The 57,671-nt window shown below is 53.1% G+C and carries 48 protein-coding genes and 2 tRNA genes (1 of these 50 running past the window's edge); 21 read left to right on the top strand and 29 right to left on the bottom strand.

Annotated elements, in window-relative coordinates:
• Positions 1-3,000, top strand: partial view of an immunoglobulin domain-containing protein gene (locus QEH59_RS13320; protein WP_308985871.1) — the final stretch only. Its footprint begins 3,651 nt before the window's first position; the window shows 3,000 of its 6,651 coding nt (coding positions 3,652-6,651); the start codon falls outside the window, past its left edge; the stop codon is at positions 2,998-3,000.
• Between the two features lie 86 nt (positions 3,001-3,086).
• Here QEH59_RS13320 and QEH59_RS13315 read toward each other — a convergent pair whose 3' ends face one another.
• Complete coding sequence (locus tag QEH59_RS13315) at positions 3,087-3,701, bottom strand: transposase (protein WP_308985870.1); 615 nt, start codon at positions 3,699-3,701, stop codon at positions 3,087-3,089.
• A 522-nt stretch (positions 3,702-4,223) separates the two neighbouring features.
• Between QEH59_RS13315 and QEH59_RS13310 the strand changes: the two genes are divergently transcribed.
• From QEH59_RS13310 to QEH59_RS19015, 3 genes are all read left to right on the top strand, one after another.
• Complete coding sequence (locus QEH59_RS13310) at positions 4,224-6,458, top strand: tetratricopeptide repeat protein (RefSeq protein ID WP_308985869.1); 2,235 nt, start codon at positions 4,224-4,226, stop codon at positions 6,456-6,458.
• Positions 6,459-6,613: 155 nt separating this feature from the next.
• Entirely contained in the window at positions 6,614-7,579 is a 966-nt protein-coding gene (locus QEH59_RS13305; RefSeq protein ID WP_308985868.1) for a hypothetical protein, read from the top strand.
• Between the two features lie 42 nt (positions 7,580-7,621).
• On the top strand, positions 7,622-7,702 hold the full coding sequence (locus QEH59_RS19015; RefSeq protein ID WP_425609248.1) for a PEP-CTERM sorting domain-containing protein: 81 nt from the start codon (positions 7,622-7,624) through the stop codon (positions 7,700-7,702).
• Positions 7,703-7,750: 48 nt separating this feature from the next.
• Here QEH59_RS19015 and QEH59_RS13300 read toward each other — a convergent pair whose 3' ends face one another.
• Entirely contained in the window at positions 7,751-8,695 is a 945-nt protein-coding gene (locus QEH59_RS13300; RefSeq protein ID WP_308985867.1) for a DMT family transporter, read from the bottom strand.
• 21 nt (positions 8,696-8,716) lie between these two features.
• Entirely contained in the window at positions 8,717-9,388 is a 672-nt protein-coding gene (locus QEH59_RS13295) for a haloacid dehalogenase type II (RefSeq protein WP_308985866.1), read from the bottom strand.
• A 137-nt stretch (positions 9,389-9,525) separates the two neighbouring features.
• On the opposite strand from QEH59_RS13295, the gene QEH59_RS13290 reads away from it, so the two are divergent.
• Genes QEH59_RS13290 through QEH59_RS13280 form a run of 3 tightly spaced genes read left to right on the top strand, consistent with a single transcriptional unit; the run spans position 9,526 to position 11,144 of the window.
• The gene (locus tag QEH59_RS13290; RefSeq protein WP_308952346.1) at positions 9,526-9,864 is read left to right on the top strand and encodes a YbjQ family protein; all 339 of its coding nucleotides are present in this window, start codon (positions 9,526-9,528) and stop codon (positions 9,862-9,864) included.
• A 6-nt stretch (positions 9,865-9,870) separates the two neighbouring features.
• A complete protein-coding gene (locus QEH59_RS13285) occupies positions 9,871-10,365 on the top strand; it encodes a YbjQ family protein (protein ID WP_308985865.1) in 495 nt (164 codons plus the stop codon).
• On the top strand, positions 10,362-11,144 hold the full coding sequence (locus tag QEH59_RS13280; protein ID WP_308985864.1) for a M48 family metallopeptidase: 783 nt from the start codon (positions 10,362-10,364) through the stop codon (positions 11,142-11,144). The genes QEH59_RS13285 and QEH59_RS13280 overlap by 4 nt, the downstream gene beginning before the upstream one ends.
• 28 nt (positions 11,145-11,172) lie before the next feature.
• On the opposite strand, the gene ruvB is transcribed toward QEH59_RS13280, so the two are convergent.
• The 6 genes from ruvB to QEH59_RS13250 all read right to left on the bottom strand — a co-directional run bounded on the left by ruvB (position 11,173) and on the right by QEH59_RS13250 (position 21,490).
• Positions 11,173-12,219, bottom strand: a complete 1,047-nt coding sequence (ruvB, locus tag QEH59_RS13275) for a Holliday junction branch migration DNA helicase RuvB (protein ID WP_308985863.1) — start codon at positions 12,217-12,219, stop codon at positions 11,173-11,175.
• 108 nt (positions 12,220-12,327) lie between these two features.
• Positions 12,328-12,834, bottom strand: a complete 507-nt coding sequence (locus QEH59_RS13270) for a cyclic nucleotide-binding domain-containing protein (protein ID WP_308985862.1) — start codon at positions 12,832-12,834, stop codon at positions 12,328-12,330.
• A 405-nt stretch (positions 12,835-13,239) separates the two neighbouring features.
• Positions 13,240-16,410 (bottom strand): efflux RND transporter permease subunit, encoded by a 3,171-nt coding sequence (locus QEH59_RS13265; RefSeq protein ID WP_308985861.1) that lies wholly within the window; start codon positions 16,408-16,410, stop codon positions 13,240-13,242.
• Positions 16,411-17,586, bottom strand: coding sequence for an efflux RND transporter periplasmic adaptor subunit (locus tag QEH59_RS13260; protein ID WP_308985860.1), 1,176 nt, complete (start codon positions 17,584-17,586; stop codon positions 16,411-16,413). It abuts the gene before it with no gap.
• A 55-nt stretch (positions 17,587-17,641) separates the two neighbouring features.
• Positions 17,642-19,006, bottom strand: coding sequence for an efflux transporter outer membrane subunit (locus QEH59_RS13255; protein ID WP_308985859.1), 1,365 nt, complete (start codon positions 19,004-19,006; stop codon positions 17,642-17,644).
• A gap of 624 nt (positions 19,007-19,630) precedes the next feature.
• Positions 19,631-21,490, bottom strand: a complete 1,860-nt coding sequence (locus QEH59_RS13250; RefSeq protein ID WP_308985858.1) for a leucine-rich repeat domain-containing protein — start codon at positions 21,488-21,490, stop codon at positions 19,631-19,633.
• Positions 21,491-21,859: 369 nt separating this feature from the next.
• Here QEH59_RS13250 and QEH59_RS13245 point away from each other — a divergent pair, with 369 nt between their 5' ends.
• The gene (locus QEH59_RS13245; protein ID WP_308985857.1) at positions 21,860-22,384 is read left to right on the top strand and encodes a hypothetical protein; all 525 of its coding nucleotides are present in this window, start codon (positions 21,860-21,862) and stop codon (positions 22,382-22,384) included.
• Positions 22,385-22,746: 362 nt separating this feature from the next.
• Here QEH59_RS13245 and mqo read toward each other — a convergent pair whose 3' ends face one another.
• The 3 genes from mqo to QEH59_RS13230 form a co-directional block, all read right to left on the bottom strand.
• Complete coding sequence (gene mqo, locus QEH59_RS13240) at positions 22,747-24,258, bottom strand: malate dehydrogenase (quinone) (protein WP_308985856.1); 1,512 nt, start codon at positions 24,256-24,258, stop codon at positions 22,747-22,749.
• Between the two features lie 157 nt (positions 24,259-24,415).
• Positions 24,416-26,554, bottom strand: a complete 2,139-nt coding sequence (locus QEH59_RS13235) for a DUF455 family protein (protein ID WP_308985855.1) — start codon at positions 26,552-26,554, stop codon at positions 24,416-24,418.
• A gap of 8 nt (positions 26,555-26,562) precedes the next feature.
• The gene (locus QEH59_RS13230) at positions 26,563-27,075 is read right to left on the bottom strand and encodes a DUF1643 domain-containing protein (protein WP_308985854.1); all 513 of its coding nucleotides are present in this window, start codon (positions 27,073-27,075) and stop codon (positions 26,563-26,565) included.
• 126 nt (positions 27,076-27,201) lie between these two features.
• Between QEH59_RS13230 and QEH59_RS13225 the strand changes: the two genes are divergently transcribed.
• A complete protein-coding gene (locus QEH59_RS13225; protein WP_308985853.1) occupies positions 27,202-28,653 on the top strand; it encodes a hypothetical protein in 1,452 nt (483 codons plus the stop codon).
• 10 nt (positions 28,654-28,663) lie between these two features.
• Positions 28,664-28,843 carry a hypothetical protein gene (locus QEH59_RS13220; RefSeq protein ID WP_308985852.1) on the top strand — a complete coding sequence of 60 codons (180 nt, stop codon included), beginning with the start codon at positions 28,664-28,666 and terminating at the stop codon, positions 28,841-28,843.
• Between the two features lie 28 nt (positions 28,844-28,871).
• Here the strand turns inward: QEH59_RS13220 and QEH59_RS13215 are convergent, their stop codons facing one another.
• Together QEH59_RS13215 and QEH59_RS13210 are read right to left on the bottom strand one after the other, a co-directional pair.
• The gene (locus QEH59_RS13215) at positions 28,872-29,093 is read right to left on the bottom strand and encodes a YgiT-type zinc finger protein (RefSeq protein ID WP_308985851.1); all 222 of its coding nucleotides are present in this window, start codon (positions 29,091-29,093) and stop codon (positions 28,872-28,874) included.
• Positions 29,094-29,195: 102 nt separating this feature from the next.
• Entirely contained in the window at positions 29,196-31,349 is a 2,154-nt protein-coding gene (locus QEH59_RS13210; protein WP_425609247.1) for a M3 family metallopeptidase, read from the bottom strand.
• A 131-nt stretch (positions 31,350-31,480) separates the two neighbouring features.
• Here QEH59_RS13210 and QEH59_RS13205 point away from each other — a divergent pair, with 131 nt between their 5' ends.
• Positions 31,481-32,242 (top strand): RsmE family RNA methyltransferase, encoded by a 762-nt coding sequence (locus tag QEH59_RS13205; RefSeq protein ID WP_308985849.1) that lies wholly within the window; start codon positions 31,481-31,483, stop codon positions 32,240-32,242.
• Between the two features lie 15 nt (positions 32,243-32,257).
• Here the strand turns inward: QEH59_RS13205 and QEH59_RS13200 are convergent, their stop codons facing one another.
• Both QEH59_RS13200 and QEH59_RS13195 read right to left on the bottom strand, forming a co-directional pair.
• Positions 32,258-33,472 carry a PP2C family protein-serine/threonine phosphatase gene (locus QEH59_RS13200; protein ID WP_308985848.1) on the bottom strand — a complete coding sequence of 405 codons (1,215 nt, stop codon included), beginning with the start codon at positions 33,470-33,472 and terminating at the stop codon, positions 32,258-32,260.
• Between the two features lie 127 nt (positions 33,473-33,599).
• Entirely contained in the window at positions 33,600-34,358 is a 759-nt protein-coding gene (locus tag QEH59_RS13195; protein WP_308985847.1) for a Nif3-like dinuclear metal center hexameric protein, read from the bottom strand.
• 93 nt (positions 34,359-34,451) lie between these two features.
• Between QEH59_RS13195 and QEH59_RS13190 the strand changes: the two genes are divergently transcribed.
• Both QEH59_RS13190 and QEH59_RS13185 read left to right on the top strand, forming a co-directional pair.
• Positions 34,452-35,228, top strand: coding sequence for a tRNA threonylcarbamoyladenosine dehydratase (locus tag QEH59_RS13190; protein ID WP_308985846.1), 777 nt, complete (start codon positions 34,452-34,454; stop codon positions 35,226-35,228).
• Positions 35,229-35,345: 117 nt separating this feature from the next.
• The gene (locus tag QEH59_RS13185; RefSeq protein ID WP_308985845.1) at positions 35,346-35,630 is read left to right on the top strand and encodes a hypothetical protein; all 285 of its coding nucleotides are present in this window, start codon (positions 35,346-35,348) and stop codon (positions 35,628-35,630) included.
• A 64-nt stretch (positions 35,631-35,694) separates the two neighbouring features.
• Here the strand turns inward: QEH59_RS13185 and QEH59_RS13180 are convergent, their stop codons facing one another.
• Together QEH59_RS13180 and QEH59_RS13175 are read right to left on the bottom strand one after the other, a co-directional pair.
• Positions 35,695-36,072, bottom strand: coding sequence for a hypothetical protein (locus tag QEH59_RS13180; protein WP_308985844.1), 378 nt, complete (start codon positions 36,070-36,072; stop codon positions 35,695-35,697).
• Positions 36,073-36,257: 185 nt separating this feature from the next.
• Positions 36,258-36,334, bottom strand: a tRNA-Val gene (locus QEH59_RS13175).
• A gap of 95 nt (positions 36,335-36,429) precedes the next feature.
• On the opposite strand from QEH59_RS13175, the gene QEH59_RS13170 reads away from it, so the two are divergent.
• The 4 genes from QEH59_RS13170 to QEH59_RS13155 all read left to right on the top strand — a co-directional run bounded on the left by QEH59_RS13170 (position 36,430) and on the right by QEH59_RS13155 (position 39,899).
• Complete coding sequence (locus tag QEH59_RS13170; RefSeq protein WP_308985843.1) at positions 36,430-37,233, top strand: fumarylacetoacetate hydrolase family protein; 804 nt, start codon at positions 36,430-36,432, stop codon at positions 37,231-37,233.
• A 126-nt stretch (positions 37,234-37,359) separates the two neighbouring features.
• Complete coding sequence (locus QEH59_RS13165) at positions 37,360-38,145, top strand: ParA family protein (RefSeq protein WP_308985842.1); 786 nt, start codon at positions 37,360-37,362, stop codon at positions 38,143-38,145.
• Between the two features lie 107 nt (positions 38,146-38,252).
• Positions 38,253-39,164, top strand: a complete 912-nt coding sequence (locus QEH59_RS13160) for a tyrosine recombinase XerC (protein ID WP_308985841.1) — start codon at positions 38,253-38,255, stop codon at positions 39,162-39,164.
• Positions 39,165-39,350: 186 nt separating this feature from the next.
• Complete coding sequence (locus QEH59_RS13155) at positions 39,351-39,899, top strand: MOSC domain-containing protein (RefSeq protein WP_308985840.1); 549 nt, start codon at positions 39,351-39,353, stop codon at positions 39,897-39,899.
• On the opposite strand, the gene QEH59_RS13150 is transcribed toward QEH59_RS13155, so the two are convergent.
• The 4 genes from QEH59_RS13150 to ychF all read right to left on the bottom strand — a co-directional run bounded on the left by QEH59_RS13150 (position 39,896) and on the right by ychF (position 44,812).
• Complete coding sequence (locus QEH59_RS13150; RefSeq protein ID WP_308985839.1) at positions 39,896-41,800, bottom strand: cytochrome c biogenesis protein; 1,905 nt, start codon at positions 41,798-41,800, stop codon at positions 39,896-39,898. The two genes, QEH59_RS13155 and QEH59_RS13150, sit on opposite strands and share 4 nt — an antisense overlap.
• A 17-nt stretch (positions 41,801-41,817) precedes the next feature.
• Entirely contained in the window at positions 41,818-42,999 is a 1,182-nt protein-coding gene (locus QEH59_RS13145) for a cytochrome c biogenesis ResB family protein (RefSeq protein WP_308985838.1), read from the bottom strand.
• 3 nt (positions 43,000-43,002) lie between these two features.
• Positions 43,003-43,635, bottom strand: coding sequence for a hypothetical protein (locus tag QEH59_RS13140; protein ID WP_308985837.1), 633 nt, complete (start codon positions 43,633-43,635; stop codon positions 43,003-43,005).
• Between the two features lie 73 nt (positions 43,636-43,708).
• Positions 43,709-44,812, bottom strand: coding sequence for a redox-regulated ATPase YchF (gene ychF / locus QEH59_RS13135; protein ID WP_308985836.1), 1,104 nt, complete (start codon positions 44,810-44,812; stop codon positions 43,709-43,711).
• A gap of 147 nt (positions 44,813-44,959) precedes the next feature.
• Between ychF and QEH59_RS13130 the strand changes: the two genes are divergently transcribed.
• Genes QEH59_RS13130 through cutA form a run of 3 tightly spaced genes read left to right on the top strand, consistent with a single transcriptional unit; the run spans position 44,960 to position 47,952 of the window.
• A complete protein-coding gene (locus QEH59_RS13130) occupies positions 44,960-46,108 on the top strand; it encodes a hybrid sensor histidine kinase/response regulator (protein WP_308985835.1) in 1,149 nt (382 codons plus the stop codon).
• A 56-nt stretch (positions 46,109-46,164) separates the two neighbouring features.
• On the top strand, positions 46,165-47,637 hold the full coding sequence (locus QEH59_RS13125; protein WP_308985834.1) for an FAD-binding oxidoreductase: 1,473 nt from the start codon (positions 46,165-46,167) through the stop codon (positions 47,635-47,637).
• A 3-nt stretch (positions 47,638-47,640) separates the two neighbouring features.
• Positions 47,641-47,952, top strand: coding sequence for a divalent-cation tolerance protein CutA (cutA, locus tag QEH59_RS13120; protein WP_308985833.1), 312 nt, complete (start codon positions 47,641-47,643; stop codon positions 47,950-47,952).
• Positions 47,953-47,964: 12 nt separating this feature from the next.
• On the opposite strand, the gene QEH59_RS13115 is transcribed toward cutA, so the two are convergent.
• From QEH59_RS13115 to QEH59_RS13105, 3 genes are all read right to left on the bottom strand, one after another.
• Positions 47,965-48,636, bottom strand: coding sequence for a MotA/TolQ/ExbB proton channel family protein (locus QEH59_RS13115; protein WP_308985832.1), 672 nt, complete (start codon positions 48,634-48,636; stop codon positions 47,965-47,967).
• Positions 48,637-48,733: 97 nt separating this feature from the next.
• Positions 48,734-49,639, bottom strand: coding sequence for a hypothetical protein (locus QEH59_RS13110; protein WP_308985831.1), 906 nt, complete (start codon positions 49,637-49,639; stop codon positions 48,734-48,736).
• Positions 49,640-49,728: 89 nt separating this feature from the next.
• Positions 49,729-52,521 carry a tetratricopeptide repeat protein gene (locus QEH59_RS13105; RefSeq protein WP_308985830.1) on the bottom strand — a complete coding sequence of 931 codons (2,793 nt, stop codon included), beginning with the start codon at positions 52,519-52,521 and terminating at the stop codon, positions 49,729-49,731.
• Between the two features lie 163 nt (positions 52,522-52,684).
• On the opposite strand from QEH59_RS13105, the gene QEH59_RS13100 reads away from it, so the two are divergent.
• A tRNA-Pro gene (locus tag QEH59_RS13100) sits at positions 52,685-52,762 on the top strand.
• A 273-nt stretch (positions 52,763-53,035) separates the two neighbouring features.
• On the opposite strand, the gene QEH59_RS13095 is transcribed toward QEH59_RS13100, so the two are convergent.
• The 4 genes from QEH59_RS13095 to QEH59_RS13080 all read right to left on the bottom strand — a co-directional run.
• Positions 53,036-54,937: an acetylxylan esterase gene (locus tag QEH59_RS13095; RefSeq protein ID WP_308985829.1), complete on the bottom strand. Its 1,902-nt coding sequence runs from the start codon at positions 54,935-54,937 to the stop codon at positions 53,036-53,038.
• 110 nt (positions 54,938-55,047) lie between these two features.
• Positions 55,048-55,785, bottom strand: coding sequence for a prepilin-type N-terminal cleavage/methylation domain-containing protein (locus tag QEH59_RS13090; RefSeq protein WP_308985828.1), 738 nt, complete (start codon positions 55,783-55,785; stop codon positions 55,048-55,050).
• Positions 55,786-55,895: 110 nt separating this feature from the next.
• Positions 55,896-57,419, bottom strand: coding sequence for an arylsulfatase (locus QEH59_RS13085; protein WP_308985827.1), 1,524 nt, complete (start codon positions 57,417-57,419; stop codon positions 55,896-55,898).
• Positions 57,420-57,425: 6 nt separating this feature from the next.
• Positions 57,426-57,671: hypothetical protein (locus QEH59_RS13080; protein ID WP_308985826.1), on the bottom strand; the 246-nt coding region annotated here is incomplete at its 5' end.

Below are 57,671 nucleotides of genomic sequence, written 5' to 3'. Positions count from 1 at the left end.
GTTGCGCTCGATGCCGCGCCCGATGGCAGTGTGATCATCGTCGGCGGGTTCACCGATGTGGGCGGCCATACAGCGATCGACTATGTGGCCAAAGTCGATGCCAGTGGCAATCTCGATACCAATTTCGTGCCAGCCGCGATCGCGAGCGGTTCCGTCCATGACGTCGCTTTGCAAGATGACGGAAAGGTCGTGATCGTCGGCTCTTTTTACACCGTCGGCGGCCAAAGCCTGCGCGGCATGGCCCGTCTCAATGCCGACGGCTCACTCGACACCGACTTTGCCAGCAACATTGCTGCCGGCACCACCGGCGCCGCCAATGCAGTCGATATTCTTAGCGACGGACGCATCGTATTCGGAGGCAGCTTTACCTCATGGAATAATCAATACATCGGTGCCTACAGCGCTGCGGTGGCCAACGCCGACGGCAGCTACGCGGGGGCCATGTCGAAAAATGACTCGCAAACGATCGGCGCGATCAAAGCACTCCCCGACGGGGGCGCTCTGGTCACGGCCAGCACCACTTCATCCTCGCGGCAAAAGGTTTATCGATTCGACTCTAACTTAGTGGGCCAGAGCTTCACCTATTCATCCGGGCGCACCCGGGTGGATGCGATCGACCTCGCGCCCGACGGGGACTATCTCTTCGCCGGAAACAGTCAGGTGCTCAAAATCAATCCCGATGGCAGCACCGATCAATCTGCTTCGCTCTACAATGCCACCGAGATTGCCGCTCAAATCAACGGCAAATACATTGCCGCCGGGACGTACGGTAGTGGGCGGACCGTGCGCTATCTCTCGAACGGCACGGTCGATCCTTCCTTTTCGGACGGCACCGGTTTCAACAGTTCCGTCAAAGATCTCGCGATCCGCACCGATGGTAAGATTTGGGTCGGCGGCAACTTTACCAGCTACAACGGCAGCGCCGTCAGCTATCTTGCGCTGCTCAATGGCGATCCCATCCCACTGGCTCTGACGGTCCAGCCCGCCGCGCTCACGATCGTTGATCCCGGCGAAGACGTCACCCTGACCGTTGCAGCGGTCGGCACCTCGGCCCTGAGCTACCAATGGTTCCACGATGGTGATCCGCTGGTCGATGGCGCGGGCATTGCCGGTAGTCAAAGCGCCAGCCTGGTGCTCAGCGCGGTCGATGATTTGGACAACGGCGACTACACGGTGGTCGTGAGTAACGAAGCCGGCACCCGCACCAGCGAGGTCGCGCAGGTCATCGTCTTGGGCGCTCCGCAGATTTTGAGTCTCTCCGAGGATGTCAGCCTGCTGGAGGGCAGTTCGCTCACGCTGGAAGTCGAGGCCCTCGGCGCCGGCACGCTCAGCTATCAATGGTATCGCGACGGCACTCTGTTGCCGACGCAGACCGCGGCCACGCTAAGCATTGCCTCTCTTTCCGAAGCCGATGCAGGCAGCTATACCGTGGTGGTGAGCAACAGTATTGATGACACCCCCAGCGCCGGCATCGAAGTCGAGGTATTGGCCAACGCCGCGGCGATCGCACCGGGCTTTACGCCGCCCACAGTCACCGGTGGGGCCGTCAACCAAGTGCTGCCCCTGCCGAACGGACGCGTGCTGGTCGGCGGTAATTTCACCTCGATCAGCGATGGTGTGAACACCTCCGGTGCCCGCCTCGCCGTGGTCGACGAAACCGGAGCCGTCATTCCTGTGACAGGACTCTCCGCCGATGGCTCAATCGAATCGCTGCGCCTGCAAGCAGACGGCAAGATTCTGCTCGCGGGCGGATTTAACACGATCGGCAGCAGCGCCCGCGGGAAGCTCGCCCGTCTCAATGCCGACCTCAGCCTCGACACGGTGTTCAACCCGACTGGTCTGACTGGCTCGTATTTCGGAGCATTCGATATTGCAGAGGAAGTTGGCGGCACGATCATCGTTGTGGGCTCCTTTACTGACTTCGGTGGTGAGCCCACTGCCGACTACGCCGTCCGTCTCAACGATGACGGCTCCTATAACAGCAGCTTCACTTCCGGCGCGAGTAATTGGATCTATCGCGTCTTCCCGCAGGCTGATGGCAAGCTGATCTTCGCCGGGTGGTTTGGTGCTTGGGGTGGCTCTGGAGATGAATACATTGCACGCACCGATGCGTCCGGAGCGCAGGATACCTCAATCGATTACAACACCGGTTTCTTCTATACCAGCGATTCCTTTCAGCTCGCCAATGGCGATCTGCTCGCCGCCAGCTCCTATGGCGGCGGCGCGATTCGCCTGGCCGCCGACACAGGTGCCACCATCAGTCCCTTCCCGGTCGGTGGTAATATTGTGGGTGCTGTTCGTGCTTTTGCCGAAAGCCCCGAGGGCGATATTTATATCGGGGGCTATATGAGCAGCGCCGCCGGGCAAACCGCGGGCCGTCTCATCCGCCTGGACGCGGCGGGCAATCGTGACTTCAACTTCGATACCGGGACCGGCTTTGACAACTACGTCAATGATCTCGCGTTGACCGACAGCGGTCGCATCTGGGCGGGCGGAGAGTTTACCACTTATAACGGAATCACTGCGTCCAAACTCGTGCTGCTCAAAGGTAGCGCCGTGAGCGCGCCCAGTGATCCATTCGAGACCTTCGTCGCCACATTGCCCGCCAATCAGCAAGGCGAAGACGACGATGCCGATGGCGACGGCTGGGCCAACCTGGTAGAGTTTCTCTTCGGCACCGCGCCCGACGATGCCTCCGCTGCGCCCGCTCCATTGCCCACCGGTTCGGTGCAAAGTGGCAGCAGCTTGAACAGCAGCTACGGCTTGTCCCTCAACACGGCCAAAAGCTACCGCGTGGTCAAAGTCGAAATTCCCGTCGATCTACAAGGCTTGAGCGTGACCCTCGAAGCCAGCCAGGATCTCAGCTTCAGCGGCGACGCCAGCGCAACCGAAGTCGGCACGCCGAACAACAACGGAAGCACCGAAATTCGCCGCTACGTGATCACCCCCGCAATCGACGATGCCGCCAAGATGTTCTGGCGACTCAAGGTGACCCGATAATTCCAGCTGAGTTTATCAGAGTAATACGGAGCGTGGGCGTCCCGCCCAACGTTCTTTTCCCTAGGGGCTCGTTATTGCTGCCTGCGTTAGGCCGGAGGCCTACGCTCCTTATGCCATAGACTGTAGTCGCCGAGCTTAAGTTTCTCCGGATTCTTTGCGATGTAGCTCCGTGTCCAGTTCAGTTGCTTTTCCGAGCGAATCAGTCGATCCCAGTAGCCTCGTTGCCAAAGCTTTCCGCCTTGGCCGAGGAGCTTGTTAATCTCTTTCGCGGTGTAGCTCTTGAGTGAGTGCACCACATCTTTCAGAGGGAACTGATCGTTCAAAAGCAAGAGTATATGCACGTGATTTGGCATGACCACGTAGGCATCGAGCTCATAGCGATCTTGATAGAAATAATGTAAGGCGTCGCAAACGATTCGACGGACTTCTTGCTGTCGTAGGACGCAATAGCCGTGCGAGTCGTCCAACTTATCTTCGAGGGGTAAGATGAACCGTCGGTTGTATTCAGCGGCCTGACTATCAGACCAAGGCTTTGGGTTTTGCTCACGCCAAGCCTCACGAAGTTCTAAGATTCTGGCAACTGCGGCTTTCGGCAATGAATCGGTCAGTCGCCAAGTGAGAAAAACAAGCGTGCCGCCCTGATGCCAATGGGGCAGTCGATCCCGATGCTTCTGAATGTCTCGATTCTCATCAAGGAACATGGATAAGGAGCGTGGGCGCCTCGTCTAACGTTGCAAGGGTAAAATGCTACGGAGCGTGGGCGTCCCGCCCAACGTTTAGCAAGAAAGGGTAAATAAATACGGAGGGTATTTATCATTTATCACTCGCAGGATATTAACCCTCCCTGCGTTAGGCCGGAGGCCTACGCTCCTTATTGCGCCAGAGGTAAATAAATACGCAGGGTATTTAAAAACCCTCCCGCCCAACGTTTAGCAAGAAAGGGTAAATAAATACGGAGGGTATTTATCATTTATCACCCGCAGGATATTAACCCTCCCTGCGTTAGGCCGGAGGCCTACGCTCCTTATTGCGCCAGAGGGAAATAAAAACCCTCCGAAGAACTCCTGAGTGCTCCCTCCGCGTCCTTCCAACTCAGCGGTTAAATCACGCCGGAGCCTGCCTCAGATTCGGGTCTGGATTTTTTTAACTAGCATCGTCGCTGCAGCTTCGATAAGAAGCTGACTCGAAAACTGTATTAGCATATACACGTTTAAAGTCCGACTATGCGTTCCCCTCACCTCATAAGACTTTGGTTTGCCCTGTTATTTTGCTCTTCGCTAGTTGCCGGTAATTTGCCGCAGCAGGATATTTATCAGCGGGCGGATGCCTTGTATCGTCATGGGCGCGGGGATTCCCATGATGCGGCAGAGGCGCTGCAATTGTTTTTAGTGGCTGCAGAAGCCGGGCATCCATCGGCTCAATTTTACGCCGGACGGATGTATCAACTCGGACACGGCACCGAGCGCTCACTCTCGCGGGCCGTTGATTGGTATCGACTCGCGGGGCAGAACGGACAAGCACGGGCCTGGAATAATTTGGCCAACGTGTATATCGATGCGCCCGAACTGGCGCCGGAGCCGTTGGCTTTTTTGCACTGTTATGAGCAGGCCTCCCAGTTGGGGATGGCGATGGGCAGTAATAATCTGGCGAAGATCTATCATAACGGGAAGCACGGTATCGAGGCGGACTACAGTCGGGCGCTGCACTATTACATGACTAGTTTGAAGCAATACCCGAACTATCCGGGTGTTTGGAACAACGTGGGGCGACTCTACGAAAAGGGTGGCCCCGGCCTGAAGAGAAACCTGAAACTGGCGGAGCGGGCCTACCAAAAAGGTGTGGATCTGGAAGATGCGGACGCACTCTACAATTTGGCGGATCTCTACTACGACGAGGAATTGGATGCTGAAGCGGATGAAATCGTAAACCTATTGGAACGCGCCGCCAAGCTGGGTCATGTGCAGGCACAATTCCGTTTAGGATGGATCCATGAGAGTGGGCGTTACGGTGTGCGTGCTTACTATAAAGCGATCGCGTATTATGAAAAAGCAGCGGAGCAAGGGCATGGCACGGCCTTGAATAATTTAGCCATGTTGCTGATCAAAAGCCGTCGCGAAACAGAAAATTCACCGCGGGTGATTGAGCTGCTGGAAGCGGCCGCTGCGCTAAACAATCAATATGCTCTCAATAATTTGGGCTACCGCCACGTGTATCAAAAATTCCCAGAGGCTGATCCGCGCACCGGGATTGATCTGCTGATTCGTTCGGCAGGGCTTGGCTATCGTGAAGCCATTTTGAATCTGGGCAAAATGGCTCAAAACTCCGAGCTCCGTCCGTATTTTACACCGACTGAGTTGGCGCATTGGGCACAGGCGGAAGTCGACTTAAAGAAAGTGGCCCGGCAATCGGCGAACGATGCCCTCGAAGCGGCCGATGCCTGGATCCGTAGTCAGGATTACGCGGCGGCGCTGGCCGTGATTGACGAGCATTTCGCGGCCTACACTCAGTTGAAGTCGAAAGATAGCTATAGCTTTCTCTCCCGCATCTGGTGGGATGCGCAAACGCAGCGCGGGCGCAGTGATCCCGAGTGGAGTTGGCGCTTGTTCGACTGGTGCCGTCGTCAATACGACAAAGAGCTCTATCATCTCGCGGACAATCGTATGACCGTGCGGCGGAACCAAATTGCCGGATTAACAGAGGTCGGACGTCTCGGGCTGGTGCGGGAAAGCTGTGAAGGACTGCGCACCCTGCTCAATGAAATTTACGGGCTAACTTTTGACTTCGATTCCGTGCTCGCCGGGATCGATACGACCGGCGCTATTCCCGCCGAGACTCAGTTCGATCTGAAAGTCAGTCCCGCCATGGCCAAGCAAGCCAGCTGGAATACGCTGCCAGGTTCTATTTTGACGAATTCAGCAGCGCACAGCCTGGTGGCGCTGGGGGATGAGCGCCTCTATGCCGGCGACTGGCAAGCCGCACTTTATTTTTCGCGCTGGGTCGAGCTTTGGGCCGAAGAGGTATTGGCCAGTGGTGAGGTGCCGAAGAACAATCCACGTGGATGGGTCGAAGAAACCTTGCAGGACAGTTTGCTGCTACGAGCACGCACCTATGAGCTGTTGGGTGACTTGCCGGCTGCCATCGCCGTCTATGAAATCATCATCCACGATGGACGCCGTCCCTACAAAGGACGACTGACCGACACTGCCACACTCGAAGCCACCGTGCTGCGTTCGCGCCTCGGCGAGTCCCCCGCGATCAGTATCGCAGAACTCGAAGCGCTCGAAGTCAAACAACGTGCAAACCACTTCGACTTCGGCCAAGCCGGCGAGGAAAATCAGCTGGCACGCGCCTGGCAGTATCATGCCCGCGGTGAGCCCGCCGCGGCTCATCAATTGCTGGAGGGTGTGCTTGCGTTTACCGAGCAGAACGAGCCCCATTTCTTCGAATCAAGGCCCTGATTGCCTCTGTTGAGTTTGGCATTGAAAACAGTGATCTCGTCGGGCGGGAACAGGAAATCACCGAAGCCCTGCAACTCGCCAGAAGCCGGGGGCTAAAAAATATCGAGCCCCGGCTCTATGAGCTTTATGCGCGTTTACTGGTCGCTCAGCAACGCATGGAGGAAGCGCTCACGCTGCAGACCCAAGCGATTGAAATGTTGAAAGCGGTGGGTTTGAGCCCGCGGGTGAATCGGGCTCAAGGCAAGCTGGCGACGTATTTCGAATTGGCGGACTATCATCGCGCGAGCGGCTCAGCTGCGGTCGACTCCACGAAAGAGGAAGCTGAAGATCTCGCGACTGGCGTGCTGGACCTGCAACCCCATCGCATAAGCTTCGCCCCGATTGAAGGCCAAGCGCACGAAGCGATTTTTACCCTTTCGAATCTAAGCGGGCACTCGATTCAGCCTCAATTGCAGATCGCATCGACGGATTTAGCAATCACTGCGGTGCCCGGTGAGGATCTACATTTCTCTTTGTCCGATACGAGTTATCGCTCGCAGACCGAGCCGGCTCAAAAGATTGAGCTAGCGCCGCTGGAACAAATTTTGATCCGTTTCAAAATGCCCGCAGACTTGAAGCCTGCAGCGGACCTGCGCCTCGCGCTCTCGGCCCAATTTGAACAAGCGCAGCACAGCGCCGACCTGCTGATTATGCCCGCCACTTCCGCGGAGCGTGTGCACGTGATCAACGCAGCAGAGATTCGGGATAACCCATTTTACCTTATCCCCGTCTTTCACCAAATCAGCCGTCCTGGGAATGCCAGCGATACCATTCAAATACGCACGCGCGCTTCAGCCCCCACCCGTATCGAAGTTTACGATACAAGTGGTCAGTTGTGCTCCGTCGACGCAGAAGGCAATGGACGATTCGACGATCCTGGCGACCTCCTGTTGACAGAGCAAGTGGACGCCCGTTACCCCGTCTTCAGATCAGAAGGCGGCCTTCAGCAATTGGAGTTCCGCTATCAGCCATGGGATCGAACCGCCAACGAGCGCATCGAAATTGACATTCAAACCCGTAACTCAGCAGAGGCAGACTGGGAGAGCGATGTGCAGGATTGGATTTTGCTGAACGAGGGTTGAGCTGGGGCGGTTTGTTTCGGAGGCGATTAGACGTTCAGCACTGTGGTGCCGGAGCCAGGGATCTACGGGGTAGTTGCAGGATTTTGTGTGATTGGCTTAGCTGTCAGTCGACGGAAAAGATAGAGCGTCCCCCTCCTCGGATGGTGCAAATGCGTTTGTACCGTTTGGGGTTCATGGACGAATGCAGCGACCTTCCACGGGGGCTTCTTTGACTTGGGAAATGATGATGAGTGAGGTGACGACGATCAGGGCTCCGATGATGAGGCCGGGGCGTAGGTTTTCGCCGGGGATGAAGAGGGTGGATTCGATCACGCCCATCAGAGGAATCAGGAAGCGAAAGGTGGAGAGAACATTGACACTGTAGAGCTCAATTAGACGATTCCAGAGTGTGAACGCGGTGGCGGACAGGGCCGCGAGATAGAGCGTGACCAAGAGGGTGGTGAGATTGAAGTGGGCGATGTAGCTGGACCAGGCGCTGGCAGAAATGAGCAAGAGCATGAGTCCGCCCAGACTGAGTGAAAATGCGGTGGTGCAACGACTGCCGGCGACGGGGGCGACCTTTTTCAGGAAGGTTGCGGCCACGGCGCCGGAACCGGATGCGGCGAGAAAGGCGAGCGTGCCGAGACCGGCGTTTTTTAAGTCGGCGCCGGGCTGGTAAATCGCACAGGCGATACCGATCGAACACACGCCCAGCAGTATCCAGTGAATGCGCTGAGGCGGAGCAGTCTTGAGTATCATCGGCGCGAGCAACATCCACCAGAAACTGCCCGATCCCACCAGCAGGGCCCCGAGGGTGCCGGTTGAAATGCTGAGCCCGTAGTAAAAGAAGATGTATTGAAAGAAGGTCTGCCCGAGCACCACCGCCATCAGTGGTCCACGTGGAGCTTGCTTGAGTTTCTCTATGATGGGGCCACGACAAAAGGGGAGCACCATCAGTCCTGCCAGTACGAAGCGACTGCCCGCGAAGACCAGTTGCTCGCCGTAGCCGGTGATTTGTAAGGCGGCATAGCTGTTCTTGATGACGGGGAATGCGCTGCCCCATAGGGTGGCACAAATCAAGACCTGTAGGTAGAAACCGACTGGCAATTGAGTCAGTGGTGGCGCTTTAGCTGGCATATGCGATGGATTGGACGCGGTTTAAGCGAGGCGCTGGGCCAATTCTGTGAGATCGCGCAGCACGTAGTCGGGGCGCGCGGTGTTGGGATAGAGCGCGGTGCCGGGGCGTTGGATGAAGGCGGTCTGCAAGCCGACGTTTTTTGCGCCGGCGAGGTCCCATGCGTGCGCGGCCACCATCAATACTTGCTCGGGTTCGAGCGCGAGGTCGTCGAGCACCATGCGGTAGACGCCGCTGTGTGGCTTGTATTTGCGCACGCTCTCGACGCTGTAGCTGTTGTCCAATAGCGGCTCGATGCCGGCGTTGCTTAGTTGGGCTTGGGCTCCGCTGGCAGAGGAGTTGGTCAATGTGGCCAGGCGGTAGCCTTGTTGGCGTAGCTGCTGGAGCGCTGCCAGCACTTCGGGGTGCGGGGGCAGGCTGTTGAGGGGGCCGACGACGGCCTCTTGCGCGGCCTCCGCGCTGAGCTCGATTTGCTGCGTCTCCGCAAGCATGCGCAGGGCGGCGGTGCCGATTTCGCCAAAGCCGTGGAAGTCTTGGGTCAGGGTTTCGACTAGTGAATAATGCAGCATGGTGGAGAACCAGAGCGGCAACAGATCTTCGCGCCCCCCCAGTGCGTGGCCGATCGACTTGCGTAGTGGACGGAGGTCGAGCAAGGTCTCGTTGACGTCGAATAGGAGGACTGTAGGCTGGATCATGCGGCTATCTATGCCTGTTTGCGGCAATCTTCAAGCTGAAGACTGTAGTTTATGTGCTTCATTCGCTCGAGTGTGGGCGTGACAAAAACTAAGAGAAAGCACTCGACTTGCTATGAATTTGAGCGTTATTTATTCGTATGAACTTATCGAGCATTCAAGGGGTGGTGTTGACCAATGTAGAACAGGTGCCGGGCAAGACGATTGTGGAGCACTACGGTTTGGTGACGGGCAATACCGTGCGCGCGAAGCATGTGGGGCGCGACATTGCGGCAAGTTTTAAAAATTTAGTGGGTGGCGAGTTGAAGGGCTACACCGAATTATTGGGTGATGCGCGCGAGCAAGCGACGACGCGGATGGTGGAGCAGGCGCAGGCCTTAGGCGCCAATGCGGTGGTGAATGTGCGTTTCTCGACTTCGGCTGTGGCGCAAGGTGCGGCTGAATTATATGTCTATGGCACCGCGGTGCGGGCAGAGTAAGCGGCCATGGATGATTCCGCAGATACCATCAATTTGCTGCTGCTGATCTTGATCTATGGCATGCCAGTGTTTCTGGCAGTCTTTGGCTTGGTTGTGGGCAGTATTTTAGAACGTCGGCATTTCGCTTCTATCCGTCAGCGGGAGCTGCAGTATGCGAGATTGCCGATTTTTCCTACGCGTTCCGCTGATGCCGATCGTTCTGTCGTGGACGGTCATTTGGTGGTGGCCTCTGTCGTGGTCTCACTGGATTATTTTAAGAAAATCTTAGCTTCGCTGCGAAATATTTTCGGAGGTAATGTCCGCAGTTACGAGAGTTTGCTAGACCGCGCGAAGCGCGAGGCGATTTTGCGGCTGAAGGAGCAGGTGCCTGATTGCGATGCCATCATTAATCTGCGGCTGGAAACGTCCAACCTTGCCAATGTGCACTCGCGCAAGAAGGGGATCGGTGGAGTGGAAGTGATCGCCTATGGCACGGCGATTCGTTACCGGTCGGAAAATTGAAATACGTTGCACGCGATCTAGGGGCGAGTGCCGAAAACAGTAGCGGCGGCGGAGGCCGGGGGCTCGCGCGTGAGTTGCTGACTCTGGCGCTTTTGACGGTATGCGTGCTCAGCTTACTTTATTTTTTGGCTGGCTTGGTGACGGACTTTGCAGTGTCGCGCATTTCGCCGGCAAGGGAGGCCGCCTTATTTGAGGGGCATTTCGTTGATGAGTTTGCCGAGGAGGTGCCCGAGGCCTATGCGCAGCAATGGCGCAAAGCCGAAGCTATTTTAGCCAAAGTGCAACAAGCCACAGGCGTGCCGCCGCTGCACTATCAGCTTGGCTATCAGTCGTCTACGCAGCCGAATGCCTTTGCCCTGCCCGGAGGCCACATCATCCTGACGCAAGGTCTGCTCGACGCGCTGGATGCGGAGATCGCCTTGGCTTTTGTCTTAGCACACGAATTAGGACACTTCGCGGGGCGTGATCACTTGCAACGCTTAGGCCGTCAACTTGGTTTTGGCGCTGGGTTGATGCTTCTGACGGGCTTTCAAAGTAATGCTCTCTTCGATTCAGTCTCGAACTTTCTAGCTCTGAATTACAGTCGTGAAGAAGAGCGCGCGGCGGATCGTTTTGCATTGCAGGTGCTCGATCAAGTTTACGGTAGTCGCGATGGCGCCGAGCGCTTGTTTGAGATCCTGGAGCAAGAAGAGCAGTTGCCCGGATGGGCCTATATGTTTCAGACTCACCCCGACACCGCTGAGCGTATCCGTGAGATACACGAGGTCAGGGAAGAGTGAACCAAGCCTCAATTGGCTTATAGCAGGCTTATAGCAGTTCTGTTTGGGCGCCGCCTTTGGGCTCCAGCCCGATCACGTGCCAGCCTTTTTCTGTCAGCACGCGACCTTGTGCGGTGCGTTGCAGGTAGCCTTCCTGAATCAAAAAGGGCTCATGCACTTCTTCCAAGGTGTGGGCTTCTTCGCCGACCGCGACCGCCACCGTGCCGAGGCCGACGGGGCCGCCGCGGTAGTTTTCCGCCATGACGCGCATGACCTGTTTGTCCATTTCGTCCAAGCCGCGTTGGTCGATCTCCAAGAGTTCCAGTGCGGCGGCAGCGGAGGTTTGGGTGATGGTGCCGTTGCCACGTTGTTGGGCGTAGTCGCGGCAGAAGTTGACCAAGTTATTCGCGATGCGCGGGGTGCCGCGGGCGCGACGCGCGATCTCGGCTGCGCCTGCGGGCTCGAAGGGAACTTCCAGAATGCCACAAGTGCGCTCGATGATGCCCTGCAGCACGCTGTGGTTGTAGTAGTTGAGACGGGTCTGGAGGGTGAAACGACTGCGCAGGGGAGCGGTCAGCAAGCCCATGCGGGTGGTGGCACCGAGTAGCGTGAAGCGGGGGAGGTTGAGCCGCACGCTACGGGCGTTGGGCCCTTGATCGATCATGATGTCGATCCGGAAGTCTTCCATCGCGGAGTAGAGATACTCTTCCACCGTCTTAGGAATGCGGTGGATCTCGTCGATAAAGAGAATGTCGCCCTCGTTCAGGTTGGTCAAAAGGCCGGCGAGGTCGGCGGGCTTGTCGATGACGGGCCCGGAGGTGATGTTCACCTTGGTGCCCATTTCGTTGCCGAGGATGAGCGAGAGGGTGGTCTTACCCAGGCCGGGAGGGCCGCTGAGGAGAATGTGGTTGAGCGGTTCGCCGCGGTCGCGCGCGGCGCCGACCATCACCTTCAGCCGCTCGAGGGTCTTATCTTGTCCCGCGAAGTCGCTAAACGAGAGCGGGCGCAAGGCCGACTCTTCCGCGTTTTCAGGCGCGGACAGAGTTTGCTCGATAAAGTCGGTGCCGGTCGGCGGATCTTCGGAGGAAAAGGACATGTGTGAAGTTTGAAGTGTGAAGTTGGAAGTGTGAGCTTGAAGTGAGAAGCTAGCCGGGGGAAGTTTGAAATGACTGGAGGTGTGGCGTCCCGGCTGGCGGCACTTCGTCTACACCTCCACTGGCGTGCCGGGCTGCTTTTTCAATAACATCATATCGGTGTATTGCAGCTTGCGGGCAAGGTCGCGGGCGAGGTTGACCATCAGTTGGCAAAAGATGTCGGGTGCCTCGCCGCGCAATTTGTTTAAGTTGCGGCGTGAGAGCATGATGAGTGTGCAGTCTTCGGCAGCGACAAAAGAGGCGGTGTTATTGATCAGCGAGAGCATGGCCGCCTCGCCAAAGCAGTCGCCCACATGGAAGCTGCGCTTGCTGACTGTGACCGAGCGATCAGTGATCTGTAGCTCTACTTGCCCCTCTTGAATGATGTAAAGGTGGGAGGGCTCTTCCCCTTCTTTGGCGATGTAGGCGCCTTTTGCGAAGTGAGCGACTTGAAAATACTGGAAAATGAGTGCTCGCTTTTCATCTGTGATCCCGCCGAGAAATGAGATCTTTTCGAGAATCGGTAAAACGGATTCGGGATCTGTCAGTGCTTCGAATTGTGGTTTCGGGGGGATCATGATTCAGCGCGCGACTTGAGGACAAGAGATGTGTCGGCTCTGAATCTTTTGTAAGCAGGCCGCTTCGTCAAGTCTTGGTCTTTGTGCTGGATCTTTCTCGCAGGGGCTTCACTTGTGAAGACCGCGGACGCTCCCCGGTTCTGAGAACCGAGGCTACCTAAGAAGGGGGGAGGAACGTCGAACATTCAACGTCCAAGGTCGAATTTTGAATGAGAGTGTATTCATAATTCAACATTGGACGTTCCCATTTTTGTGGCCTGTCCCACGCGGCCGCTTAAAAGCGGAACTCCGAACCTTAATGAATTGTCACTTCAGTAACAGCAACGACAGTTGCTCTTGTCTGTCTTTTCGTTGTGTTTGGTATGACAGGCGGGGCGCCTGTCTTACTCTTTGAATCTACCCGATTTACTTGCGCCCGAAAATCATGCCGCGCCAGTGGCTGCATGAGTGGCTCAAGCCACTGCGTAGGTCGTTGGCGATTAGGATCATTATAGGCAGCAACACCAGTGTGATGCCAGTGGCGAAGACGACGCCGAAGCCGACGGATACGGCCATGGGCTTTAAGAATTGTGCCTGGGTCGATGTTTCTGCGAGTAGTGGGATTAAGCCTACAAAGGTGGTGAGCGTGGTGAGCAAGATGGCACGAAAGCGCTCGCCGCCTGCACGGATGATGCGCTCGGCGAGTGGGGTGTCGGGGGCTTCGATGCCTAAGTCGTCGAGGCGCGACATCAACACGAGTGAGTCGTTGACCACGATGCCGCTGAGTGCGAGGATGCCGAAGACGGATAGGATGCTGATCGGGATGCCGATGAGAAAGTGTCCGAGCAAGGCGCCGATGATACCGAAGGGAATCACGGACATGATGAATAGGGGCTTGGTGTAGGACTTGAGGGGCACCGCGATCAAAATGTAGATCATTAGGATCGAAAACCCGAAGCCGCGCAGTAGGGATTGCACGGACTTGGCGCGTTGCTCGGCCTCGCCGTAGAGGTTGATACTGACGTTGGGGTGCTCTGCCAGAAAGGTGGGGAAGTAATCTTCGCTCAGTAGTGCCAGGACTTCTTCACTGGAGGTGACGGCCTTATCAATGTCTGCTTTGACGGAGACGATGCGGTTGTTGTCGAAGCGTTCGATGGAGGCGAGGGAGTCGCCGTATTGTGTGTCGGCGACGACGGAGAAGGGCACGGCGCTGCCGTCGTCGGTGCGGATGCGCATGTCGCGCAGTGTTTCTAACTGGCTGCGTTCTTCGATCGGGTAGCGGACCATGACCTTAACTTCGTCGCGACCGCGTTGCACGCGTTGGGCTTCGGTGCCGTAGAAGGCGCTGCGCACGTTGTTGGCCAGTAGTTGTTTGTTGTAGCCTGCGGCCTGGCCGGCGGGCGTGAGCTGCACTTGTATCTCGGGACGTCCGGAGTCGAAGGTGTCTTGGATGTCATGGATTCCTGGATACGTGGCGACTTTGGCTTTCATTGCCTCTGCGGCGGCTTGTAGGTCATCCAACGACTGACTGGCGAGTTGTATTTCGAGGCCTTGCCCGGGGCCGCGGGTGCCGGAGATGGTGAGTGCTTTGGCGCCGGAGATGGGCGGAATTTTGGAACGCCATGCTTTAACAATGTCGCCGGTGGTGATGGTGCGGGTCTCGGATGTGGTGAGCTCGGCCGCGATGGAGGCTGCGGTATTGGAGGAGGCGTTGACGGAGATGTGGCGGAGTAGGGTTTCGCCGGACTTACTTTCCAGCTCACGAATGGTTTGCTGCAGGGCGTCGGCGATCATGTTGGCATTCTCGTGCAGGTAATCCACTGGCAGACCTTGCTCGAGTTCGAGGTTGGCCGAAATGGAATCGCGATAGATGTCGGGGAAGAAGACGAAGCGCAGCTTGCCTGACGGCAGTAGGCCGATGACTAGAATCAGCACGGCGATAAAGGCGGCCAAGGTGACGTAGCGATAGGGAATCATGGCGCGCAGGGCCGGTTGATAGAGGCGCTGGACAAAATACTTGAGGCCGCGAGCGATCGCCTCTTGGAAGCGAGCCCAGCGACGACTGATGAAATTCTTCGGCTCGTGTTTGATCCGAATGTGGTTCAGGTGGGAGGGCAGTATGAGCTTGGATTCAACCAGTGAGAAGATCAGGCAGAGAATCACGCCTGTGGCGATCTGGCCGAAAACATTGCCCATGCGGCCGGACACTTGAGTGAGCGGATAGAAGGCGGCGATGGTGGTGAGCACACCGAAGGTGGCGGGCGTGACGACCTTGGAGACTCCGCGCACGGTGGAGTGTAGGTCGTTTTTGTGATGTTCGCCTTTGGCTTCGTCCTCTTCTTTGGTGCTATAGATGGATTCGCCGATCACGATCGCGTCGTCGACGATGATCCCGAGCACGATAATAAAGGCGAAGGCGGTGAGCTGATTGAGCGAGATGTCGATCAGCGGAAAAGGGAAGGCGGCCAATGCGCCGGCGATCGAGATGGGAATGCCAAGCGCGACCCAGAAGGCGAGCCGTAGATTGAGAAAGAGGGCGAGAGAGATTAAGACCAAGAGCACGCCTAGGATGCCATTGTCGATGAGTAGCTTGAGGCGGGAGCGGATGGACTCGGAGCCGTCTTGCCAGCTGCTGATTTGCACGCCTTCGGGCAGACCATACACTTCGGCATAGCTGGCCACGAACTGAGTGGCTTCGTCGGCGGCTTTAATGATGTCGTTGTCACCCTCGGAGGTGATCGAGAGTCCGACGGAGGGCTGCCCGTTAAAGCGGCTCAGGTATTCTTGATCGACAAATCCGTCGCGAATTTCGGCGATGTCGCCGAGTAAGATGCGGGTGCCATCGGCTTCGGTGCGTAGTGGGATCTTGGCGAAGTCGGCCGCGACATAGGCCTGGTCGCGGGTGCGCACGGAGATGTCGCCACTGTCGCTGCGCACGACACCACCGGAGAGGTCGATGGAGTTGTTGGAGATCGCGTCGGCGACTTCGTTGAATGTGAGGTTGTAAGCGCGTAGTTGATTCTCGGATACTTCGACCGAGACTTCGTAATCGCGGGCACCGCTGGTTTCGACCAGGGTGATGTTTTCCAGTTTGAGTAGATCGTCGCGCAGGGTGCGGGCAGCTTCTTTGAGCACGCTTTCGGCGACATCGCCATAGAGGTTGACTCGCAACACATCGTGCGAGCGTTGGTTTTCGGTGATGATGGGTTTCTCGGCTTGTTCGGGGAAACTGGAGATGGCGTCGACTTGAATTTTGACATCGTCCAGCAGTTTGGTGATCGAATAATCTTCGATCGCGTTTATGGTGACCTTGGCATTCGATTCGGTGGAGGTGCTACTGATGTGGTCGATGCCTTTGATGCCTTGCAAGGATTCTTCAATTTTGATCGCAACCCCGCGTTCGACATCTTCCGGAGTGCCTCCACGAAAGGGAACGCTGACAGTGACGCTTTCCGCGTCGAAGGAAGGGAAGGCTTCCTTGCGCACGCTGATGGCTGTGGAGATCCCCATGCCGAGGATAATCAGCATCAGGATGTTGGCGACGACGGTGTTGTCGCAAAACCACGCGATGATTGGATGTTTTTTGATGGGACTCATTTAGCGTGCTTTCGCGTGTGGTTGAACTTTTTGGCCGATGCGAAATGAATTCAACGGGCGAGTGGCGATCTTAAGTATGGAATCTTTGGATACGGCATCGATATGTAGAATGAGTTCGTCGCCGTCGGCCACCAGTCGGGTGACAGGCAATTGCTGCAGTGTATCATCGGCATCGACGATCCAGACAAAGCGGTCTTCGACCAGTGCGGTATTGGGCACGCGGAAGGCATCTTCAATGGTGCGGGCAGGGATGCGTGCGTCGACGAAGGAGCCGATCGGCAGGAAGGCCTGTGGATTGGCAAAGGGCTCGGCGATTTCGCCGATGACGTAAATGACTTGATTGTTGAGATCGACGCTGGGTTCTGTGCGAGTGATGGTAGCGGTCCACTGTGCGTTGGGCTGAGTGGCTGTGGTGAGTGTGGCCCGTAGGGGGGCTTTGTTGGCCGAGTCCGCAGAGGGGGTCTGCAAGTGGAGGCGTTGCACTTGGGTGGCGGTGAGTGGTAGTCGCACTTCGGCTTTTTCGGTGGCGATTAGGCTGCCGAGGGTGCTGCCGTTATTGACGATGTTACCCGGGCTGGCGCTGCGGTTTTGGATGATTGCATCAAAGGGAGCGCGAATTTTTGTGCGGTCAAGATCCAGCTGTGCTTTTTGCAGGCTGGCTTGAGCGGAGGCGACGCTGGCTTGGGCGGCGGCGAGTTGTGGTTGGCGCAGGGTGAGCTCGCTGGCGTCTTCCAGGGCGCGGCCGGACTCGGTCCAGTCTTGAGCGGCCAGGTCGGCGCGAATGCTCTCCTCGCTGAGTGCTTGTTGCATACTGGCGAGGTTGGCCTCTTCTTGAGCGATTACGGCTTGATAGTCGGATGGATCAATTTCCACCAGTAGCTCGCCAGCTTGCACGAATTGACCTGCGTTGAAACTGGGGCTGATGTGTCGGATTTCGCCGCTGACTTGAGCGGAGAGTTGCGCTTCGAAGAAACTTTGTACGTTGCCGTAGGTGGTGATGTCCGGCGTGGTCGCTTGTGCTTGGACTTCCACATAGCTCACGCTGGGGATGATCGCGGGGGGCGTGACATTGGGCCGCTCGGGCTTGTTCTTAATCATGACCCAGATGATTAGCGTGGCCAGGATGAGGATCGCCGGTAGGAGGACGATATTGGAGATGCGTTGTAATGCGGTCATACGGAATGTTGCAGGCTGCTTGAGCGGTCGTTTGCTTGGGTGTGAGAGAGGATTCTTAGAAGCCTTTGCCCAAGGCGAGGGCGAGGCTGACGCGGTTGCTGAGTCGTAGATTGTGTAAGCTGATGGTTTGGGCTTCGGTGCTGAAGACACGGCGCTGCGCCTCGAGGAGATCCAGAATGTCGATCAGGCCGGATTCGTAGTCGCGCAGGCTTTTGGCTTCGGCGCGGCGGGCGGCTGCCAGTGCTTCCAGACGCGCCGTTTCTTCGCGGGCTAGGTAGGCTTCCGAGTTGAGCGCGTTTTCCACTTCGGTGAATGCATTAATGACAACGGCGCGGTAGTTCTGGTACGCTTGCTCGGCGCGGGCATCGGCGGCTCCGACTTCCGCGCGGCGTTGACCCGCTTCGAAAATGGGGGCGCTGATTTGTCCGGCGAGTGACCACACATCGAAGGCGCTGCGTCCAAGGTCGGACAATGTATCGGAGCTGCGGCCGCCACTGGCGGTGAGTGTAAAAGCAGGAAACAGGTCCGCATAGGCGGCACGTGCCAGGGCATCCGCGGCGCGGATGTTTTGATAGGCAGCAATAATGTCGGGGCGTGCCAGCAGCAGCTCCGAAGGCAGGCCGCTGGGAATGCTGCGATCCAGGGCGGGCCAGTTCGTTGAAGCTGACAGGCTGGCGTCAGGGTATTGGCCGAGCAGAGCTTTCAGGGCGCGGGCGCTTTGGTCGCGAGCGTCTTTGCTGGATTCGTAGTCGGCGCGGGCGCTGGCGGCATCGGTATGCGCGAGCTCCACTTCAGTGATTGTGACGATGCCTTGTTCGTATCGGCGCTGCACCAGTTGATGGGTGTCGGCAAAGCTGTCTCGCTCGCGCTCGGCCAGATTCAGTTGTTTCTCCGCCGCGATCAAATTGAACCAGGCCTGCATGGTTTGGGCGGCCAGTGATTGGCGGGTGGCTTGGTAGTTCGCCTCGCTGGTAAATTGGTCCGCTTGGGCGGCGCGCGTTTGATTGCGAAGCTCGCCCCACAGATCGACCTCCCATTCCACATCCAAGCTGGCAGAAAAAGTATTGCTGGCAGCGCTTGAGTTGGAGCCGGCGCGACTGGCAGCGCCATTGCCGCTCAAAGAAGGAAACAGAGCTCCGCGGGATTTTTCAAAATTAAAGCCCGCTTCATCCATCTCTGAAGCCGCGATCAGCAAGTTCGGATTGTGAGCCCATGCTTGCTCCACCAGTTGCTTGAGCTGAGGGGCATCGAAAAGCTCCAGTAAAGAATCGACCAGTTCCAAGTCCGGATACTCGCTGGTGGCGTAGGTCGGAGCAATGGCCAGCGCCTCATCGACTTGCTGCGCACGTTTTTCGGGAATGCTGACACAGCTGGTAAACAGCAGCGTAAAAGGAAGGCAAAAGTAGAATGTAGATTTCACTGTGTAGTCGTCGATAAAAGTGCGCCGTCAGCGTTGGATCCGCTGCGGCGCCTAGGCTCGCAAAGTAAAGGAGCATTTTTGAGAATTCTTCAAACAATTGTTTGAATGAGATGGTAGTTTTTTCGGATTGCTTGTCTATTGAATCAGGCAAGAGAAAAGGCCCGAATGAAGGCATCGTCAGGTGCGGCGCATAGTTTCAGAATCTTTTAAATTTTTATGTCGAAGTGTTTTTTTGCCCGCGGGCCCCCTGCCTCGATCCAGAGGATCGAGGATACGTAGCTTCGGAACTTCGTTCCGGGGAGCGTGTTGCTGGTCTTTCTACTTCGCACTCTCTACTTGCTACTGGCCCGCAGGGCCCGCCAGCCCCGATCCAGAGGACCGAGGATACGTAGCCTCGGAACTTCGTTCCGGGGAGCGTGTTGCTGGTCTTCCCACTTCGCACTCTCTACTGGCCCGCAGGGCCCGCCAGCCCCGATCCAGAGGATCGAGGATACGTAGCTTCGGAACTTTGTTCCGGGGGCTAGGCTTGTTGGCTGGAGGCGCTCAGGCCCTTCGTCAAAAACACAACCGTGGAATGGCTTATTCGTCATTTCGCGGTTGTTGATTTGCTCGACTCTACAACCTTTACTCCGGGTTAACTAGGATCCTTAGGAAAAGTTGTTCTCCTGAGTGACTGCCAGTTGCAGTTCTTTGGCCTGCGCTATCGGGGGCAGAAATTGTGATGCCGTGTGTGGACCAGTTGTCTTCGCTGAGGTTATTGGTCTGTTCGACCATATAAGTGATGCCAGTGCGTGCGCCGTCGAATTTCCAAATCCACGCGTTTGAGCTTATTTGAGGCATCGGAAGTTCAAATTTCTGAGGGTTTAAATTGAGTGCATAGGGCAATAGGATCGGATATTTAATTCCATCGAGTGATGCGTTGATATTCGTATCATGCGGGACTTCATTTTTTAATTTCCAGATGGTAAATTCTTCTTCTGGCCCGATAGTAAGAATTGGCAAATTATAAGGGTAAGCGTACTGCCAAAGAGGCGCACTGAAGCCTTCTGCTGTTTCAGATATGTAGCCGGTTGCATAGACATCTCCGCTAGTGGATCTATAGAATGCACGTGATTGAGCCGTTGGGGCATTTCCCGAAAAATAGATCGCATTTAAACTTGGGGTGTTAAACGCATCAGTTTCGATCGTGTGCACCGATGCTGGAATGATGACTTCTTGGATGCTAGAATAGCTAAACGTATCTCGTTTAATTGTGGTCACGCCTTCGGGAATCACGATGTAGTCGATGCCTGGGCGAGAGAAAAACGTGCGACTTGAAAGCGAGGTTACTCCCTCCGGTATTTTATAGCAAGCAATGACCTTGCCGTAGGGGAAATACAGCAGGGTACTGAGTGACTTGTCGAATAGAACACCATCTTGACTACGATAAGTTGTGTTATCGGGGCTGACGTGAACGCTGTGCAAATTCGAATTTGCATAGAATACATCCGCGTCAATTTCTGTGGTCGCTGGTGGAATGTGAATTTGCTCAAGTGCTGCGTGATTTGCAAACGCGTGCAGTCCGATGCTTTGCACCGTGTCAGGGACCTGAAAATCTGTGACTGGTTTTGATGCTGGGAATGTCAGTAGCTTGGTAATTTCTTTGTCGTAAAGTACGCCGTTTATAGCTGCAAAATTGCTGTTAGCGGAGGAGACATTGATCGCAATTAGATCGTCCGAAAAGGAGAATGGACGAGTTCCCAGCGCACTTAGGCTGGAGGGTAAGTCCACGGAATTCAGGCCAGAGCCCACAAAAGCGTCATTGCCGATGGTGGTGAGGCCATCTGGGAAATTAATTGACTGTAGGTTGGGGCACCATGCGAAGGCTTCGGTAGCGATTGATTTTAAATCATCATTCAGTGTCACTGATTGGAGCTGATTGCAGGAACTGAACATTCCTGCTGGTATTGTCTGGAGGCCAGTTGGCAGTGAAACTGTGAGGAGCTCGTCGCAATTGCTAAACACGTTGATGCCGATACTCAATTCGCTGCTATCCATTGGGAATTGAATGCTTGTTAATGATTGAGAGTGCATGAAGGCGGAGTCGGCCAATGTTCTCAAGGTCTGGGGGAAGTTCACCGCAGTGATATTTGTTCCTTCAAAGGCTGACTCGCCGATGGTCAGCAGTTGAGCGCTGAGCTGGATTGTGGTCAGTTGGTTGCAACCTTCAAATGCGTATGCTTGAATCTTGAGAATTGAATCAGGTAGGGTGATTTCTGTTATTTGGCTATTTCGAAAGGCATCTCTGCCGATCGATTGCACGGGAATACTATCGATTTCTGATGGCACTGTTACAATGGTGCTGGTTCCTACATATTCAGTGATTTCGACCGTCTCTTCATTCATGTGGAACACGAAATCATCTAGGTCGTGGCAAAACACAGCAGTGTGAAGCAATGAAAGTAGGAGTGTGACGAGGGGGATTTTGATTATGAATCGATGCATTGTGTGAGGTCCGCTTGAAGCTGATGATGGCACCGCAGTATTATACTAAGCTATGATCGGATAGGCAAGGGAAACCGCTGCTGCCGCGGTAGGTTCAGGGATAGAGATCGAATGAATCTTCAGCAGCATCAGTGTGGTATCGGTGTGATCCAAGCGAGCCGAAAGGGCTGTCAGTTGAGGATTCCTGAATCTCCTATTATTTCTTAACTGCGGCAACGACTGAGATTTCGAGCTGAGGAGCTCAGGACGCAGGGCCCCCGGCCCCGATCCAGAGGATTGAGGATACGTGGCCTCGGAACTTTGTTCCGGGGGAGCGTATCGTTTATATTTGTCTTGTCTTAATGGCGTTAATTTTCGTAGTTTGGGCTTATGTGGAATGAGCGCCGACTCCCCCGACTGCCAGCTGAGTTTTATCAGGGATCGGCGCATGTGATGTGGACCTATGTAGTTAAAGACCGGCGTCAGGGCTGGTTGGGGGATGCGTTTCATTCTCTGTTTCGAGAAACGCTTTTGCACACTTGTGCGAGGTATCATTTGGGCTGCGCGCGTTACGTTCTGATGCCGGATCACCTGCATTTGATTTGGGTGGGGGCTGCGGCTCGCAGTGATCAGCTGAAGGCGACTAAGTTTCTTCGGCGCTATTTACCTTTGGAGTGGGTGAAGCAGCCGCATGATCATGTGCTACGCGAGGAGGCGCGAGAACGGCATGCATTTGCCGATACGTGCAATTATTTGCGTCAAAATCCCGTGCGAGCGAAGCTTGTGAAGTCGGCCCAAGATTGGGCCTATGCGGGCAGTATGGTGCCCGGCTTTCCGGATCTGAATGCTTGGGAGAGCGACGCCTTTTGGAAGTGCTTTGGCGCGTATCGAAAGTCGTTGCTGGATGAAATGTAAGGAGCTGGCCCGCAGGCCCGCCGGCCCCGATCCAGAGGATCGAGGATACGTAGCTTCGGAACTTCGTTCCGGGGGGCGTGTTGCTGGGTCTTCCCACTTCGCACTCTCAACTTCCTACTGGTCCGCAGGGCCGCCCGCCCCGATCCAGAGGATCGAGGATACGTAGCCTCGGAATTTCGTTCCGGGGAGCGTGTGGCTGGACTCCCCACTTCCCACTCTCTACTCCCCACTGGTCCGCAGGGCCGCCGGCCCCGATCCAGAGGATCGAGGATACGTGGCCTCGGAACTTCGTTCCGGGGGGAGCGTGCGCGGTTCTTCCCACTTCCTACTCTCGACTCCTCACTGGCCCGCAGGGCCCCGGCCTACGTGATCGCTAGAGCGGCGTCGGCACGTTTGCGCAGCGTGCGATAGGTGCTTTCGTCCTTGGCTAGAGACTTGCCGTGTGCAGGTAGCATCTCTGTGAGTTTGCTTTGCCACGCTTCAGTTTGCATCTCCTTTGGGAAGCATTTCTCGAGCACTTCGACGATGATGGAAACAGAGGTGGAGGCGCCGGGTGAAGCGCCGAGCAGGGCGGCGATGCTGCCGTCTTGTGCGGCCACGACTTCGGTGCCAAATTCGAGTTTACCGGTGCTGTCGGGGCTCTTCTTGATGATCTGCACGCGCTGGCCCGCGGTGACCAGCATCCAGTCTTCTTCTTTGGCGGCGGGAAAGAATTCACGCAGGCCTTCGACGCGGTCGCTGTGCGATTTGCGGCATTCGTTGATCAAATATTGGGTGAGCGACATGTTGTCGCGACCGACCGCGAGCAGTGGCAAAATGTTGTCGAGCTTCACGGACTTGATCAGGTCGAGCATGGAGCCTTCTTTCAGGAATTTAGGTGAGAAGCCGGCATAGGGGCCAAAGAGTAGGGCTTTCTTACCATCGATCACGCGGGTGTCGAGGTGTGGGACCGACATGGGCGGCGCGCCGACAGCGGCTTTGCCATAAATCTTTGCGGCGTGCTGCTCGATGATGTCGTGGTTTTTGCAAACGAGAAATTGCCCGCTGACAGGGAAGCCGCCAAAGCCTTTGCCCTCGGGGATGCCGGACTTTTGCAATAAATGTAGTGAGCCACCGCCGGCTCCAATGAAGGCGAACTTGGCGCGTAGCTTGCGTTTGCCTTCGCTTTTGCTGTCGATTTTTAGGCGCCAGCGGCCGTCTTTTCTTTGCTCGATGTCGGTGACGCGGGCCTGCATGGCGAGTTCGACGCCGTCGAGTGAAATGAGGTAGTCGATCAGTTGCTGCGTGAGTGCGCCAAAGTTGATGTCGGTGCCGGACTCGACTCGGGTGACGGCGATCGGCTCTGCATTGCTACGGCCTTGTCCCAGGAGTGGTGCCCACTCTGCGATGGTGGCTGGATCTTCGGTGAAGTCCATTTCGTTGAAGAGGTGTTGCTCGCTGAGGGCTTGGTAGCGCTGACGCAGGAATTCGATATCCTTTTCGCCATGCACGAAGCTCATGTGGGGCACGCGCTTGATAAATGCGCCGGGGTCCTTGATCACGCCTTGCTCGACCAAGTAGGCCCAGAAGTGTTTGGAGTGCTCAAATTGTTCGTTGATTTTGATCGCCTTGGAGACATCGACGCTGCCGTCGGCGTTCTGTGGCGTGTAGTTGAGCTCGCACAGCGCGGCGTGTCCGGTGCCGGCGTTGTTCCACGCATGTGAGCTTTCCAAGGCGACACGTGGGAGCGACTCGACGATTTGAATCGTGAAGTCGGGATTCATTTTCTTAAGCATGATGCCGAGTGTGGCGCTCATAATACCGCCGCCGATGAGGACGATATCTGGATTGTTAAGAATAGGGCCTGTGGAAGGTCGAACTGTGCGTGTGGTCATTGGTATAGTGTGGCGAGCTTAGTTCACAGGAGGTGCGATTTGTGGTAGGTGCACGTATTCTCCCGCGTTCTAATGCGCGCCGACTAAAGTGGCGATGGCGCACAGATCAAACCCATACTGTATTTTTTACTTAAAACCACTTAAAATGGGGAGTGATTTACTGGCCGATCTGCTGGAGTAGGTCGTGGATAGATTCTCTTACGTGATAGACGGCTAGGAATTGCTGCGCGGTTGTGGGATCGTTGAGCGGGAAGCTGCCGGAGCGGATCTGCGGTTGTGCGCGTGCGCTGACTTGCACTGGATGTGTGCTGGTGAGTTGAGCGGCCCACTGCTTGAAATCACGACTGCCGGTTTTGCGCAATTGGGAGCGAGTCATGATCTGAAAGTAGCCGACGGAGCGCGGCGCGTTGTGCGACTCCAGTTCTAGGGCGACCCGGCCCATGGTGAAGCGTGGGTTGATTTCGACTACACTTTTGATTTGTAGTTGTCCGCTGTGATCACGGAAAAGCAGTGCGTCGACTCCGATGGGCCCACGAAATTGTGCGGCGTGCAGCGCGGCTTCCAATCTGTGAGCGAGGCTTGTTTCGAAGTGGTGGAAGACGCGGGGGCGGCCTTGCTCGGGTTCTCGTTGCATGAGGAAACGAACGAGTTCGGGGGCGAGCCCTTTGCACAAGGCATTGGTCAAGATGCCTTGAAATTGTCCGCGCGGGTTGTTGACCATGCGAGCGTAGCCGATGTGCTTGAGGCCCTCGGCGCTCATTTCGTATTGCACGGAGAAGTCGAAAACACGCTCTAGCCAGGGCTCGACCACGACACTGCTTTGCTGTTGCCAGGCTGTCTCCAGCCATTTGCACAGCTCGGGGGAGAGCGCTTCGTCGGCCAGTAGGCAGCGGTTGCCATGGGCGGCGGTGGCGAAGGGGACTTTACAAACGATGTGTGGGTAGCCCCCTTCGGCGAAGTGTTTACGGGCGTCTGTGAACTCTTCGAAGTTGTGAACTGCGTGGCCATAGATGGAGTCCGGTGCGATCCAATCGAGCGCGTGGTGATCGGCTGCGAAGGCTTGGCCCCACTGTGCGCTCCAGGCCTTGGAGTAGAGCGCGCGTAGCGACTTGTTCCACAGTGCATCGTGGGCACGCGGGTGGGCGACGTGCGGCAGGCAGTGCTCAAAAAAAGCATGGCTGTCGGGGCTCCATGCCCAGGGGCGCAGCTCGCCGAGCTTACGTTTGAGGTTGGGCGCGCGTTCGCCACCGCCGTCGGTGGAGCGTGCGGATACATGGATTTCCGGCAGGTGGAAGCCGTAGTCTTGAATGCGACGGAGGAATTCAGCGCTGGGGGGCTGTGTCATGATCAGTACATCATCCTGACGTGAGAGGTAAGCCGGCAGAAAGGCCAGATCACTTTGTAACTGTTGGCTGACTTTTGGGTGGGCAACCACACGATTGCTTGCCGCGCATTGCTCGGCCTGTGGGTTGAACCACAACACGTTAGGCGTGCGGCCGCGCGATTGTTGGAAAATTTTCAAGTCCTGGATGAAGCCCTGATCCAAGCCAGCTTCGAGGCGCCCGGCGGCATTGAAGTCGTTGCCCTTGGCACGTGCGGGAGAGAGCGGGAAGATCAAGCGTTCGCGATACGCCTCCCAATCGGTCTTGCCGGAGGCCTTCCAGCGGCGGAACCATTTTAGTCCGAAGCCTACGTGCTCGATTTCATCCTGGTAGATTTTGTTTAGAATTTTGGCGGTGCCCGAGTCGCCGACGGTATTGAACACTTTGCCATATTCGCGGGAGTAATCGAGGTTGGCCTGTTCAAAGGTGAGTGAGAGGCGGGTGACATAATCCAGCGGATCTTCCATCGAGGAGACACTCTTCCAGAAGTAATCGTTGAGGGGCAGCTCGCCAAACTCGACACCGCATTGTTCCATGCGGTGCATGTAGAGGCGGGTGTGGATCTGTTCGTCCTTGAGGGTTTCCAGTAGGCCGCGTCGGAAGCTCGCGGGCGCATCGGGGAACTTCAAAATCGCCAGTGCCATCAGTTCGGTGGCCAGCAGCTCATGATTGCCGAAAAAGTGCAGTAATTTGCCCCGCTCTTTTTCGTCCACCAGTTTTGCCTGACTCGGATGCTTGGCGCGCACGCCGTCGTCGCGCAGCAATAGATGTTGGGGACGCGTGAGCTGACGCGGGGTGACGATTGGATCGCCAGGGAGGGTGTCGATGATCTCTTCGCGCGGAAAGCTGAGCTTTGCCTCGATGCTGGTACCGAAGAGGACCTGTTCCGCAAATTCCTGAAGTTGTATCGCCATCGCTCGATTTATAGCGGCTCAAATTCTTTGTCAGCTGCGATGTAGAGCGGATGCTTGGGCGCTTGGTTGGCGTTTTTGCCGAGACAGGAAATTTTTAAGTTAGGCCATTGACGATAGGGCCGGAGCAAGTTGAAGCAGGCGGCCTGGCGGTTGCGATGGATGCCGTGATTGCCCCAGCCGCCGATGATGTCGAGCTGACCGCCATTGAGTTCGTAGGCTTCTCGAATGGCGGCATGAATGTAGGCATCATTTTTCGGACCAACCGGGTCGGCCACGGCCAGCATCGCTGTCGGATCCGTGGCGCGGTAGGCGAAAATGTTAAGCATCAAAAACTCGTTCGCACCCAAGCGCTGGCAGAAGGATTTGATACGCGTGAGTGTGGGGTCTAGATGGCTCTCATCCGCGGTGGACGGGTTTAGGCAAATGAACAGCGCACGTCGACGCTCGAAGAGCGGATCCCACTTATGCAGCAGCGTATATCGGTATTTTCGACAGTCAGAAAAGTTGCAGATGTTGTGCATATAAGCGCCTATTTTGCGAAAATTTGTATTTCGCCCACCGAGTCAGTGTTTCGCAAGACTATTTCTGAGTGGGCTCGGTTCGATTAAAGTTGAAGAAATTAGGCAAAGCGTTGAACTGTCGGTCATATGATTATCGATGAATCAGGCGTGCTCCCCATTGTGGTCTTTGAGAATGGTGGTGAATGGCCTGAGGTTTTAAAGGTGGCTGCCCCACATTTGGATAAAAGAGGGCTGGCTAAGCTTGAAAAGGCGTTTTGCGGGGCAGTGAAGACGGTTCTAGTGGAACGGCATTACATTGATAAGGACTACCGCGATACGTTCTCGAACTACCATTCAAAGCGTTTTCAAACGCCGAATTCGCGTTGTAATCGTCTTCACTTTTTTAATGAAGTGCTCGATAAGGCGGCATTGGCAGATGTCGAGCGAATGCAGCGCAGTTATTTAGGGTATTCGGTTATTCGTCCGACTCGGCCTAATTGTGTCGGTCGAACTTTAATCTGCCCTGTTGATTCACGAGTGGGCGAAGCTCATATCCGAACCTGTACTGAGGAAATTCACTTACTCGGGGTTTCGCTAAAGGTTCATGGCTTTCCGTTTATTAGCCAAGATGCAGATGTCACGGTATGTGCGCAGTCGGCCCTTTGGACGGTTCTTCGTTATTTCAGTAATCAATACTCTCGGTATGGAGAAATTCACCCATTCCAGATCGGACAATTAACAAAAGATTACTCGATTGGGCGCATGTATCCGTCCGATGGCTTGACTATGTGGCAAATGGCAGAAGCACTTCGGCAGCATAGCTTTGAGCCATTAATATATTCGAGAGATCAGCATAAGGATCAGTTTGAGCACCTACTATATACTTATATCGAGTCGGGGATTCCTTGCCTTGTGGGGGTGCCGCAACACGTCATTTCAGCTTTTGGTCATTTTTCTAATATTGATTCGCTGCTAATCGCGGATGATAAACGCCTGCATTATTCGTCTGAGTTTAATCAAGGCTTTGTGATCAGCGACGATAATACCTTTCCTTATCAGCCTCTACGCCAAGGGGGTGCATTATCGGCAAACGACTCTAGATTTGAGTTTAGTCAAATTGATAGTTTTATCGCCCCTTTGCCGGATAAGGTTTATTTGAGCCCAGAAGGATTTCGAAAAGCGGCCGAACTATCGCTGGCAAAGTTTATTAGCGAATCTCCTACCCTGCAGAATGAAACGCTGATGCTCCGCATCTTTTTAACGACTGGCACTTCTTTTAAGGGGCGAATCTTGGAGCGAGGCATGGGGCATTCCTCTGTGGCAGAGGTTTATCGTTATTTGCCGATGCCACATTTTATTTGGGTCTGTGAACTCTCGACGCCGGGATTGTTTGAGCAGCGCAAGGTGCTGGGCGAAATTATTTGGGATGCCACGAGGAATGGATATGAAACTTCTGGCTTGGTTGCTTGTCATTTGCCTGAGAAGCTGATTTTTGATTTAGGCTCGTCGCTGAACGGTCCAGAAAAACTCATTAAATCAAACTTGCAAAATTTTACATCTTATGCTCTCTACGTGAGCAATTTACGCCAAATCAACTAAAGGAAAGCTTATGACTGACATGGTTATCGTCCCGGACCTCGCAGGTGATTTCGTCCCTGCTTTTGACTCTGAAGAAGAGTACGCCCAGTTTCGCGAAGAGTTTTCTGAAGAAATGCAGGAGGTGCTATTGGAGCAAAGCCGCGCGCGTGCGCGTAGTGAGGAAGAAATCCGTCGTAAGCAGGTTTTTTAGTGTTAAAACACTCTGCTTTAGAGCGCTCTTAGATTCTTCGGAGTTCATTTTCGATCTGATCGTTACCTTCACCGCCGATTACGGTGTCACCGCACTGGTCGCAGCGTAGCATAGGCACTTTCTTGATCGTGATCGTGTTGCGTCCTTTGAGTTGCGTTATGTAGTCTTTTTGAATCGGGCGTAGTGCGCCACTCTCACATTCGAAACACGGTGGCGCTGTGCTGTCAGTGTATTGGGTGTGCATTTTCATGAAGAGCGAATCTTTGGTGAAAAATTCGAAAAAGAGCCTATTTCGCCATAACAGCTTGTGGTCGCTCCTGGTGAAGTCTTCGTTGATTAGTGATGAATGAACTCAAAGCAATCCGTCGCGGCGTAGGAGGGCGTCGGGATCGGGGGCGCGGTGCATGAAGTCCTTGTAGAGTTGGGCGGGGTCCTCGGAGTTGCCCTTGGCTAGGATTTTGTTGCGGAAGTCTCGGCCAGTTTCGCCGTTGAGGATACCTTCTTGCTGGAAGCGGGTGAAGGCGTCGGCGTCTAGAACTTCCGCCCACTTGTAGCTGTAGTAGCCGGCGGCGTAGCCCGTCGGACTGCTGAAGAGGTGGCTGAAGTTGAAGACATTGCTCTTGGGCTTGGTCTTGTATTCCGCGCTGTAGCCGGTGAGCACGTTTTCGACGAAGGCGTCGAGGTCTTCCTTGGCGGACTCTGGCCAGTGGATGTGGAGCTCCAAGTCCATCTTGCCAAAGGCGAGCTGACGCACGTTGGCGCTGGCTTTCATGTAGTTGCGCGCGGCCAGCATCTTGTCGAAGAGTTCCTCCGGGATCGGCTCGCCTGTTTCGTAGTGACGAGCGAAAAGGTCGAGGCTCTCGCGCTCCCAGCACCAGTTTTCCATGATCTGTGAGGGCAGTTCCACAAAGTCCCATGGCACATTGACACCATTAAGTGACTTAACTTCGACCTCGCCGCAAAGGTGATGCAGCAGGTGGCCGAATTCGTGGAAGATGGTTTCGACTTCGCGGTGAGTGAGCAGTGCGGGCTTGTCGCCGACGGCGGGTGTGAGATTACCGCAGATCAGGCCGAGGTGCGGCGTGCGTGGGCCCACAGAACTGTCGCGGTTGCCGGTGAGCAGGTAGTTCATCCATGCGCCGCCGCGCTTGGACTCGCGCGGGTGCCAGTCGGCGTAAAACGAGCCGAGTTGTTCGTCAGTCTCCGAGTCGAAAAGATCGTAGAATTTAACTTCGGGGTGCCATGTCTGCGGCTCCTCCGGAGCCGAACCTTGGGTTGAACATTGAACATCGAACGTTGAACGCTGAACGTCGAGTGTGGGTTCTTCCTTATTCGATGTTCGATGTTGGGCGTTCGATGTTCGACGTTCCTCAATGCGCAGCCCAAAGATTTTCTGAGCGATTTCATACATGCCGCTGATGACGCGGTCGATCGGGAAGTAGGGGCGCAGGGCTTCTTCGTCGAAGGCGTAGTTGGCCTTGCGCTGCTTTTCCGCCCAGTAGCCGACTTCCCAGGGCTGAAGAAGTGGGGAATCGGAAGTGGGGAGTGGGGAGTTAAGAGATGCTTTGAATTGGCGCAGTTGCTCGGCTTCTTGTTCGAATTGTTTGCGGACTTTTTGGAAGATTTCGTCGCCGAAGCTGAGTGCGGCTTTCCCGGAGGCGGCCATGCGGCGCTCGGTGACATGATCGGCGAAATTTGCCTGACCGACGAGTTGGGCAAATTCGTGGCGCAGGTCGAGGATTTGGCGGACCAGTTCGCGGTTGTCGTGTTCGCCTTCGCGGCCAATGGCGGCGTAGGCCTGCCAGACCTCCTTGCGCAGGGCATCGCTATCCGCGTAAGTCATGACAGGGATGTAGCTGGGCGCCTGTAGCGTGAAGCGCCAGCCTTCTGTGCCCTTTTGCTCGGCGCTTTGGCGGGCGGCATCCAGTGCGGATTCCGGTAGACCCGAAAGTTGTTCCTTGTCGGTGACAATTTTCTCCCAGGCGTTGGTGGCATCCAGGCAGTTTTCTGAATATTTCTGAGTGAGCTTGGCGAGTTCGCTTTGGATTTCTCCGGCACGCTTCTTTTGCTCGGGCGGCAGGTCGGCGCCCGCCTCGCGGAAATCGGCGAGTGTCTCTTGAATGTAGCGTCGCTTGGTGGGGCTGAGTGTTTCGCTTTCGCTTTGTGTGCCATAGGCTTTGAGGGTGCCCCAGAGTGCTTCGTTGAGCGGGATGCTGGCAAAGAACTCGCTGACCTTGGGTAGCATCGCATTATGAGCTTCGCGTAGTTCCGGGCTGTTGGCGACGGAGTCGAGGTGGCTGACCAGGCCCCAAGCATGGTTGAGTGTTTCCAAGCCGTCGTCGAGTGCGGCGATGGTGTTGGCGTAACTCAAGGGCGGTGTCTGACTCGCGACGGCGTCAACGGCGGCCTGGGCTTCGTCGAGTGCTTTAGTGATGTCGGCCTCGATGTGTGAGGGGGTGAGTGTGGACCACTTGATGTGGAAGTCGTTTTGCAGGAAGGGATGCATGGAAATTGGAATTAAGAAATAAGAATTAAGAAATTGAGTGGTTTGAGGATCAGCAAAGCGATTGTGGGCAAATCGACAACTGGGAAACTGAATGAGTTGCAAAGAAGTGAGAGAGTTTCCAGCTTTGAAGTATGGCACGTTATCGATCCTTTTTGTTCCCTGAAGCTTCTGTGGAGTCCAATTTATTAACATTGGACGCGCGGGAGAGTCATCATTTGGTGCGGGTTTTTCGGGCAAAGGTGGGCGAGACGGTGGAGGTCTTGGATGGTCGTGGCACGCGTTATTGGGGGCGCATTGCGGCTACAGATGCCAAAGCGGTGCGAATTGAAGTGGACGAGATTGTGCGCGATGCGCCGCCGATGCCGCGTGTGACTTTGCTGCAGTCGATTCCCAAGGGGAAGACGATGGACCTAATCTTGCGCATGGCGACCGAGATCGGCGCTGCGCGGGTGCAGCCGGTTTTTACGCATCAGGGCGATGTGCAGATCAAGGGCGAGCGGCTGCTCTCTAAAGTGGAGAAGTGGCGGGTGACGATGATCGAGTCCTGCAAGCAGTGCGGCTTGGGCTATCTACCCGACTTGGCGGCGCCGATTTCTTTGGGGGATTGGCTGCGAGATGAGCCGCGAGGGGAGGACAGTTTGCGGGTGGTCGCCAGTTTGGAAGCAGGCAGTCGGCCTCTGCGCGAGGTATTGGACGCGGCTGGCGCGCTGCAAGAAGTGGTCGTGGCAGTCGGCCCCGAGGGGGATTTCACCGCTGAGGAGTATGCCGCCTTAGCCGAGGCAGGCTTTGTACCCGTGCGCCTCGGCCGAAATGTGCTGCGGGCGGAAACCGCGGCGGCCTATATCTTGAGTGTGGTGGATCAGTGCGTAAATGCGTCGGCCAGAGGCTTATAGACTGTTGGCAAGGCTTTAGTTTAATTCGAAGCCGAGGATGGTGATGTCGTCCTGTTGATCCGGGGCTTGAGTGTATTGGGTTACCTCTTTGTAAAGCGTGTTGATTGTTGTGTCGATGGGCTGTGTCGATAGTTCGGCGAAGCGCCGAATCACGCGCCGAATACCAAATTCTTGACCATCGAGGTTGGAGGCCTCGATGATGCCGTCGGTAAAGGCATAGAAACGGTCACCAATATGCAGATCGAATGCTTTGGATTGAGAGGCTGTCGTTCCGGGGATGCCCATGACGGTTCCGTTGGGGAGATTTATGAGTTCAATACTGCCTTCTTTTTTACGATAAATGAGCACTTGTTTGTGCCCGGCATGTGAAAGAATTAATTTGCGACTGCCATCTTTTTGACGTGCTCCAAAATGACCTGCCAAACCTGTGATAAAACCGCATTGGATACGTCCTGTGACACCTTCGTTGACTGAGTTTAAGAAATCACGCGGGTTGTCATTGTAAACTTCTGCACTGTGGGCAGTTAGATATTTAATGAGTACTGTGTAGAATGCTGCGGCGACGCCATGGCCACAAACGTCTCCCATAAAGAATAGCAGGCAATTGCTGGGGTTGCGTGGGAAATTTATGATGTCGCCGCCTACCATGTTCATGGGTTTCCAGAGGTGGGCGATATCGACATTCTTTATTTGAGGTACGCGCCCGGGAATCATGACGCTCTGAACCTTCATTGCGCTCTCGTAGTCGGAGCGCATGATTTTGTTTTGCTCGCGTAGCCTCTGTTCGCTGTCGGCTAATTTTTGTTGGGCTAATTTTTCGGCTGTGACATCGCGTGAGATGCCGATGATACCGGCTAGTTTGCCAGAGCTTAGATAGAGGGGGGCCTTAGTGGAAGAGACCCAAGTTGTTTCTCGATTGTGCCAAGTTTCTTTTTCGATTTTATTAATGATCGATTTTTTTGTGCGAAGGATTTCTCTTTCGTCGTCGAAGGCTTGCTGTGCATGCTCGTGCGTGAAGAGGTCAAAGTCGGTTAGTCCTTCTAACTCGTGACGGTTCTTGTAGCCATGCATCTCTGCGAGGGCCTGGCTAGCGGCAATGAAGCGACTCTTCTTATCTTTGATATAGATGCGATCGGCTGTCTGTTCCATTAAGCTCTCGAACAGGCGCTTTGCGGATGCGCGAAGGAGCATGGAGTTGCCGCTTGAATCGATCTTACCCGTTTTCTTCATTTAGGGTAAAAGGCTTAGTCTTTTCTGGGGGGATGGCAAACCTAGAGCTCGAATATTTGCTGTTTATGCAAATGTTCGATCCAAAATCTTAGGGGGAAATTCTAGGGAAGGTTTATCATGCTTCAAATCAGAGGCGACAAGGCTGTTCAATAAATTGCCATTCGAGCCGGAACTTGAAGGCAACTTCTGCTGCGAGCGCTTTGACTCCGAAGACTTCAGTCGCGTAGTGACCGCAGGGGTAGAGATTCAGTCCGAGCTCTTGCGCCATATTGAAGTGATGTTGACGCAATTCCCCAGTTATGAGCGTATCGATGCCGTTCGCGAGCATGTGGGGCACTGCGCTTTGTCCGCTACCAGTTAGTATACCGATGCGTTTTGGCTTTTCGCTGCCGTATTCGATGGCGTGATACGTTTGTGGAAATAAGGCTTGTAACTTTTTTGAAATCTCAGGACGTCCGCCCATGGGGCCGAGTGCGACGGTCGCCATATCGTTGCCCTCATAGTTCAGGAAGGTGTCAATTTTCTTGAGGCCTAGCTCTTTGGCCAGCAGGGCATTATTGCCTATTTCGGGGTGGCAATCGAGTGGTAAGTGCGCGCCATATATGGCTAGATTACCATCAAAGGCTGTTTTGACCTTACGTGCGTTGCTTCCTGTGAGCGGAATCGGTGCCGTCCAGTAAAGACCATGATGACAAATGAGGAAGTCAATGTCTGCGGCGATGGCACTTTCGAAGGGTAGCTGACCTGCATCGACTGCGGCGCCGACTTTTTTGACGATACCGTTGTTCTCGATTTGGAGACCATTGTAGGCTCCATCGAAGTCTTTGATCTCAGATTGACGGGTGCGTTGGTCGCAGAAGGCGACGATGTCTTGTAATTTAGCCATGGCACACAGAGTGGAGTGTGTGGGAGGTAGAGTGAAGAGTTTTTTAACTTCTAACTTTCATCTTCCAAGTTTTATCGCCTAAGTTCTCTGGAGATGTCTGACTACGAAATAAGATTTGGTGCAATTGGCCGTTTATATGGAGCGGCCGGCCTGGCGCGTATACGCAGGGCGCATATTTGCGTGATTGGCCTTGGCGGTGTGGGTTCCTGGGTAGTCGAGGCCCTTGCCCGTTCGGGAATTGGCGCGCTGACTTTGGTTGATATGGACGAAGTTTGCCTGAGTAATGTGAATCGGCAAGTTCATGCTCTGGATGGTGCGGTGGGGCGTTCGAAAGCGATTGTTCTGGCCGAGCGGGTTAGCCGGATTGCTCCAGAGTGTGTAGTCACAGTCGAGGAGGTCTTTTTTACCGAGAAGACAGCAGAGCGCTTGTTGCGCCCTAGTTATGACTACATTATTGATGCGATCGACAGTACTAAGCATAAGTGCTATTTGATTGCAGAGGCGCGTAAGCGCGAGCGCAAGTTGATTACTTGCGGTGGTGCGGGGGGCTGTATAGATCCTAGCCGTGTACGTATATGTGATTTGGCGCGTACGATTAACGATCCACTCCTATTGCAAGTACGTAAGCGTTTGCGTCAGCAGTATGGCTTTCCTAAATACAAGCGGCAGAAATTTAAGGTCGATTGCGTGTATTCGGAAGAGTTGCCTGTATTTCCGATGTCGGATGGCTCTGTGAGTTGCGAGCGTGAGGTGGGGGAGGATTATCGTTTGAATTGTGACACAGGTTTTGGTTCAGCGACTTATCTGACGGGAACTGTTGGTTTTTTTCTTGCTGCAGAGGTGATTAAGCGAATCGCTATCGTCGAATAATTATTACGGTCAATTTGTGAAAAAAGTTTGAAGCTGACGTCATTTTATTGGAATGCTTGTCAGTAACTTTGATGCTACATTATATTGAAACGGGCCATTGTCGTGGCCTCATGCAAAATGGATAACCCAAGCACAGTCATCTGGTCACATAGTGATCGTAAGGCAGATTTTTATGAATTGCCTACGGATGGAGCTGCGATGCATGAAGCGCTGGGATGGTTGCTTCAGCACTACAGTGAAGTGAAATTATGGATGGGCTTGGAGAGTGCTGATGGTGCGGAGCTTTTTCTGACTTGTGCGCCTGCCCAGGCTGCTTTGGTTGAGCAGTTGAAGGTCTTTGAGGATGAACCCTCTATTTTTGAAGAAGTGACGGGTATGCCACCTGCCTGTGTGAACGAATGAACCACTTAATGAGTGGAGTGGGGTGCGTGGTGTAGTCAGTGTTAGGATTACTGCTATGGCCGTATTATGATCCAGTTTGGTGGTTCTTCTGATTCATACGGATGCTTTCCTTAATGCGCTTTAATAGATCATCGGGCATCGATTTCTTACGAATTTTAAAGCGACCGCTGGAAGCACTAATATGGTAGCCGAGGTGGTCGAGGGAGATCTTGTCTAATTCCTGCCAGCGAATGAGTTTGGGCTTCTTGGGAAACGCGGCCAGTGTGATACCTTCATGGTTCCAACTGATGCGCATACGGCCAATTGTAGAAAGTGTGAGTGCAATCATCGCGAGAGTAAATAGGCAGATGAAGATGCTCATCGCGGTACTGCCTCTTTGCCAGTAGCCCCATGCGACCATACCGCCAAGGAGTGCATAAATGAGTGCTTTGATTTGTCGCATGGGAGGCACTGTGGTGTGGCCTTAGTGGCTTGTCAAAATTTTCGGTTTCGATTCCAGCACTTCTCGTCCTGCTTCCCGCATCGCTTAAATGCTGCGTAGGGCACGGTTGTCTTCCGGACTAGGATGGGTATGCTTCGCTCTGCGAGCTACTTTGGCGTGCCATGCGTAGCTCGCAGAGCGAAGCATGGTGGGAGCTACAGAATTCGAATCTGCGACCTCATCCATGTCAAGGATGCGCTCTAACCAACTGAGCTAAGCCCCCGTAATCCATACGAAAGGGCGGGAATAAAGGTGGTACTTTGCAGCAAAGCAAGAAAAAATTTGCGATCTTATGAGATCAATTGATTTTGGTGAACTATGAATATAGTACGTGTGCAGACTCGGGATGGTTTAATTTGCTATGGTTGCGAGGTGGGCGATGAGGTTTTTCGCTTGCAGGGCGATTTGTATGGCTCGTTTTCTGAGGGGGCCGAATTGTTACAGCCTGTGCGTCGATTGGCGCCGGTTGTGCCGAGTGCGATTTATGCGATTGGCTTAAATTATCGTGAACATGCTGTCGAAATGAAGGCGAAGTTGCCAGAGTACCCAGTTGTTTTTATGAAAAGCACCAGTTCTGTGCTGGATCCGGACTGTCCAATAATACTGCCGCGACATCTGCATAGTGACAAGGTGGATTATGAATGCGAGCTCGCTGTAGTGATTGGGAGGACTTGCAAGAATGTTGCCGCTGAAAATGCGCTCGATTATGTGCTGGGATACACGTGTGCGAACGATGTGAGTGCGCGTGATTGGCAAAAGGATTATGGGGGTGGTCAATGGGTAAAGGGAAAGAGTTTTGATACTTTCTGCCCTTTAGGGCCTGTTTTAGTGACGGCGGATCGTATTCCGAATCCACAGATTCTACCGATTCGTACCATTTTGAATGGTGCGATTCGCCAAGAGTCGTATACGGGGGACATGATTTTTAGTGTGGCTGAGTTGATTGCGTTTTTAAGCGGGAGCACAACCTTGTTACCGGGGACGGTGATTTTGACTGGGACGCCGCCAGGTGTGGGAGTCGCGGCGGATCCACAATGTTTTTTAAAGCCAGGGGATGATGTTGCGATTGAGATTAGTGGTATTGGAACCTTGCGCAATCCGGTCGTGGCGGAAGTGTCGTGAGTGATCGATTCGAATTGTTTGTACAGGTTTCGGTCTCATTAGAGCTCGGGTTAAGGTAGTGTCTGGGTGCTCGTATCCTGCCTTTCTTCTCGACGAGATACCTGCATCGTCTATCAACAGTATCTTATGTCGGCCACCGTATTTACTATTGCGAATCAAAAAGGCGGCGTCGGTAAGACGACGACCGCTATTAACCTTAGCTATGCACTCGCGGAAAAGGGCGTGCGTACTGTGCTCGTAGACCTTGATCCTCAGGCGAACGCGACCAGCGGCCTCGGGTTGGAGAAGCTCGAAGGTGGTAGTCTTTATGGACCGTTGTGTGGAGAGGGCGGGGCCTTGGAGCGAGTACAACCAGTCGGTGCTAACGATTGCCTGTTCATGATACCTTCGGAGGTGGATATGGCTGCAATCGAAATCGAATTGTACCAGCGAGATGATTATTTAGTACAACTGCGTGAGGTCTTGCGTCCACTACGCGAGTCGGATGCGTACGACGCCATTGTGTTGGATTGCCCGCCGGCGCTTGGTATGCTTTCGATGAATAGTCTCGCCGCGGCTGATTATTTAATCATTGCGCTACAATGTGAATATTTGGCCATGGAAGGGCTTGGGCAAATCCTGAAGGTTGTGGATAAGCTGCGCGAGGCGGGCGTAAATGAGGGGCTGGAGCTCGGTGGTATTTTGATGACGATGTTTGACCAACGCACGAATCTGGGCCAGCAAGTGGTCGGTGAGGTGCGTAATCACTTTGATGAATTAGTCTTTCGCAGTATGATTCCGCGCTCTATTCGACTGAGTGAGGCGCCGAGCTTTGGCCAATCTATTTTCGAATATGAGCCTAATAGCAGCGGTGCGCATGCATATCGTTATTTTGCTGAAGAAGTGATCGAACGTTTCAAGTTGGGTAAGTAGTTCGTTGAGAGTTGTGCTATCTATACTGCTAACTGCTGATGTTTGTACTCTGTGGGGTTGAGTCAGTCACTTTAGATCCATATAATTAAGTGGACCCTTTTCTACGTATGCCAACAGCGATTCCACATCTCACTGAATTCTGTGACCATCTGGCACATGTGCGTCGGGTTTCGGGATACACCTTACGTAATTATCGTACAGCAGTTGAGCAATTTGTTGCTCATCTTAAGCAAATTGGTAAGTGGCAAGATGATTTTGAGTTAGTGTCACCGATTCAGGTGCGTTCCTATTTGGTTGAAGCTGGCCGTTTTAAGGCGCGTCGTACCTTACATAATCAAGTGTCCGGCCTACGTGCCTTTTATCTGTATTTACGTCAACAAGAGTTGGTTAGAAATAATCCTTTAACTGGCTTAAGTTTGCCGAAGCTTGATAAGCCCTTGCCTAAGTTTTTAACTGAGATGCAGATGCGGGCTTTGTTGAATGCGCCAATTTTGCTTTGGAAAGACGGTAAACTTGGAGAATACGAAGCCTTTCGAGATAGTTTAATTTTGGAATTACTGTATGGTGGAGGGCTGCGAGTGAGTGAGCTTTGTGGGCTCAATCACGGGCGAATCGATCTTGAGCAAGGTGTGGCTCGTGTGCTGGGCAAGGGTCGAAAGGAGCGTATTTGCCCCTTAGGGCCGGTTGCTATACAGTGCCTGCGAATTTTTGTGCAACGTTTTGATCTGGAAGCCGCGTTGGATGCACCAGTGGTGTGTACGCGTGCCGGGCGTCGGATGGAGCCGCGGCAAATTCAGAAACTGCTTAAGACCCATTTGACTGCTGCGGAGTTACCGTTGGATATGACCCCGCATAAGTTGCGTCACTCCTTTGCGACTCATATGCTTGATGGAGGAGCTGATTTGCGTGCGGTGCAGGAACTGTTGGGGCATGCGAATCTATCAACGACTCAAATTTATACTCATGTTTCGATCGCGCGCCTGAAAGAAGCACATCGGCAAGCGCACCCTAGGGCGTAGGCGTGTCTGCTGCTGTATTGTTGTGCTTGGCGAGTGCTGGCTGTTGTGACTGGATGTGAATAAGTCTGTGAACAAGTAGGTCGTCTTGAATGTGAGTAAGCTGTGAATAAGTTTGTGGATTCGGCTGATGAACTTGTGTTTATAAGGTCTTGGATCAGGATTCGAAGTTGATGTGGAGGATGGTAGATGAATACTAGATTTATGGATGCAGTTCGCTGGGCTGGCGCCGCTCGGGTAGGATCAGGGCACGTGGATTTTCTGGTGAATCGTCCAGTGGAAGGAGTGCATGAGTCAGTGGATGAACTTTATCTGGACGTGCAGCGTGGGATACTTGGAGATCGTTGGTCTGAGACTGCTTGGCTGCGTTTACCGGATGGTCGTGCGGATCCGCGGGTGCAGGTGAGTCTCACAAATACGCGGGTGATGCAGTGCTTTACAGGGGCGGAGCCCGGCGATGTCTTTCGCTGTGGGGATAATATTTATACCGACCTGAACCTATCGATGTCTGCTTTGCCACCAGGTGCGCGTCTACAAATTGATGAAGCCGTGCTTGAAGTGAGCGATGTGGAGAACGATGCCTGTGGGAAATTTGTTCAACGCTTCGGTGTTGATGCCTTTAGGTGTGTCCGTGCAGAGGCCAATCGCTCGCTACGTCTGCGTGGTATATTCTGCTCAATTGTTCGTGCTGGACGAGTGCGAGTGGGGGCTTCTCTGAGTTTGTTGCCTGCGAGTTAAGCGCCTTCGGCCGCAGTGAGAATATCTTTACGCTGTTTACGATAGTTGGCTTGGCCGAATTCACTGCGCCAGAAGCGCCAGGGCAGCAATGCGGTGGCGATGAAGATGCATTGGCTAGTCCAGAATATGAGCAACCAATAGAATCCGCTATCCGTAAAACCGTAGGAATGTAAGCCGACTCCAAGTAAGTTAGTGCCGAACCAGGACCAAGCCGTGATGATATTACCACAAATGGCGAGTGACATGAGACCGCGCTCGCGACAGATGCCGCCCCAGCGCGCGTGCAGGAAGATTGCGCCCATGACGACGATCATGAGGGCGCCATTTTCTTTAGGATCCCAGCCCCAGAAGCGTCCCCAGCTTTGGTCGGCCCAGATACCGCCTAGAATGGTGCCGACGAGACTAAAGAGCGTGGCGAAGCAGGTAATGCCATAGACCATTGCGCTGAGTGAGCGAGCCGTATCCTTGTTGAATTTCCGGCTGAAGACGCCGAAGATGACAAACATTAGGGCGAGTGCTCCGGCGAGAAACATTGCAGAATAGCCAAAGGTGATGACAGTCACATGTGTTGCGAGCCAGAAGTTGGAATCCAATACTGCTCGCATCATTTCGAGCGTGTCTCCGCTCATTGAGAGATGGTGTGCTACAATGAGTGTGCAAAAGCCGACTAGCGAAGCCATGGCAGCGCCGATGCCATTTTTGTAAAATTTTTCAATCAATGCGCCTAATAGCACCGCGCCCCAGCCGACAAAGACGGCAGAGGAGTAGAGGTTGGTCACAAATACCCCATAGCGTTCCTGGATATACATCCGGGAGAGTAGGCCAAAGGTGTGAATGGCAAAAGCGACAACGATGACCCAAAACGCAGCTGTGCCCAGTGGCTGCGACCAGCGTAGCCAAGAGATGCAAACGATCAGAAAGACCCATACATAGAGTTGCATGGAGATGTAAAAGGGCTGGAAGGCGTTGAACATACGCTCAAAATGCACGCGTCCGATGGCATCCGGGAAGTCAGCTTTGAAGCGTTCGCGTAGTTCAGATGCTTCTTGGTTAAAAGCAGCTGCATCGTTCGCGCGGTAGCTCATGGTTAGGCTTGCATAGCTGGTCACGTAGGGACTGAGCGGATCGCCCTTCATTACATCGAGCAATTCAAGCCCGATGTTTTTCCAGTCTTCCATCGGATCAATTGGAGCGGGGGGCGGTACCACTCGAAGCATTGCGGTTTGAGACAGCTTTAGGTAGTCATCGGCAAAGGTGATAAATGTATTCAAGCGTGCAGCGTCGTAGGGTTCACCGGCCTGTTGTTTGCGTAATTCGGCCATGCCGGGAGCAATCATTAAAGTGTAGCTTTGATACTCTTCGTCTAGGTTGTCCAAGCGTTCAGCGCTACCGATGGGATGTAGCGAGTGCATTACGCGATGGTAACGCATGAGGCCTTCGTTGATGTCTGCGATCTGATTTTCGTAAGGACTGCGTTTTTTGGGTTCAGGGTTGATTTCGCTGTGTAAGCGACGCAATTCCTCTGAAAAAGGGAGTAAGTCGTTGAAGGAGTAGTAGCGCTCTCCCGGTTTGGCGAGTCCGGCGAGTCCGAGATCGTCTGGAAACTCGATTTTGAAAATTGGATAGTTGTCAGCGATCTCAGGACGCATGGTCAGGTCCATAAACCATTCAATTGGGCTGAGTGTTTCACCATCTGCAGTGATTACTTTTTGGCGCCCTGAAAGTAGTAGCAAGGTGTTACGGGCTACCGAATCAAGTGGTTTGATTCGTCCTCCGACTTGCACTGGTAGCTCGGCGAAGCTTTCTATGTCGAATATAGAATCAGATTTAAAGGAACGTAGGCTTCCTAATACGATTAAAGCCGTAACGCCGAAGATGATGATATAGGTGAGCTTTTTCACTATAGATGTGGTTCGAGTCAGACTTGTCTGCGTTTGCCGAGAAACTTGAAAAAGTGCATTCCGAATTGAACGCACATGCCGAGGCCCATAAGTAAGACACTAACGTAGGGGAGTAGCCAGCCAGGGTTACGCACAACTTGAAAGATCGATGTACGGTCTTGATTGGCGAAAGAGGCTTGATAGAAGGTCAGTCCTTCGTAGCGCAGTGGATGATTCATGTAGATCAGAGCCTTTTGGTTTTTGGTGCTATCTTGGTGGTGTACCATGACCTCGCTGGAGTAGTTGTAAGGGATTTCGGTTCCTGGATACTTGTCATGTGAGAAGTCAATGAGCTCGACTTCGAATGGATAGTATTGTCGTTGGAAGCGCAGGGCGATCTCCCAAGACTGATCGCCTGCCTGGACCGTTTGTGGTGGGAAGCGCTCGTCGATTACATTGGACACTAGCCAAGTTCCCAGTGAACCTTCAGGGCTGAGGACTTCGACGTAAGCGGTCGCTGTATTGATCGCATCATCGGCATAGCTGACAGGCTGGGGGGTCACAAAAATGCCCATTTTAACTGCCGCGCCTCGGTCGGCTGGAGATTGTGGGGCCGTCGCATTATTGTTCGCGCGTCCGATCTCGGCATTCGGGTAGTATTTAACGACACGGATGCTTAGTGGTGTATTGGGTACCTCGATTTCTTTCCCTGCCTTGAGTTGTGTGGCGGGGATCGCGTGTACGCTGTCGTAATCGGGATGGCTGCGATCGATCAATACCAGTTCGTTGGCGCGGTGGCTTTGTGAGTAATTGCTGCGCCCTCCTTCGTCCACCGGCATTTGACTTTCTTTTGATAAGAGGTCGGTCATCAGTTCGCTTACGAGTAGCAGTACTAGCCCGAAGTGAACTAGGAAAATGCCACTTTTCTTCCACGTCATTTTAAAACGAGTGAAATGAGCCGCCAATAAATTGATGAAAAGTAGCCCCCCAATTAGATAGCCGCCGGGCATAGGAATGCGTAGCCAGAATAGTTGGTTATAAGCAGGAGCCTGTTCCGGATAGGCCCAGACAGCGATGAAACTTTCGAAGTAGAGCTTTTGAGTATGCCAAATGCCGTATTGGACTTGATCGAGTGTGCCGAAAAAGATCAGCATCATCGAAAAAGTAAGCAGGACAACTGTCAGTTTGAGCGAGCTGAAGAATTTGAAGAGCGGCTTCATTGATTAGTGGTGCGTGTCTTGTAATTGCACGGAATCGAGGAAGGTCTTCATCTGGGCTTCATTTGCCATGACAGTGTCATTATCGCCTAGGAACTTAAAAAACCAAGTGTAGCCATGAAAGGGGAGTAATCCACCGAGGATGCTCTGTGTCTCGCCTTGCATGCGCACATAGAGTCCACGGTGCTGAGAAATTGTGTAGCCTTCCGTGAAATCAGGTAGTTCGTCGGGGCCGGCGGCTGGGAGCCCGATTTGTCCGCGCCAGCGATTGATGTTTGCGAGGCGTCCACCGACATCACCTGGAAAGACTAGCACGGTTAGTTCGGCGCTGCCGTTGGCATCGGTGACTTTGAGGTTAGCCTTGCGAATGCCACTGGGGGCGAGTTCCTCCCAACCCTCGGGGACCGTATAGCTGATTTCGCCTGCTGCGTCGGCAGCTTGTTGCATACCCGGGAGCACTTGCATGTTGCCAGCGCTGGCGGAGGGCGCCTGGCTGGCAGGAGCTGGGGTTGCGCCAGGCATGGCCACACTGCGTTCTTCCTTGGGTATTAGATAGCTGGTAGGTTCATCGCGCCCGCATCCAGAGAGGGCTATTACTAGTGCGGTGGCGGTGAAAATACGGGTCGTGATCAATTGCATGGTGTGAGGAGGCTTGACTGTGAGGATAGGTCAACCGATTCAGAGTCTTTATTTTTTCAACTAATAGTTGCTATTAGTTATTGAAGCGGAAAAGTGCGACATCGCCATCTTTGAACTCGTATTCTTTACCTTCGAGCCGGTATTTGCCTGCGTCGCGCGCTCTGGCTACACTGCCTGCTGCTATGAGATCTTCGTAAGCAACCACTTCTGCCTTAATGAATCCATGTTCAAAGTCGCTGTGGATGACTCCCGCGCACTCTGGGGCCTTCATGCCCTTATTAAAAGTCCATGCGCGCACTTCTTGCACGCCAGCCGTGAAGTAGGAGGCTAAGCCTAGAAGATCGTAAGTCGCTCGTATGAGTAGGGAAACGCCTGAATCTTTGACGCCCAGAGATTCTAGATATTCCGCTGCTTCTTCGCCGTCGAAGTCGATGAGCTCGGCTTCCACCGCTGCTGAGATGATACAAGTGCCGGCTCCGTGGTGTTCGCGGGCAAATTTTTCTACTTGAGCGACGTATTGGTTGCCAGAAGTATCGGCCAGATCGCCCTCAGCTACATTACATGCGTAAAGCACGCGCTTGGCAGAGAGCAGGCACAGACGTTTGAGCACGATGAGTTCGTCGTCGGACATGCTTAAGGTGATCGCCGGTTTGGTTTCATTGAGGTGTGGCAATAAACGCTCGATCAGCCCCAGGTTTTCCCCTGCTTCCTTGTCGCCACTACGGGCTTTTTTTACCAGTTTTTCTTTTTGGTTTTCTAAAGAAGTGATGTCGGAGAGAATTAGCTCGGTATTAATGACTTCGATATCGCGAATGGGATCGATAGAGCCCATATTATGGATAATGTCGTCATCATCGAAGCAGCGCACCACATGTACGATGGCATCGACTTCGCGAATATTCGCGAGGAATTTGTTGCCGAGGCCTTCGCCTTTACTGGCTCCTTCGACTAAGCCAGCGATGTCGACAAACTCGATGGCGGCAGGGATGACCTTATTTGTCTTGGAAAGCTCACGCAGTGGCTCCAAGCGTGCATCCGGCACTTGCACGACGCCCACATTGGGATCGATCGTGCAAAACGGATAGTTTGCCGACTCCGCCTTGCGCGTGCGCGTAAGAGCGTTGAACAGTGTACTTTTGCCCACATTGGGGAGACCTACAATACCAGCTTGAAGCATAGCCGGGCAAAGATGCCGTCTCTGGTCAACAGTGCAACGAAAAATGCCAGCGTACGAATCTGGTGCAAATAGACCAGTTGATTGACTTTAGTTCAGGAGGGCGCTTTAAATGAGATTGGCCGTTCAATAATTTTTTAAAATTCTACTGTGAATCAACCAGTTTCTATTAATATCGATCAATCTAGGATCCTTGTCGTCGATGACGATGAGATTATCCGCAAACTTCTTCGTCGAGTGCTCGAGCGTAGTGGATTTGTCGTCGACGAAGCAGGTTCCGGTGAGGCGGCACTTGAGCAAATTCAGGCACATAGTCCGGATCTGATATTGTTGGATGTGGTGATGGGGGGCATTGATGGTTTTATCACCTGTCGCAAAATCAAAAGTAGCGAGGGGATGGATGAGGTGCCGATTATATTTGTGACCGGGCGTTCGGACACTGGCTCAATCGTGGAAGGCTTGGATGCTGGAGGTAGTGATTATATTACCAAGCCGATCAATCGGCATGAGGCGTTGGCACGTATTCGAAATCATTTAAAAATGCGCGTTTTGATGAAGTATCAGCGTGAATTCATCGATGGTTTGAAGAAGGCCAATCTCGCGAAAAATCGAATCATCGGGATTGCCTCGCATGATTTACGTAATCCAATCGCTTCGATTCGTGGCCTGTCTGAGTTTTTGGAAGAAGCGGGGCCGTTGACGCCGGCGCAGCGTGAAATTGCCAATACCATTCAGTCGACCTCTGATTCGATGTTACATCTGGTCGACGAGTTATTGGATCTGTCAGTGATCGAGAGTGGGGAAGAGCGCACTGATCGTGAACCATGTAGTATTTTTGAGATCGTTTCCTCTTCGCTGAATATTTATCAATTCACCGCGAGTAAGAAATCGATCAACTTGGTGCTTGAAGATGAAGGGGAAATTCCCGAATTGCTGATGCTTGATAAGATGCAGTTCCGTCGTTTGGTTGATAATGTGCTGAGTAATGCGGTGAAGTATTCTCCTGCGAATACCTCTGTAGTTGTGCTGCTCAAGTGCCATGGTGACTTATTAAAGATGACAGTCGAAGATGAGGGGCCAGGCATTCCTGATGGGGAAATGTACAAGCTTTTCACAGATTTTGGTAAGACATCGGTTCAGCCTACCGGGAATGAGACCAGCACTGGATTAGGCCTTTCGATTTGTAAGAAGATTGTAGATTCGCATCAGGGGCGCATCTACGCGTTCAATCGTGCCGGTGGTACTGGGGCTTGTTTTACCGTTGAGTTAAATATACGCAAGTTAGCTGTTCGCTCCTAGTTCGAGTCGGGCGAAATCGCGTCTAACCGTGGTCACTCAGCTGTGTCAGTTTACCCATGAAAACTAAGAAATCCAAAAAAGGCGCCAAGCCTAAATCCATTAACGTAGCCAAGGCTATGAAGGCCTTGCGTAAGCGCCTGGGAGATCGGGTCGCTGAGGATGACAATTCACGTTTCAATGCATCTCTGGACAATCTTCGTCTATCAGTTTTACCGCATGCAGTGATTCAAGTGCAGGCCGCTGACGAGGTTGCCGTGGTGCTGAAGCTTGCAAATAAATATGGTGTGCCACTGACCTGTCGGGGGGCGGGTACCTCGGCTACGGGATCGGCTGTGCCGATCCATGGTGGTTGGGTGCTCGATTTATCTGCTTTGAATCGCATTGAGATTAATCCGGTGGCACGGATTGCGACTGTCGGTGCGGGAGTCGTGACCGCTGATTTGCAGGCTCAGGTTGAGGCGCTTGGCTTGTTTTTTCCTCCAGATCCATCCTCTAAAAAGTATTCCACGCTAGGTGGTAATATCGCGTGTAACGCAGGCGGCATGCGCTGTGTTAAATATGGGGTGACACGTGACTATGTGCTTGGACTCGAGGGGGTTCTTGCTGATGGCAGTCCATTTCAATTTGGGCTACCGCTGAAAAAATATGTCTCAGGGCTGAATTTACGGGATTTGTTGATCGGCTCCGAAGGCACGCTGGGCGTGATCACTGCTGCTAATTTGAAATTGATTCCCAAGCCTGAAAAGCGCTGGACAGGTATGTTTGCATTTAAGAGCGAGGCTGCGGCTCTCAAGGCTGTGGTGGGACTTTTTCAGGCTGGTGTGAACCCATCCATTCTTGAATTTCTCGACCGTCAATCGGTTGGATGTGCGGAGCGCTATACCGGTAAGAAGATATTCGAAGGACAACCGCGTAGTTCCATTCTGCTAATTGAATTAGATGGCTGTTCAGTGGAAGTGCGGGAGCAACGTAAGCGCTTGCTAGAATACATGCTTGAGGTTGCTGCGGCATATCGAGAAGCGCGTAGCGAGTTGCAGGCTGAAAAGCTCTGGCAAGTGCGTCGCACTTGTTCTCAGTCCATGTTTTCCATTGCAGATACCAAGCTGAATGAGGATGTAGTGGTGCCCATTGAAAAGCAGGCAGAGCTCATTCGTTATACGTTGGCACTCAAAAAGGAGATTGGATTGGCTACGCCCACCTTCGGTCATGCTGGCGATGGGAATTTGCACGTCCATATTATGTATAATCGAGCCAGTCAGAGTGATGCGGAGAAAGCTCAGGCTGGGATTGAAAAGCTGATGCAAAAGGTCGTCGACCTCGGCGGTGTCATCACCGGCGAGCATGGCATCGGTCTCGCGAAGTCGCCCTTCATGGCGATGCAGCATACGGCACCGGAAATCGCCGTGATGCGGTCGGTTAAACAGGCCCTCGACCCATTAGGAATACTTAACCCTGGTAAAATTTTTGATCCTTTCGAAGTTTGGGATCATGAACTGGTTGACGTTACCCTACCATGGGATCATCGTTAATACATGAGTGATCAATTATGCATCGGGTTAACTACTTGTGACAATCAAGACGTCGCGGATCGTATCGCGATTGAACTAGTCGAGCGAGGGCTCGCTGCATGTGTTAAGATCGACCCGAATGTTCGCTCCGTTTATAAGTGGCAGGGAGAGCTTCAGGATCATTCAGAGATTCGGCTGATGGTGAAGTTCTCTTTGCGTAACTCGGAGGCAATAGAAGCCTTCATTAAGGCCAATCATCCTTACGAAATTCCAGAATGGATTGTGATTCATCCCGATCATGTGTGTAAGAAATATTTGGATTGGGCGACAGCTTAGACCCATGGCGGCTTAGCTCTCGTGGGTCTCCAACACTTCCGTACCTGCTTGAGCAGTCGCGATCATGGCAGTATTGAGTCGGTTCTTGAGCACGAAGTAGGCGATCATCGCTGGAATGCCGATCACCAGTCCGGTGGCAGTGGTGATTAGGGCCTCTCCGATGTTGCCTGCGAGTAGTTCTGGGCGGCCCATGCCGCCGCGACCAATAGTCTGAAAGGCACTGATCATACCGCTGACTGTGCCAAGCAGTCCAATCATGGGAGCTACGGATGCGACCACATTTAGATAGGTGACCCATTGGCTGACTGTGTTTTCTTCTGCTTCCAAATTCTCGATGAAAATATTTTCCGCTTTTTCGCGGTTACTGGCTAGCTTGGGTAAGGCGGGGGCCAGCGCGCGTCCGAGTAAGGTGTTTGGCTCAGCTAGCGCGTTTTGCCCCTGGGTGTAATCTTTGCTCGCGGTGGCTGCGGAGGCGGTCTGCACTTGTTCGACGGTAAAGAATTTCTTACGGCTGGTTTCCTTCCATGAGTAGAAAATTAGGAAAAACATGGCCAGCGAACAGGCGCCCAAGGGATACATTGCCCAGCCACCTTGTTGAATGAGTGTCCAAAGATTTAGGTTGTCTTCAGCGTTATCCACAACTTCGGTAGCTTCTTGCGCGTGTAGTAAGGTGGGGAGTAGCATTAACACGAGCCATGTGCGTAGCTGGCTTGATTTGCTGTGTCTTGAGCCTACGGAGGGGCGGGGCGGCAGAGCCAACCCCGCTACGGGTGAAGATTTTTTAAGGCGATTCTGGAGTGTCTTCATGGTCTTTAATGTATTCGGTGATCTCTTTTAGAGTGGGCTGCAAGCTGCGGTCATCGGCTGGCCAAACAAAACCGCGTGCTTGCATTTCTTGGTAGAGGGTGGCGGCGTAGACGCGCTCGCGCAATCCCAGAGCCGCTGCGATGGCGACAGCGTAGCACTCAGTTAACTTGTCTGTGGGGATGGGGGAGGCAAACACGATTGGGCGTAGTGCTAAATCGAGCGCTTCTTCGTAAGCTTCAGAACGTAGTCGTGCAGCACCTAACACATAGTAACCTAGGGCGGATTCGCTAAAAGGCTTGCGACTGGCAACCCAATTTTCGGCCAGAGGTATGGCTTCGTCGTATAATTCCAAGGTTTGATAACTTTCCAGTGTGGAATCCTCGAGTGCCCTGAGTGCATCTGGATTTTCGATTTGTGGTCGTAGTGTTTGAATGATCGCAATGGCGCGGGCTGGTTTGGGGGAATCTAAGACTAGGTCCACATAATAGGTAAAAAAATGAGATTCGCTTGCAGGCAGAAATGGGAGGAGTGGGCTGCGCTGTGCATAGAGCATAGACATTAAACTCAGCGCATCTTCGTGGCGACCAGTGTGTATCCATTCGGTCGCGAGGGATTTGTAGCTTTCACCAGGGATTGCGATGGTCTGGATGTCCTCCCCTTGAAAGGTGTAGATGATTTCGCCCGCCCCCTCAGCGGTTGCTATTTGAATTTGATCTTCGGATGTCTCAATTGCGTGACCTGATATTCGGTTGCCATTTTTCAGCTGCAGGATGATTGGCTCGGACAGTTCAGATTTGATGGCGCGATGCTCGTCAGTGGAAAGTGCCAAATTTGTGTGCGTAATCAGTACGCTGGTGACCGCCCAGAGTAGGAGCTGCACTTGTGAAGACCATGTCGTGTTGGCTATATAGAATAGGCGGTCTCCACCAGTGAAGCCCCTGTGGAAAAGCCATGCTTTTATCCCAAGACTCAAAACTCTACCCCCTTTTCCACTACAGCGGCCTGCTCGACCATGGCGCTGCGTGCTTGTGCGGCTTCTTCCAGCTGTGGCAGTTTCTCTTCGGCCTGAGCATATTGAGGGAAGGCTCTTAATCGATCATCGCGTAGCAGCTCGGCAACAGTGTTGCGTGCAGCGATTGGATCATCGATCGCTTCGAAGAGTTGAGCGCTCTCCCAATAGGCGACAATCATCAGCTCGGGGTAGGCACGGTAGAGGGTGTAAATGCGCTGCCAGTATGGAATCGCGCGTCTAGGATTGTCTTCTTCTATTTCGATACGCGCCAGGCCAGCAAGCGCACGTGCGTGCGGGCGCCCCCTCATTTCTTTGATCTGTAAAATTTCATTGAGCGCCGCACGTGCGGCGCTGTAAGCGCCCTGACGAGTGAGGACTTCAGCAGCCAGGAGTCGTGCCTCTGCTGCCAGTGGATGCGTGGGTGTTTCTTCCAAAAAGCGAATGAGCCAACGGCGTGCTTCGTCGAGGCGTTGCTGTTTAGAGGCTAATTGGGCCTTGCCGTAAAAGGCTGCAGCGCGTTCGAAACGCTTTGGGTATTCGTTCAGGATTTGCTCAAAGTAATCGTCCGCAGAGTCGTATCCGCGATCGGCAAGCACGATACCCACTTGTGCCAATGTATCAGGATCCTGTTGTGGTATGGGAACCAAGCGATGGATGGACAGTAGGGTGGCATCAGCAGTTGCGTCGTCGATCATGCGCCGTTGACGTTGGGCACTGAACTGTTTCAGTCGGGCGAACCATGTTAGCTGGTGGTCCTCTAAGCTTTGCTCGCTGGTTTCTTGTAACCAAGTTTCGAAACTGACCTCTGCTTTGCCCTGAGTGCGCTTAAATAGGTCGGCATAGGCCGAGAGGATCGAGTTTACTGCGCGGGCTTTAGGGTCGTTCCCGAAACGTTCGAGCGCAGTTTGGTATAAAGGGTATGCTTCTGCCGCGCGTTCTTCTTGTTGTAATGACCAGCCCATCCAGTAGAGCGCTTCGCTTATGCGTGGGCGTTCGTTGGCATCGGGGCGATCTACGTAGGCTTGCAAATGGGTGCGCATTAGGTCGTAGCGTTCGAGTGCTCTATAGATCTTCGAGGCTTGAAAGACGGCATAGTCGTAGATGCGTGGCTCGTCGGGTGGTACTTGCCTGAAGGCTGCTGCTGCGGTGACCAGTTCTCCCAACCCCATGTAGATGTCGCCTTTGAGGGCCAGTGCCTCACCGTAGCGGGCATGTTCGGGGAAGTTTGTAATCACGAATTCGATCGTAGCGAGTGCGTTTTCGTAGTCGCGCTGTGCATAATAAAGATTGGCGATCCGATAATTTATTTCCGGATACAATGGATGCTGTTGGCTATTTTGTTGCAGTTCGACTAATCGTTGTAGGCTAGCGTCATAGTCACGCTCAAAGAAGTAAGTGAGTGCAGCCCACAGCGCTAACTGAGTGGCTAGTTCGCTTTTGGGATAATTGGCGAGTGCGCTTTCGAAATTTTCACGTGCTGTGACTTGCTGCTCTAGTGCACTGTAGTTATAGCCTCGGGTGAAATACCAGCGTGGGGCTTGTTTATCTTGCGGAAAATGCGTTATCAAGCTGTCGAGTACATCGATAGCATCGTAGAATTTGCCTTCACCCTGGTAGGCGCGAGCGATTAGGAAAAGTGCGTTATTGGCTAGAGGATGTTTAGGGTGTAGACTTAGAAATTTCTCGGCAGTGCTGCGCGCTTTGCTCCATTTTTCAGCTTCGTTGAGTGTCAGGATCCATCGGTAGTGCGCTTCAGCTCGAATTTCGTTAGTATAGGTGTCGTCCAGTGCGATGCTGCGGAAGAGGATGGCTGCCTCGCGGAAGCGACCCGCTAGCAGGTAGGCTTGTCCCGAACGCAGGTAGAGTCCCGGACTGTAATCGTCCATGTTTTTTAGGCGCTCCAGTTGTCGTTCCAATCGCGCAATGAGTTGGGTCGCGTGATTTTTCCAAATACTTGAAGCGAAGGTTGCCTGTTGATGGAGTGCTTGACGAGTGCTGGCGAGACGCTGGCTCTGCTTTTCGATCAGTACATCGCGTGGTAGTGTGAGCCGGTAGGCACGAATTGCTTCGAGAGGGAGTCCATCTGCCAGCAATATGTCACCAGCGTCCAGTGCAGCAAAGCTGAGCACGGCTATATCCGGCATGGCCGCGACGTTCCAATCAGTTTCAAATAGCAGGCTGCGTGTACGCGTGGAATCTTTGGACTGGCTTGCTATTTGCAGAGCGCGCAGCCTGGCCTGCATCCTGAGCGTTGCAGGTGCCTCAGAGAGGAAAAACGCGTCTAATAGTTGGTTAGCCTGGACAATATTACCAATTTCATAGAGGAGGTCAGCTTCTTGCAGCTGTGCTAGCGCAGCCTCCTTAGAGCTTGGGAAATTTTCTTGAAAACTACGAAATGCTGCAGCTGCTGCGGCCAATGCGTCAGTTTGGGAGAGGGCGATGGCATAGTTGTAAATGGCAAAGGCTCGGACGCCACTACGTGGATTGTGCTCACGCAGCAATTCATTAAAATATACCAGAGCTTCGCTTGGCCGGTCGGCTATGAGTGCCGCATAAGCGCGAACTGGTAAAACTGTGCTTTGGAAATTGGTATTTAAAAACTCAGGTTCTTGCCCAAAATCCAGTTCAATGGCCTCAAAAGCCCAGTAAGCTTCAGCGTAATCACCCTCACTGAAGGCGGCCACGGCAGCATCTACTTGTTCTTGGAGAGTTTGGGCGGGGAGTGTTGAGGAGAACCATATCGAAAACACAGTCCAACAGACTGTTGAGAGAAGTTCCGTCCTCGACCCAAATAGCGACATAATACGCAGTATTAGAGTGCTGAAGCTCAAAAAAAGCGCGAACTTTATTTCATTGAAAATGTGTGTTGACAGCCGAGGAAAATATGATGCACTTCGCCACTTCATTTGGTATCGGGGCGTAGCGCAGCCTGGCTAGCGCATCTGCTTTGGGAGCAGAGGGTCGGGGGTTCGAATCCCTCCGCCCCGACCAAATAAAACCTTCACGTAAGTGAAGGTTTTTTTGTGTCGGTTTTTTGTGTCGTTACGGGGGGAGGATTCGAAAAGAGCTGCCTAGCAGCGATGCGGCTCAGCCGTCCTCCCAGTTCGACGAGCACATCCTGCGAAATTGACAGCCGCCCTTCGTGTCTAGAGGTGCACTAGATCGGGGGCCAGAGATTACTTGGCGCTGCGAAGATCGACGGCTTCAGTATGTATTCACCGAGGCATGTCTTTGCTGAGTGTGACGCTTGCCTGGCTATTTGGTTTAATTTCCCGCTACCCAGCTTAACTCTTTAAACACAGGCGTGCCACCTTTCCAGTTTTGAGAACCTAACCTCAGACGATCCGTTTTGGTGATCCCATTATCATTGAACTTCGACGAAATTGAGATCGCGGGAGCTAATTCCAACTGCTGGAGCTCGTTCCAGTTTTCCAAGGGGACTCCGGACGCGTTCTTGAAATCACTAGGTAGAAAGGCAAAAGTTTCGAGTTGATTGTGACCAGCCAGTTCGACGGATGTGGCATGTGAATCGATTCGAATAACCAGTGTATTTGGCTCAGCTGATTGGACCTTCAGAGCCAGTTTAACTCGGCCTGAATTACTTTCAGGTGCCTGCCACATTGGATGATACAACTTGTTGGTTTTGAGTGCCCATTTCGTGGGATCGTAGGTAAACCACTCCTGCTTCCAGTCACCCGTAAAGTCTTCGATCACCGTGCTTTCTTTCAGGGTGGCTTTGACCTTTGCCTCTTGTAAGTCTTCAGCACTGACCATTTCAACCAATGATGAGATATTCATCGTATCCACGGTGAAGGAGCTGTAATAGTAATTGGTCGCAGACTCTGGGGCATCCAGTTTGTAGGTCACATTGGCATAGACCCAGAGAGGCATTTTAGTGGAATAGATTGGTAGCTTGCCACTCCAAAAACTACCATGATTTTTGGCGGTCGCATGGTGCCAAAACTTAAACCTAGGATTTAAGTCTTTATCCTTCGAGCGCGAGGGGCCGCCTTGCTGCGTATAGTAAATATCTATAGAAGCAATCCGCTGAGAGTCATCCACTTTGACACTGAATTCTGGAATTCCATCCGTAGTATTTAAGTTAAGAACAGTTTGCGGCATTGCAGGCGGTTTAGTGGTCCCTTGGAGGTAGTGATCAATAAACCTAAAGCCCGAAATAATATATTGCCCGCTATCCTGGTGATTATGCTGAGGCCCGGAGCTGATGCCGTAATCTTCGCTTTTAATTAAAGATACTGCTCCTGGCAGGTCATACATTTCACCGTGAAAATCATTGGATGGACTGATGAAAAAGATCGGACAGGTGATGTGGCTGAGATTCACGCGGTCGCCTAGCGTGGCGTTATAAATTTCGCTACTGTTCTGATAATCACTGATTCCTCCACAGGTTGGTACTGCGACCTTCAGGCGATCATCGGCTGCTGCAGTCAGAACAGTGATCTTCCCTCCCATGGAGTGTCCGTAGATCCCGATCCGGTTCGGATCGACATTGGGTTGTTCTTCCAGAAATGTGATGGCGCGTCGCGCAGCGACGGTAGCCAGAAACCACAGGCTATTTCTGGGGGAATCAATCGCGTCTAAAGTGAGCTCATGCGGGGCAACTTTCGAGGACGCACTATCGGGATGACGACAGGGAGCATGGTAGCCATCGACGGCACCCCAGTCTGTAGTGAGTTTATAATCGGGATCGTCTGTTTGATTATCCCAGAAAAGTTTCACCGTGCCGGGATTTACTTTATACTGAGAAGACGACAAACGTCCGGCCCAAGAGACCGAGATCGTGGCATAACCGCGCTTAGCATTCGAGATACTTGCTCTGGCATCGGCATACTGGCCACCACCATGCACATTCACGAGCGCAGGCAAATTAGTCCCACCGATAGGATAGCCAAAGATCGCGGCGACCATCGCCTTCTGGCCTTTAAAGGTGCCGGCGCAATAGCGCACGACTTTGATTACGGCGCCCTCCTCTTCCCATTCGGCAAGTATCTCGATGTCCAATGGATCTTTTCGCGGGTCAAAATTTTGCCACAGCTCCTCAAAGGTGCTGGGAGCTTGCTCACCTGGCTGCAATGACGTGAGCGTATCAGCTGAAAGCGATACAGCAAAACTGATAAAGGCTAGATATATAATTCGGAGGTTCATTTTATTTCTTAGGGGTAAATACAATACGGACTGAGCTGTCTTGTTGGTCTTGAAATTTTGAAAGCGCGGCCCGCGCACAAGAACTGCAAGCGGATGAAACTGGCTAGCAGCTATTCTACGTAAACGTGCTTTTGCTTAATCTCGCCAATCGCAAAGGCCTCAACGTGTCCGTCCACAAAAGCGATATTGCCACGCCCATTGTGACGATCACTGAACCCGGTGAAAGAGCTATCGGGAACATAATCGTCGGCGCTGGAAGGGCTATATACCTTACTACCAACTGATACAAAATAATCGTTCCCCCAACCTTTACGTGACTCTTTCTGAATCGTATCCGCGATTAACATCGTTTCATTGGGGCGCTGTATCGCTATTGATTTAATTGGTGAATTACTAATACCATCCCCATCCAAATCTCTGGCATCTGGAATCAAAGCTGGATTCCAGCCATATGAATAGGTCGATTTTCGGATCCCATTAAATTCCATAATATAATCGGCCGATGGGCAATTCACCATCTCGTAGATACGGTCTTGCCCCTCCCCACCCACATAAGGTGCGATTTGATCCACCCAGGTGAGTGTGGGATTATCGCCCCCGCCAGAATACAGGCTCACGAAATTACCGTGATGATCCGAGGCATAAGCTCTCGCTCCTAAGGCTAGTTGTCGTAACTGAGTTACGCATTTGGTTGCTTGCGAAGCTTCTCGAACCTTGCCCACTGAGGGGATGATAATTGCGGCCAGAATGCCGACGATTGCAATCACGGTGAGTAGTTCAATCAATGTAAAGGCAGCCACTCTTTGATGCAGCTTTATTTTAGGGTATTTGGAGGAGTTTGAGGTCATTTTGTTAGGGGTTTTTTCTAAAAATTAATTTTTGATTGGCTTGAGTGCTGTGTTTAGAGGACACATGTTCCTTATCACATAGATGATTCTTAATGTTACTTGATAGAGCTTTAGTTTCTTAAGCTTTGTTCCCATGCGATATATTTGGAAAGAAGCACTTGATATTTTTCAGGTTCTACTGCGCTTAGGTCTGTGATTTCGGTCTCTTCTTCTGAAAGTTTATAGAGGCTCCAATGCTTGGCATCGTCTGTGACGAGTTTGTAGCCTTCATCGATAATATAACGATGCGAACCGCGCTGCATAAAAATAGGGTCACGCTTCATTAAGGCTTGATCCTGCAATACATCGACAAAGCTATCTCCGTAGAGTTTACGTTCGGATTTACCTTCAAAGGTTTCCGGATAGCTCGCGCCGGCCAGTTCGATCAGTGTCGGCATAACATCGGACAAATGAGAAAACTTATCGGTAAATCGACCGGGATTTTTGATCCCCTTCGGCCAGTGCACGATCATCGGGGTGCGGGAACCTCCATTGTAGGCACTTAATTTAAACAGACGATAGGGGGTATTAGAAACATTGGCCCAGTCACTGCCCGGTGAAACGTAGGTGCCGACGCCTCCAATATTATCCACCATTTGTCGCGAGCCTACTTTTTCGCATCCGTTGTCTGAGCAAAACATTATCAGCGTATTTTCATAAACACCCGCTGACTTTAGCTTTTCAATCACTTCACCCACTTTTTGATCCACGCGATCGATCATTGCGGCATAGGTCTGCATGACAGCGATCTGTTGCGCTTTCTCGGACTCACTCAATTGATCCCAGTCATCATGCGTGGCTGGTGAAAGCGGTGACGTCTTCGGATCAAGAAGCCCGATCTCTTGTTGTTTTTCATAGCGGGCCTTACGAATTGCACCGTAGCCAGCATCGTAAACACCGTCGTATTTAGCGATATCCTCAGGCCATGCGAGCAAGGGATCGTGCGGGGCACTGTATGGAAGATAGAGAAAAAATGGCCGACCGCTTTTTTCTTTTTCCCATTCATCCAGATACTCGAGCGCCTTACTGGTGAAAGCATCGGTGGTATAAAAGCCTTTGGGGAAGTAATGCTGATAGTTCGGATCTCTAGTATTAAAAGTTAAGTCATCATCACACCAAAAACGATCACGCCCTTTACTCGCGGGCTCGGGTTCTCCCTCACGCTGGAGGCCTGGGTTGAAATGGTTACTCATGCCGTCCCGTAGACCGTAGTAGTGGTCGAATCCACGATCAAATAGACTGATCGTGGAATGGTGCTTTCCCGAAGCGTAAGTATGGTAGCCTGCTGCGCCTAAAACATGGCCTAAAGTCGGGTTACTATAATTATTTTGTGAGGCTTTGTAATTCGAAGCTCCCATCAGTAAGCTGACGCGGCTGGCACCGCACTTGGCATCATTATAGAACCGTCGAAAGCGTATGCCTTGCTCCGCCAGTTTATCAAGATTGGGAGTATTTACTTCACCCCCATACGCACCGATGTCCGAGAAGCCTAGATCATCCACCATTATTAAGACGATATTAGGCTTCGCCTGCCCTGCTGCGATATTTAGCCAGGCGACGAATGCGATTAGAATGCTAAAGAGAATTTTATACATGATTTATCATCGATACGGTGTTAGTGTAATGCGCTTCACGCTGAATCCTTGGCCCAGCAACTTGCGAGGAGTCAGCTCCAAATGATTCAGGCCAGCCTTGGCTATATTCAAGACCCCTAGTGTGGCCACAAAATTGCGCTGGCGCGGAGGGCCCGGGTGAAATGATTTATTCGAATCAAAACCGGATTCAAAACTCACGAAAGTGATGCTCTCATCGCCACAGGAGAGCACCCACTCGGAGTCAGCTGCATC

The sequence above is a fragment of the Thalassobacterium sedimentorum genome, assembly GCF_031127905.1.
Lineage (GTDB): Bacteria > Verrucomicrobiota > Verrucomicrobiia > Opitutales > Coraliomargaritaceae > Thalassobacterium > Thalassobacterium sedimentorum.
This window is presented reverse-complemented; position numbering and strand designations above follow the sequence as displayed.

Bases quoted from the DNA above. Each gene is read 5' to 3' on its own strand.
- QEH59_RS13140 (WP_308985837.1), bottom strand. From the start codon at position 43,635: ATGCAATTGATCACGACCCGTATTTTCACCGCCACCGCACTAGTAATA.
- QEH59_RS13200 (WP_308985848.1), bottom strand. From the start codon at position 33,472: ATGAAGAAAACGGGTAAGATCGATTCAAGCGGCAACTCCATGCTCCTT.
- QEH59_RS13260 (WP_308985860.1), bottom strand. From the start codon at position 17,586: ATGACCGCATTACAACGCATCTCCAATATCGTCCTCCTACCGGCGATC.
- QEH59_RS13235 (WP_308985855.1), bottom strand. From the start codon at position 26,554: ATGGCGATACAACTTCAGGAATTTGCGGAACAGGTCCTCTTCGGTACC.
- QEH59_RS13300 (WP_308985867.1), bottom strand. From the start codon at position 8,695: ATGCCAGCTAAAGCGCCACCACTGACTCAATTGCCAGTCGGTTTCTAC.
- QEH59_RS13190 (WP_308985846.1), top strand. From the start codon at position 34,452: ATGTCTGACTACGAAATAAGATTTGGTGCAATTGGCCGTTTATATGGA.
- QEH59_RS13145 (WP_308985838.1), bottom strand. From the start codon at position 42,999: ATGAAGCCGCTCTTCAAATTCTTCAGCTCGCTCAAACTGACAGTTGTC.
- QEH59_RS13165 (WP_308985842.1), top strand. From the start codon at position 37,360: ATGTCGGCCACCGTATTTACTATTGCGAATCAAAAAGGCGGCGTCGGT.
- cutA (WP_308985833.1), top strand. From the start codon at position 47,641: ATGAGTGATCAATTATGCATCGGGTTAACTACTTGTGACAATCAAGAC.
- QEH59_RS13160 (WP_308985841.1), top strand. From the start codon at position 38,253: ATGCCAACAGCGATTCCACATCTCACTGAATTCTGTGACCATCTGGCA.
- QEH59_RS13085 (WP_308985827.1), bottom strand. From the start codon at position 57,419: ATGTATAAAATTCTCTTTAGCATTCTAATCGCATTCGTCGCCTGGCTA.
- QEH59_RS13265 (WP_308985861.1), bottom strand. From the start codon at position 16,410: ATGAGTCCCATCAAAAAACATCCAATCATCGCGTGGTTTTGCGACAAC.
- QEH59_RS13315 (WP_308985870.1), bottom strand. From the start codon at position 3,701: ATGTTCCTTGATGAGAATCGAGACATTCAGAAGCATCGGGATCGACTG.
- QEH59_RS13295 (WP_308985866.1), bottom strand. From the start codon at position 9,388: ATGATCCAGCCTACAGTCCTCCTATTCGACGTCAACGAGACCTTGCTC.
- QEH59_RS13205 (WP_308985849.1), top strand. From the start codon at position 31,481: ATGGCACGTTATCGATCCTTTTTGTTCCCTGAAGCTTCTGTGGAGTCC.
- QEH59_RS13195 (WP_308985847.1), bottom strand. From the start codon at position 34,358: ATGGCTAAATTACAAGACATCGTCGCCTTCTGCGACCAACGCACCCGT.
- QEH59_RS13285 (WP_308985865.1), top strand. From the start codon at position 9,871: ATGGATGATTCCGCAGATACCATCAATTTGCTGCTGCTGATCTTGATC.
- QEH59_RS13170 (WP_308985843.1), top strand. From the start codon at position 36,430: ATGAATATAGTACGTGTGCAGACTCGGGATGGTTTAATTTGCTATGGT.
- QEH59_RS13245 (WP_308985857.1), top strand. From the start codon at position 21,860: ATGTGGAATGAGCGCCGACTCCCCCGACTGCCAGCTGAGTTTTATCAG.
- QEH59_RS13270 (WP_308985862.1), bottom strand. From the start codon at position 12,834: ATGATCCCCCCGAAACCACAATTCGAAGCACTGACAGATCCCGAATCC.
- QEH59_RS13215 (WP_308985851.1), bottom strand. From the start codon at position 29,093: ATGAAAATGCACACCCAATACACTGACAGCACAGCGCCACCGTGTTTC.
- QEH59_RS13305 (WP_308985868.1), top strand. From the start codon at position 6,614: ATGGAGGAAGCGCTCACGCTGCAGACCCAAGCGATTGAAATGTTGAAA.
- QEH59_RS13095 (WP_308985829.1), bottom strand. From the start codon at position 54,937: ATGAACCTCCGAATTATATATCTAGCCTTTATCAGTTTTGCTGTATCG.
- QEH59_RS13125 (WP_308985834.1), top strand. From the start codon at position 46,165: ATGAAAACTAAGAAATCCAAAAAAGGCGCCAAGCCTAAATCCATTAAC.
- QEH59_RS13220 (WP_308985852.1), top strand. From the start codon at position 28,664: ATGACTGACATGGTTATCGTCCCGGACCTCGCAGGTGATTTCGTCCCT.
- QEH59_RS13225 (WP_308985853.1), top strand. From the start codon at position 27,202: ATGATTATCGATGAATCAGGCGTGCTCCCCATTGTGGTCTTTGAGAAT.
- QEH59_RS13230 (WP_308985854.1), bottom strand. From the start codon at position 27,075: ATGCACAACATCTGCAACTTTTCTGACTGTCGAAAATACCGATATACG.
- QEH59_RS13180 (WP_308985844.1), bottom strand. From the start codon at position 36,072: ATGCGACAAATCAAAGCACTCATTTATGCACTCCTTGGCGGTATGGTC.
- mqo (WP_308985856.1), bottom strand. From the start codon at position 24,258: ATGACCACACGCACAGTTCGACCTTCCACAGGCCCTATTCTTAACAAT.
- QEH59_RS13185 (WP_308985845.1), top strand. From the start codon at position 35,346: ATGGATAACCCAAGCACAGTCATCTGGTCACATAGTGATCGTAAGGCA.
- QEH59_RS13290 (WP_308952346.1), top strand. From the start codon at position 9,526: ATGAACTTATCGAGCATTCAAGGGGTGGTGTTGACCAATGTAGAACAG.
- ruvB (WP_308985863.1), bottom strand. From the start codon at position 12,219: ATGTCCTTTTCCTCCGAAGATCCGCCGACCGGCACCGACTTTATCGAG.
- QEH59_RS13155 (WP_308985840.1), top strand. From the start codon at position 39,351: ATGAATACTAGATTTATGGATGCAGTTCGCTGGGCTGGCGCCGCTCGG.
- ychF (WP_308985836.1), bottom strand. From the start codon at position 44,812: ATGCTTCAAGCTGGTATTGTAGGTCTCCCCAATGTGGGCAAAAGTACA.
- QEH59_RS13115 (WP_308985832.1), bottom strand. From the start codon at position 48,636: ATGCTACTCCCCACCTTACTACACGCGCAAGAAGCTACCGAAGTTGTG.
- QEH59_RS13210 (WP_425609247.1), bottom strand. From the start codon at position 31,349: ATGCATCCCTTCCTGCAAAACGACTTCCACATCAAGTGGTCCACACTC.
- QEH59_RS13310 (WP_308985869.1), top strand. From the start codon at position 4,224: ATGCGTTCCCCTCACCTCATAAGACTTTGGTTTGCCCTGTTATTTTGC.
- QEH59_RS13250 (WP_308985858.1), bottom strand. From the start codon at position 21,490: ATGCATCGATTCATAATCAAAATCCCCCTCGTCACACTCCTACTTTCA.
- QEH59_RS13090 (WP_308985828.1), bottom strand. From the start codon at position 55,785: ATGACCTCAAACTCCTCCAAATACCCTAAAATAAAGCTGCATCAAAGA.